Origin of the sequence: Pseudoalteromonas sp. CO325X, assembly GCF_004208955.1 — a bacterium.
GTDB lineage: Bacteria > Pseudomonadota > Gammaproteobacteria > Enterobacterales > Alteromonadaceae > Pseudoalteromonas > Pseudoalteromonas ruthenica.
In genome coordinates, this window is sequence record NZ_SGPG01000032.1 from 346,028 (window position 1) to 386,893 (window position 40,866).

Here is a 40,866-nt window from a genome sequence, read left to right on the forward strand (position 1 = left end):
CGCGAAAACGCACGTCGCGTTCGTTTATACTAATCGCTTTTCGGTCTTGATGTCATGAGTCTTTTAGTTACCTTAAAAGATGCACAAAAAGACGCGATGCGTGCCAAGGACAAAATGCGCCTTGGTGCTGTGCGTTCAGTATTAGCAGCCATTAAACAGCGTGAGATCGACGAGCGCATTACCTTAGACGAAGCCGCGATTACCTCGGTTATCGTTAAGCTCGTTAAGCAACGCCGTGATTCTTATACTCAGTATAAAGACGCCGGTCGTGACGATCTCGCTGATGTTGAAGCTGCCGAAATTGCGGTTTTAGAGGAGTTTCTTCCAAAGCCACTGAACGAGGATGAAATCAATCAACTGATTGATAACGCCATCGCCGACACCGGTGCCCAAGGCATGCAAGACATGGGTAAAGTGATGGGCGTAATTAAGAGTCAAGCTGAAGGCCGTGCCGATATGGGCAAATTATCAGGCCTTATTAAACAGCGACTCAGCGCCTAGATTGCGAAAGCAAATTCAAGCAAACCGAGCCTCGTGCTCGGTTTCTTCGTTTGTGCAAGATAGAAAAATAAAGTCACTGTGACAGCTCCATTTCTTCGTGGCGATTGATATACTACTGAGATTCTCTATTCCCAATTAGGTGTTAGCAATGGCAGGCAAGATCCCACGGCAATTTATTGATGATCTTTTAGCTCGCACCGATATTGTAGAGTTAATAGACGCTCGCGTTAATCTAAAAAAAGCAGGCAAAGATTATCAGGCCTGTTGCCCTTTCCATAACGAAAAAACACCGTCATTTACCGTCTCTCAAGACAAACAGTTTTATCACTGCTTTGGTTGTGGCGCTAATGGCAATGCCATCAGTTTTGTCATGGAATACGATAAACTCGACTTTGTTGACGCTATCGAAGAGCTCGCCAGTTTATTGCACCTCGAAGTGCCAAGAGAGCAAGGCCATAATAATTCCGAGCGCCCTCCTGTCAGTCAAGAACAAAAGCGCTCAGACTATGAATTGATGGAACAAGCAGCACGGTATTATCAGCAGCAACTGCGCCATCATGCTAACTCACAGTTGGTGATTGATTATCTCAAAGGGCGAGGCCTCAGCGGCCAAACGGTTAAAGACTATCAAATTGGCTATGCTCCGAGTGAGTGGGAAGCCTTGTGCCAGACTCTGGGGAAAAACCCCAAGCAAAAGCAGCAGTTAATCGAACTTAAACTGGCCACCCAAAAAGACAATGGCCGCACCTTTGATTTCTTCCGTGACCGACTGATGTTCCCTATTCGCGACCGTCGCGGTCGGGTCATTGCTTTTGGCGGACGTATCATGGGCAGCGATGACAACGGCCCTAAATACCTAAACTCACCTGAGACCCGGGTATTCCACAAAGGTTTTGAGCTGTACGGTTTTTATGAGGCTAAGCAAGCGCACAAAAAGCTTGAGCAGTTACTCATTGTTGAAGGTTATATGGATGTGGTGGCCTTGGCTGAGCATGATATTAAATATGCCGTTGCCGCCTTGGGCACTGCGACCACCGCCGAACACATGCAGTTACTGCTGCGGGCCACCGACAAAGTTATTTGTTGTTATGATGGCGACCGCGCAGGTCGCGACGCGGCTTGGCGCGCGCTTGAAAATGCCCTTCCCTATTTAAAAGACGGCAAGGCGCTGAAATTCGTGTTTTTACCAGACGGTGAAGATCCCGACTCATTGGTACAGCAAGAAGGCAAAGCGGCCTTTGAACAACGTTTGGGTGACGCCAAAGATTTTATCGAGGTGTTTTTTGCTCGTTTGAGCGAACATTTAGATCTTACTCAGGATGCAGGCAAAGCCAAGTTACTAAGCGAAGCCTTACCACTGATTGAAAAAATTCCCAGTGAGTTTTACCAAGAAAGCCTATTAGAACGTTTAGCACGGTTTATTGGCCGCACTCGGGAACAACTCAATGCCAAGCTCAAAACCCCAAAGCAACAAAAACGGGTTGAGAGCCAATTTAAAATGACACCCATGCGCACCGCCATCGCGCTTATGGTGCAACACCCGCAATTGGCACCTACGGTTGAGTACATGCCAGAGCTTGCCAGTTTAGGTTTACCGGGTTTGGAATTGTTTTTAGCCATTCAAAAGCAATGTTTAGACAACCCACAAATTACCACCGCACAGTTGTTAGAAAGTTACCGTGAACGCCCTGAATACGGCGCGCTTACTAAGCTTGCGGCGTGGCCACACCAAATAAACGACGAGGTTTTGGAACCTCATTTCCAACAAACGGTCAAATTCATTGAAGATCAGTGTTTAAATCATCGCCTCGAGACCTTATTAATAAAGGACAAGACGCAAGGTTTAAGCTTTGAAGAACGACGTGAATACGCGCTACTGACGCAAGCACTAAAAGGCAGTGAAGTGCTCGAAAGCTAGCCAGAAAAAACTCGGTCTGTTATAATACGCAATTCACTGCGTCAAACCGGCTTGGGGCTCCCAGCTTAGGTTCTTAAGCTGACGCCTGTTGTATCAACTTATCAGGGTGGAAGAGCAAATCTCTATGGATCCAACTCCTCAGTCACAACTAAAACTTCTGATTCAGAAAGGTAAAGAGCAAGGTTATCTTACATTCGCGGAAGTGAACGATCACCTTCCACAAGACATCATTGACTCGGATCAGGTCGAAGACATTATCAGCATGATTAATGACATGGGTATTAAGGTCAGCGAGTCTGCCCCTGATGCCGATGAATTAATGATGGCTGAAACGACCACGGATGAGGACGCAGCAGAGGCTGCGGCTGCAGCCCTGGCAACGGTAGAAAAAGAGATCGGTCGTACTACGGACCCTGTGCGCATGTATATGCGTGAAATGGGGACGGTTGAGCTACTTACTCGTGAAGGCGAAATTGACATCGCCAAGCGTATTGAGGAAGGTATCAACCAAGTACAGATTTCTGTTGCTGAATATCCAGAGGCTATCTCGCACCTACTTGAACAGTGGGACATGTTCGAAGCCGAAGAAATTCGCTTGAGCGACATCATCACTGGCTTTTTCGATCCCAACGAGGACGAAACACAAATCTCTGCCACACACATTGGTTCTGAATTGAGCGAAGAAGAGCTCGATGACGAAGACGATGATGCTGACAGCGATGACGATGATGAAGAAGAAACCGATAACGGCCCAGATCCGGAAGAAGCGCGCGAGCACTTTGAAAAACTTCGTGCCTTGTACACTGGCGCACGCGAGATTTTCGAGCAAAAAGGCCGTTCGCATCCCGATGCTAAAGCCGCGATTATCGAGATCGGCGAGCTATTTCGTACCTTCAAACTAGTACCGAAGCAATTTGATCGCATGGTTAACAACATGCGTGCGATGATGGATAAAGTGCGTGTGCAAGAGCGCATCATCATGAAGCAAGCGGTACAAGTTGCTAAAATGCCAAAGAAAACGTTCGTTAAGCATTTTGCTAATAACGAAACAGATGCCTCTTGGCTTGATGCCGAAATCGCTAAAGGCGAGAGCTACTCAGCGAAATTAAGCGAGCTAAAACCGGAAATTGAACGTTGCATCAATAAGCTAAAACAGATTGAGCAAAGCACCGGTTTATCCATTGAGCGTATTAAAGATATCAACCGTCGTATGAGCATTGGTGAAGCGAAAGCCCGCCGTGCGAAAAAAGAGATGGTTGAAGCAAACTTACGTCTGGTTATTTCAATTGCCAAGAAATACACCAACCGAGGTCTGCAATTCTTGGATCTGATCCAAGAAGGTAACATCGGCTTGATGAAAGCAGTAGATAAATTTGAATATCGCCGTGGTTATAAGTTCTCAACTTATGCAACTTGGTGGATCCGTCAGGCAATCACTCGTTCGATTGCTGACCAAGCGCGTACTATTCGTATTCCGGTACATATGATTGAGACCATTAATAAGCTCAATCGTATCTCGCGTCAGATGCTTCAGGAAATGGGCCGCGAGCCAAACCCTGAAGAACTGGCTGAGCGCATGCTAATGCCTGAAGATAAGATTCGTAAGGTATTAAAAATCGCTAAAGAGCCGATTTCAATGGAGACGCCTATCGGTGACGATGAAGATTCGCACTTAGGTGACTTCATTGAGGATACCACCATTGACTCGCCAATCGATTCAGCGACCATGGAAAGCCTTAAAGGCGCGACTCACGAAGTACTGGCAGGCCTGACAGCTCGCGAAGCAAAAGTACTACGTATGCGTTTTGGTATCGACATGAATACCGACCACACCCTAGAGGAAGTGGGTAAGCAGTTTGACGTTACTCGAGAGCGTATCCGTCAAATCGAAGCGAAGGCACTGCGTAAGTTACGCCATCCATCGCGCTCTGACCTGCTGAAGAGTTTCTTAGACGCCAGCAAATAAGCCGCGTCTTACACACTACATCAAGGCCGCTTTTTAGCGGCCTTTTTTAACGAGGATTTACAATGGCTTGGATCCAAATCCGCATTCGTGCCACCGAGTCAACGGCTGATGCCATTAGTGATCACCTTATGGACATCGGTTGTCCATCGGTGACCTTCATGGACACTAAAGACACGCCTATTTTTGAACCCCAGCCCGGGGAAGTAAAATACTGGGCAGAAACCACTGTGATTGGCCTGTTTGAGGCCAACCACGATATGCAAGCCGTGGTTGACTACCTAAAAGTACAGCCTGAGCTGAAAGAGCAGTTTCATTATAAAATTGAGCAACTTGAAGACAAAGATTGGGAACGAGAGTGGATGAAAAACTTCCACCCTATCCGCTTTGGCGAGCGTTTATGGATTTGCCCAAGCTGGCTCGATGTGCCAGACCCCAGTGCGGTTAATGTTATGCTCGACCCAGGTCTGGCCTTTGGCACCGGCACCCATGCTACTACCGCGCTATGCTTAAAGTGGTTAGAAGGCCTCGATTTAAGCGGCAAAACTGTGGTCGATTTTGGCTGTGGTTCCGGTATTTTGGGTATTGCGGCCATCAAGTTAGGTGCTGCCCGCGTTATCGGTATAGATATCGACCAGCAAGCCCTCGATGCCAGTCAAGACAACGCCGCACGTAATGGTGTTGCTGAACAGCTAGAGGTGTATTTGCCACAAAACCAACCTCATCTTGAAGCTGATGTGGTGGTTGCTAATATTCTTGCCCAGCCCTTGCGTGAACTTAATGAAGTGATTCTCAGCTTGCTAAAGTCCGGCGGTGACATCGCGCTATCCGGAGTGCTGGCTGAGCAAGCGCAATCGGTAGCCAGTCATTATGACCAGCAAGTAAGCCTCTCCCCTATCGAACAAGAAGGGGATTGGGTGCGCATCAGCGGGGTTAAAAAGTAACCACAGCTGACACTATTTGCGCAGCGGACAATTGTCCCTGCGCGACTTTTTTACACTTTTTACGCATCATCAACACCCCGCAGAGTAAGCTTTCACGGGCCTGTGTTCATAAAACAAACAAAAAAATCACTCCCTCAGCTCGTTACCAAATGTCAATACGAAAAGTTTAAAAAAAAAGCACTTTTGTTCAATTTATAGCCTTTGATTTTGGCGCAAAAAACCGTAAACTTAGCGCCCCTTGAAACGAGGTGAATTGAGTCGCTGTGCAAATTGGTCCGTACCAGTTAGAAAACAACTTAATGGTCGCCCCCATGGCTGGGATAACCGACCGCCCTTTTCGACAACTCTGTCGTCGCTTAGGTGCAGGCCTCGCGGTCTCCGAGATGTTGTCTTCCAACCCAAAGGTTTGGCGTACAGCTAAATCCATGGGCCGTATGGATCACAGTGGTGAGTCAGGTATTCGTTCCGTGCAAATTGCCGGTGCCGACCCTGAACTTATGGCGCAAGCCGCACAATTTAACGTTTCCAATGGCGCGCAGATCATAGATATCAATATGGGCTGCCCGGCAAAAAAAGTGAATAAAAAGCTTGCAGGCTCTGCGTTGCTGCAATATCCAGAGTTGGTCGAAGCCATCGTTAAAGCGGTGGTTAATGCGGTGGATGTGCCCGTCACATTGAAAATCCGTACTGGCTGGGATGTGGATAATCGCAACGGCGTCGAGATTGCAGCTATCGCTGAGCACAATGGTATTCAGTCACTTGCCGTCCATGGACGCACTCGTGCATGCATGTATAAAGGCAATGCTGAATACGACACGATTAGAGCCGTGAAACGCTCAGTGTCGATTCCTGTGGTGGCTAATGGTGATATTACATCGCCACATAAGGCACAACAGGTTTTAGAGTATACGGGCGCAGATGCCATCATGGTTGGCCGAGCCGCCCAAGGTCGCCCCTGGATTTTCCGGGAAATCGATCATTATTTAAAAACCGGAACGCTGCTAGCGCCGCCTGAATTAGGCGAAGTACGCAGTATATTGATGGAGCATTTAACTAATCTGCATCAATTTTACGGTGAGCCCATGGGGGCGCGGATTGCTCGCAAGCATGTTGGATGGTATTTGCACGCTCATGACGAAAACGGTCAGTTTAGGCGAGTATTCAATGCGCTAGAAACACCTCAACAGCAGGTGGAAGCGCTTAATGAGTACTTTGAAACTTATTGCTAATCCAGAAAGAAAGAGACAATACAACGATGTTTGAACAAAATGTGACTTCTCCTTTTATTACTAACGCTCACGTTCAGTCACAAGAGAAACCACAGCCTCTTCGCGACGCTGTTAAAAAAGCTGTTCACCACTACTTAAAGCAGCTTAACGGTCAGGACGTACAAGATGTATACGAGCTTGTTCTTTCTGAACTAGAAGCACCGCTTCTAGAAGAAGTAATGACTTACACACGTGGCAACCAAACGCGTGCGGCCATCTTGCTAGGTATCAATCGTGGTACTTTACGCAAGAAGCTGAAAAAGTACGGCATGAACTAATGAATACGCAGCGCTAAGCTGCACCTAAAAGCACCTTCGGGTGCTTTTTTATTTTCGTCCATACGCGAAAATGACCAGCGCTACACCTGGTCTGGTGTTATACAAAAGCACCATCATTGTTTAAAATAAGGGATTCTAAGCAAGTCCCCTTGCCTAACCCCAAGGCGTAAGCCTAGGCAAGCTTTCACTCATTGAGGTAATCAAAACAACCATGGATACACATCGTCCAATTCGTCGCGCACTTATCAGTGTGTCTGACAAAACGGGTATCGTTGAATTCGCTCGCGAATTAGCCGCTCAAGGCGTTGACATTCTTTCTACCGGTGGCACCTGCAAACTGCTTGCTGACAACGGCATTAAGGTCACTGAAGTATCTGACCACACCGGTCATCCAGAAATTATGGACGGTCGCGTAAAAACCCTACACCCGAAAATCCACGGTGGCATATTAGCGCGTCGCGGCCAAGATGAAGGGGTGATGAGCGACAACAACATCGATGCCATCGATATGGTTGTAGTGAACCTATATCCTTTTGCACAAACCGTTGCTAAAGCGGATTGCAGCCTTGAAGACGCCGTTGAGAATATCGATATCGGCGGCCCAACTATGGTGCGCGCGGCAGCGAAAAATCACAAAGACGTGACCATCGTAGTAAATGCGGGTGATTACACACGCGTAATTGACGAAATGAAAGCCAACCAAGGCTCAACCACACACGCCACACGTTTTGATTTAGCTATTGCGGCTTTTGAGCACACTGCTCAGTACGATGGTATGATCGCTAACTACTTCGGTAAGATGGTGCCAGATTACACCGAGGAAGCGGCGGCTGAGACTAAATTTCCACGCACTTTCAACATGCAATTCACCAAGAAGCAGGACATGCGCTACGGCGAAAACTCGCACCAAGATGCGGCGTTTTACGTAGAAAATGACCTCAGCGAAGCCTCAGTGGCCACCGCTAAGCAGCTACAAGGCAAGGCGCTATCATACAACAACATTGCTGATACCGACGCAGCCCTTGAGTGCGTCAAAGAATTCGATGCGCCAGCCTGTGTAATCGTGAAACACGCCAACCCATGTGGCGTATCGGTCGGTGAAAACATTCTTAGCGCCTATGACCGCGCCTTTAAAACCGACCCAACTTCCGCTTTCGGCGGCATTATTGCCTTTAACCGTGAACTTGATGGTGATACCGCAGAAGCCATCGTTGCGCGCCAGTTTGTGGAAGTGATTATCGCGCCTAGCATCAGCGAAGAAGCAGCGCAAATCGTTTCGGCAAAACAAAATGTACGCCTACTAGAGTGTGGCCAGTGGCAAGATAAAACCACCGCTGTGGATATTAAGCGCGTTAATGGCGGTGTTTTAGTGCAAGACCGCGACCAAGGCATGGTGGCCAAAGAAGAGCTAAAAGTCGTGTCTAAGCGCCAACCTACCGAGCAAGAGCTAAACGATTTAATGTTCTGCTGGAAGGTGGCTAAGTTTGTTAAATCGAACGCCATCGTATACGCCAAAGACGGCATGACCATTGGTGTGGGTGCCGGACAAATGAGCCGCGTTTATTCAGCGAAAATCGCCGGTATTAAGGCTGCTGACGAAAACCTCGTGGTTGAAGGCTCGGTCATGGCCTCGGATGCCTTCTTCCCGTTCCGTGATGGCATCGACGCCGCAGCAGCGGCTGGTATCACTGCCGTGATTCAGCCTGGTGGCTCAATGCGCGATGAAGAAGTTATCGCCGCTGCAGACGAAGCAGGCATGGCCATGGTATTCACCGGCATGCGCCACTTCCGCCACTAAAACCGCTAACCACGCCAGTGCATAATTTGTACTGGCGTGTTTTCGTAGACTATTCAAATCAATCTGTTATGTTGGCATTAAATACCAAAAACAACAGCAAGGATTAGATTATGAAACTAGGCTTGAAAACCGCGCTCAGCGCTGCTTTAGCTGTCTCTTTAAGTGCTTGTGCTGCAACCAATGGCACCGAAGCACTCACCGATGCCGCGCAAAACGATTTGCGTAGCGAGCAAGCAAAAAGTCGCGACCAATATCGCCACCCGGTGGAAACCTTGGCGTTTTTTGGCTTCGAACCGTCGATGACCGTAGTTGAGATCTGGCCTGGTGGCGGCTGGTACAGCGATATTATCGCCCCTGCGATGAAAGGTGAAGGCACCTTTTACGCCGCCCACTTCCCTGCTGATAGCGATGTTGAGTATTACCAACGCTCACTGACCCGTTTCCAAGATAAACTTGCCAGCGACAGTGCCTACAGCGACGTTAAACTCAGTGAGTTTGCGCCTGGCACACATCATAGCATCGCTCCTGAAGGAAGCGCCGACATGGTGCTGACGTTCAGAAACCTGCACAACTGGTATATGCAAAAAGACGAACAAGGCGTTAAAGATGCCTTTAAAGCCTTTTATGCAGCCTTAAAGCCCGGTGGCGTACTTGGTGTAGTTGATCACCGCTTACCCGAAAGCCGCGATGCAGGTAAAGCGAAACGCTCAGGCTATGTTAAAGAAAGTTGGGTGATTGAGCTGGCTAAACAGGCCGGATTTGAACTCGCTGCGAAAAGTGAAATCAATGCAAACCCGAATGATTTTGCCGACCACCCTCGTGGCGTGTGGACATTGCCACCGCGTTTAGCGCTAGGCGATGAAGACCGCGCTAAATATGAGGCGATTGGTGAAAGCGATCGGATGACGCTGAAATTCATCAAACCGCAATAGGATTTTTACGCCATGAATGTACTTGTCATTGGCAGTGGCGGCCGCGAACACGCACTTGCGTTTAAGGCCGCTCAATCAAGCAAAGTAGAAAAAGTATTTGTCGCGCCAGGTAATGCTGGCACCGCCCTGGAGCCAAAACTAGAAAACGTCGCCATTGGTGTCGAAGACATCGATGCGCTTATCGCTTTCGTCAAAGAAAACCAGGTTGAACTGACCATTGTCGGCCCTGAAGCACCGCTAGTGATTGGTGTGGTCGATGCCTTTCGCGAGCAAGGCTTGGCTATTTTCGGACCGACACAAGGCGCCGCCCAACTCGAAGGCTCAAAGTCATTCACCAAAGACTTTTTAGCACGCCACGATATCCCAACGGCGTTCTACAAGACCTTTGAGCAAATCGAGCCCGCGCTTGCTTACATCAAAGAGCAAGGCGCTCCCATCGTGGTCAAAGCCGATGGCTTGGCCGCAGGTAAAGGCGTTATTGTGGCGATGACCGAAGCCGAAGCCGAGGCTGCTGTGCGCGATATGCTCGCAGGCAATGCCTTTGGTGAAGCAGGTAGCCGCGTGGTTATCGAGGAGTTCTTAGAAGGCGAGGAAGCCTCGTTTATCGTTATGGTTGACGGTAAGAACGTACTACCTTTTGCCACCAGCCAAGACCATAAGCGTGCCTATGACGGTGATAAAGGCCCGAACACCGGTGGCATGGGAGCCTACTCTCCAGCCCCCGTGGTCAGTGAAGAAATTCACAACCGCATTATGGATGAAGTGATCAACCCAACCGTAGCAGGTATGGCAGCAGAGGGTCATCCTTATACCGGCTTTTTGTATGCAGGGCTGATGATTGCCGCCGATGGCACGCCTAAGGTCATTGAATACAACTGCCGCTTTGGCGACCCAGAAACGCAACCGATTATGCTGCGTCTGCAATCAGACCTAGTGTCGTTGATTGAAGCTGCGAATCGTCAAGAACTGGATCGCACAGAAATTAACTTCGACCCACGCGCCGCCGTTGGCGTGGTGCTGGCAGCGAAAGGGTATCCAGGTTCTTACCCTAAAGGTGATGCTATCTCGGGTCTAAAGGTAAATTACCCACAGGGCGAAAAAGTCTTCCATGCAGGCACCAAGCAGCAAGGTGAAGACATCGTCACTGCCGGGGGCCGGGTGCTGTGTGCGACAGCGCTAGGCGATACCGTAACTGCGGCGCAACAACGTGCGTATGAGTTGGTGAAAGAGATTAACTGGGACGGTGTTGAATACCGCACCGATATCGCTCACCATGCCATTCGTCGCGAGCGTACTTAACCCCCACGAGAACCTTCGTTCCGAGAACCTTCGTTCAAAACAGGGTTAAGAGCTAATAACCGTACATATCAAGCGAGGCTAAATGCCTCGCTTTTTTATGACACTTTTTCTAGCTTGATTTAATCCTATATAGAGGGCTTTTAGGCAACATCGAAACTTTGGGAATTACATTTAAGCTAACAAGAACACATAACGGTTTGCTGCGCCAGTACATTCGGAAAGGTGCCTATTTACGGACGCTAACAGATAGGAAATTATCAAGATTGAACGAGCAGTAAATGCCATACCTATGAAGTGCCTAGGTTATAAACAGCCTATCATTGTGTTCAATGAATTACACTATGCGGCCTAATTTAGCGAGTGGTGCACTTCGGAGTTGAATTCATGTTTACACCTACTGTCTATATCTTAAAGGAATAAGGTACAGTTTTTTTCCGACAAATTTTGTGCTACTTTGCACTTTAAACAGGAATATAAAGGGAATTTAATATGATATGTCCGGACATTAGTGAATTAGAGTTTTCTGACCGTGGAAAATTGGCAGTAAAAGAAATAAGAAGAATAAAAGAAGTAAATCAATGGCTCAGCTCCACCATTGTTGTTGGTACCTTTGCAAACATTTTCGCTGGCAACGGCATAATAAAGAGCCACTATAACCTTACTCAAACAGATTTTAATTCTTTTAATAAGGCTTTAAGAGATTCTCCAAGCATTGCTAAGCGAACGATAAAGACTATATCGGGCCTACAAGCAATTAGAGCTAAAACAAGCAAAGAAAGACAGTTTTGGAAGGCTGTATACAATGGGTGCGTGGCTGCAAAATGAACTATTTAATTTGTGCTTTTTCTTTATTCTTATCACTTTGCTCCTATGCAAATACGACTGAGCAAACCCTTGAAGACTATCTTACTGTCCAATACCATAACTCGATTAAAGCGTACGAGCTTAAGCTTGAAGAGTGCCAAAAAACAGAAGAAGTTATCACCCCTAATGACGTCGAGCATATTTCGAAAGATTGGAACGTGATCAGTGCTGCTTTGTCTTATCATTATGCAAAGTTTCAGGATTTATGCACGCATGATGAATTACAACACTTCACTGTACTTTCTGCAAAACTGCAGGCTTTAGAAAGTAGCGATAAGTTAGTGCTTGATAAGTATAATCAGTTAATTATGGCAATACCTTTAACTTATGAACGAACTAAAGCTGATTATTTTGTTTTGCCTGAAAACTTACGCAAGCAGTTTTCAAGGATAGAAAAACTGAACAGACCATTTGATCTGATGGGAACAATGGAAAATTTTGATTTATGAAATAAAGCAGCCTCTACAGGCTGAGGGTTTTTCTAAATTCAATTCAGAGGGCTGCGACTGAGCGGCCTTTTTTATTTCAATACAAAAGTGGTTTTTCGCTTACATCACCAATACTACCTCTCTAATAGTTATCATAAACTCCTAATGTAAACTTAAGACCTGAGACGCATAAAGCGTTCACTGGGTGAGGCAAAACTCATTCTTAGTTGATATATAGTCATAAACCTTTTTCAAGGGTTGATATCAAATCGCTAGTAGCAAAAGTAACTGGGCGTTAATCCGTCCATTTTTCTGTGCTTTGCTACACTTTGACCATCTAAACTAGAAGAAAGTATTGCATTTTGTTGCCACGGCTGGATTTATTTAACGTACTTGCTGCTTGTTTGCTCGCCACTCTAGTGCTTATCGCCGGTGTGTTAGCCGCTAATATTACTCAGTCTTCACCCCACAGTCTGGGCAATGAACCAGGGGTAACAGTGGAGCCAAGTTTTATGGTGCTCCCGCAAGCGGTCACATTTTCAGCGCTTCATGAAAAGCATTTTGATGACTTCACTGCAGGGTCATGGCAACAGGTTCCTTGGCAATTTGGTACACAGCAATATTGGCTACGTTTAACTATTACCAATAACCAAACTGAGCCAAGATCGCTTATTGCCCGCTTTGATAACCCCATGGTCGATAATTTGCTCGTGTATCACCTTGATGAAGCAGGCCAAGTGCAACATAGCGTGCAATTGGGCGACCACCGCCGCGATTTAAGCCAGCTTGAATACGCCCTGCCTCACTATGCATTTACTCTGCAAGCGCAACAGCAACATACTCTAGTTATTGGTATACACACCACGGGCATAAGCAAAACCCCAGTCAATCTTTACTCCGAACAGACCTTTTTTGAGCTTAGCCGCAGTACTTTCTCGTTGTGGAGCGTATATGTTGGCGTGTTATTAATGACCGCGCTGTATAACTTGATTTTATACTTCAGCATTCGCGATCGCGTGTATTTGCTCTATGTGGGCTATATTCTTGCGGTGATGACCTTGCTCGGCATCGTGCTCGGCTATGGCTTTTATTTATGGCCCACGTCATGGCAGCAATGGTTTCACCACCAAGTCATTTTATTTAACTACGCCATTGCCATTACCACGCTGGGGTTTTGCGTTATGTTTTTGCGTTATCACAAAGACCGAGGCAAACCGTATCGCGTGGCGATAAGTTATTTGCAGCTTTTGCTGTTGTTGTGCGCGCTCAGCCTGTTCTTACCGGAATTTTATAGCGCACCGATATTTTTTATGACCATGCCGGGGCTGTATATCATTTGCTTCTGGCTAATTTTCAAAAAGCTCATCAGTGGTTTTCGGTGGGCTAAATATTACGTACTTTCGTGGTTTCCGTTGTTATGTGCCGCCGCCATCCAGCCGTTAGAATTGACCGGTGTTATTGAATACAGCTATCTAACCCGTCATGCTTTTTTATTTGGCAGCTTAATTGAAATTACCCTGATGGCCCTGGCACTGGCCGATAGAGTACGCTATCAACGTAAGAAATCACTGTATTACGCCATCCATAATAGCCACAGTGGCTTACTAACCTACACCACCTTGATGCGCCGGATTGCGCAACTACAAAATCAACGTCGCAGTTTCACACTGTGTATCGTGCATATGGCGAACTTTCAAAACCTACAGAAGACCATTGGCATCGAAAGTAGCTCGCAACTGCTCAAAAGTATTGCAGCAACGCTCAGTGAACACGCTAAGGCGCTTCGCTGTTATCGCATTCACTCAAGCAGCAAAGAAACCGTGGCTGAGCTCAACAACGGCTGCTTAGCAGTGCTCAGCGCAGAGCCTGCGGCAACACTCGAGCATCAGCGACTGCCGCACTTGCTTAGCCAGTTACAGGCCGAGTTGAGTGTGGCCGATTTACGCCTTAAGCCTAGTTACATTCTTGCTACTGTCGCTGCTGAGCAAAGCTCGCAGCCTTTTAAACAGCTAATAGAGCAAGCTTGCCAGTGCGTACAAAAAGCCCCTGCTGGCCGGCATCGTATATTCTCAGTGGATGACAACAGCGATGTCAGCCAGTTACAACGCGCCACTGCACTGCAGCAAGCCATGCACAACAATGAATTGTGTCTTTATTACCAGCCGCAGCTTAATCTGCAAACTCTGCAAGTATGCGGCGCTGAAGCGCTGCTGCGCTGGCCCCAACAACAAAGCCGTGATTTTACCGTTGAAGATATTATTCATTTGGCAGAGCAAACGGGGTTGATCAATCAGCTGACCCTGTGGATTCTTAATTGCGCCTGCAGAGATATCGCTGCGCAAGGAGTGCTGTGGCAAGGGCAGCATATATCTGTCAACCTCAGTGCCCGAGACATACATATTGCAGATTTTACCCACAAGCTTGCTGATATCCTTAATGAGCATGGGGTGGCCCCGACACAGCTGAAACTGGAACTGACAGAGTCAGCCCTTGTTGATGATCCAGAAGCGCTTAAAGCCCTTATTGCTAGGCTTGCTGAGTTGGGGGTCAAGGTCGTGTTGGATGATTATGGTACTGGCTACTCATCGCTCGAGTATCTCGTTAAATACGCCTTCGCGGAGCTTAAAATTGATAAATACTTTGTTATGTCATTGGCGCATTCTCAACACCACCAAGCGATTGTAAACACGACTATTATGATGGCCCATAACCTTGGCTTAAAGGTCACTGCTGAGGGCGTTGAAACGCAAGAAATCGCTCACTTGCTACGCCATTATGGTGCGGATACGGCACAAGGCTATTTGTATGCTAAACCCATGAATATTGCCGATTACAATGCATGGCTGCAGCAGCACAAGCAATGGAGCAACGACAGTCTAGCCTAGGTTTGCTACCATACGCGCTGACTTTTAACATTGGGGCGTTAAATGCTAGGCACACTAAATAAAATGAAAGCCGCGCTAAGTGATAGCGACGGCGTACATTACCAGCTACCCGTCGGTGACGAACTGCTGTCATTGAATGAGTTAATGGGTCAGCCCATTACCTTAACTCACACCGGCAATATCTTTTGTAAAAACTGCGGCAAAAAAACCAAGAAGAGCTACTCACAAGGTCACTGCTTCGTATGTATGCGCAAGCTCGCTAGCTGCGATATGTGCATTATGAAGCCGGAAACCTGCCACTATGACCAAGGCACCTGCCGCGAGCCTCAGTGGGGTGAGGAAAACTGTATGATCCCGCACTATGTCTACTTGGCTAACACCTCAGGGCTTAAAGTGGGTATTACTCGCCATACACAAATCCCCACTCGCTGGATAGATCAAGGTGCGACCGCTGCGCTGCCTATTTTTAAGGTGCAAACCCGCCTACAGTCTGGCTTAGTCGAGGTTGCTCTCGCTGATTTTATTGCCGATAAAACTAATTGGCGCAATATGCTAAAGGGCACGAGCGTCGATGTTGACTTGAAAGCGGCGCGCGATGAGTTAGTGCCGCAAATTCAGCACAAGTTAGATGAGCTGGCTGAGCTCTTTGGAGCCACCGCAGTGGAACTGCTCGACGAAGAGGTGGTAGAAATTAACTACCCAGTACAAGATTATCCGAGCAAAGTCAGTTCCTTTAATTTTGATAAGAACCCTCAGGTCAGTGGTGTACTACAAGGAATTAAAGGCCAGTACTTAATTTTAGATACGGGTGTAATTAATATTCGCAAATTTGGCGCTTACGAAGTAGAAGTAGCGCACGGATAAACATAGCGGTTATTAAAGTCTGTGATACTGCAAGGTTCGCCAAGTAAAAAACCTTGCACGTAATCACAGGCTAAGCCCTGTAAAAACTGGTGTTGGCAAGGCTTCTCCACCCCTTCGGCAACCACCAACAAGTTCAGACTAGAGGCCATGGCAATAATGGCACTGACAATTTCGCTATTGCCGTATTCATCCGGCACTTTAGCAATAAAGCTAGAATCAACCTTGAGCTTATCAATCGGTAACTTGGTCAAATAACTAAGCGCCGAATAGCCGGTGCCGAAGTCATCCAAAGCCACTTTTACTCCTAGTAATTTGAGCGCTAACAATACTTCCCGTGCTTGGCTAAATGAGCTAATGAAGCTACTTTCGGTAATTTCAATTTCCAGTTGCTCGGCACTCACTCCATGCTCATTGATAGCCGCTGTCACGGTATCGACTAAATCATGGTGACATAAGTGCGCCGCTGACAAGTTAATTGATAAAGTGCCACTAAAGTGTGTGTGCTGTTGCCACTGGGCAAGCAGCGCGCAACTTCGAGTGATCACCCATTTATCAATATCAATGATCAATCCAAGCTCCTCGGCCAGTGGAATGAACTGCCCTGGTGCTACCATGCCCAGTTGCGGGTCTTGCCATCGCAGTAAAGCCTCAGCACCACACAACTGCGTTGTTTGGCAATCGACAATAGGCTGTAAAAACAATTCAAATTCATCATTGACCAGCGCCTGTTTAATTCGACTGCTCATGGTTAAGCGCTCCAAAGAGCGGGCATTCATGGTCGCTTTAAACAGCTGATAAGAGTTTCTACCTAAGTCTTTAGAGCGGTACATCGCAACATCAGCATGCTTTAGCAAGGTTTCCATGCTCTCACCATCATCAGGGTAAATAGCAATACCTATTGATGTAGTAATGGTGATGGCTTGGCCTGCCAACGAAAAGGAGGGCTTAAACTGAGCCAACACTTTCTCTGCACAGGCGATCACCTCATCGATATCCGCTACCTCGTTAAGCAGTAAGGTAAACTCATCGCCCCCCAAACGTGCTAGGGTATCGCCACTGCGCACACAGCGTTGTAATCGCTTCGCCACTTGCTTTAGCAGCTCATCGCCAACACTGTGACCAAGGCTGTCATTGACGCCTTTAAAGTGGTCTAAGTCGATAAACATAATGGCTAAGCGCTGATGTTGCCGCTGACCGTGCGCGAGGGCGACACTGAGCCGGTCTTTAAACAAGCGTCGATTCGGCAGCCCGGTCAGGTCATCAAAGTAAGCAAGCTTTGTGATTTTGCGCTCCGACGCTTTGCGCTCAGTTATGTCGGTAAAGATCCCCGCATAGACTAAATCGCTGTCTTGCTTATCTTTAATCTCAATGATGGTGAGCCATTCGACATAGGTGTCACCGTCTTTACGGCGATTACAAATCTCGCCTTGCCATACCCCCTGCTGCGATAAACTCTGCCACATCGCCTGGTAAAAACTGCGGTCATGAGTGCCAGAGCTCAATATTCGCGGGGTCTTGCCTAGTACTTCTTCAGCACTGTAACCAGTTAGTCGAGTAAAAGCAGGGTTAACTTGTAGAATCGTTCCCTGAGCATCGGTGATCATGATGCCATCTAGAGAAGCGGCAATAATTTTATTCGCTAAATACAAATCTTTTTGCGAGGCCTGCAACGCACAATCGCGCTCAGCCAATACCGCTTCCAATTCACTTAAATAAGCAGACTCAATTTCGGTATTGATATGCTTGAGGGTGAGCACCCCCTTTACTCGCTGCGACTCTTTGCTCGCTGTGACAAGCAAATGACGAATACCATGTTGGTGCAATAACCGATAAGCATGCAGCAAGGTATCTTCACAACTTACAGTGACCAGCTCTTTACTGGCAAAGGGCCAACAGCATTGCCCCTGTGCCGCGAGCATCATTTCCAGCACATCCGTAGCAGTAATAATACCCACGTGCTGTTGCTGCTCCACCAGCACCGCATGGGTATTCGACTTCGCCATGTGTTGGGCTACGACACGAGCATTGTCGCTGCCTTGCACTTTGGGCACACGGTGATCAAAATGATCGCCAATCAATTTTAGATTAAGGTAATGATCCAACCCCTGATTGCCGACAATATCAGCCAATGACAACAGCCCTAAGGGGGTATCGTCGTCAGCAACCACAATTAAGTGACGAATCGCCAAGGTTGCACATTTATTGGCGGCGTCATTAAGCGCACTATCATCACTAATCGTATGCACTGGGGTCGACATTAAGGTACGAATGGGTTGGCGCAAAACATCACCATTGTGCGCTTGCGCACGAACACAATCCGACTCGGTCCAAATCCCGATCACCTTATTTTTCTCACGAATGGCAATCGCACTGACATTGTGGGTGCGCATGAGCTTGATAACAGCAATGGCTGGCTGGTGAGGCATACAAAAGTGCAACGCCGATAGCTTGGCGTCTTTTACTTTGTAGTCACGAGTGCTCAGTTGCATAGCCATTCCTAGAGGTTGTAACATGGCTATACTAGACAATCACTGCATTGCACAATTTGACATAAAACAAAAAATGACCAACTTTCACTTTCCCGTACTGGCCGTTGAGGCCGCTCATCTGACCCGTTGTGATAGCGCCAGCGAACTGGCACACCTTTGCAACAGTGCTCAGGTGCTGTTTATTGTTGATGCTCACCAGCAGTATTTTGATGTGTCCGGGCAGCGCATTGAGCGCCAGTGGCCGATGTTACAGCAGGCGTTAAAAGCTTACCTGATTGGCGAAGGCGAATGTTGTGTTAGCAAGCTAAGACTTGGTGATGAAAGCCAAGTGTGGCAGTTCGTCGATTAACCCAGCTGGCCTCGTAGATAATGCTCAACGCTGCGAGATAAAGCAGAGAGGTGATAACCCCCTTCTAAAAAAGACACCACCCCTTTCACACCATGAGTTTGTGCAAACTCACTAATGCATTGACTAAACCAGCCGTAGTCTTGCTCGACAAATTTCAGCGCCGACATATCATCTTCTAAATGCGCGTCAAAGCCCGCAGAGACGAAGATAAGCTGGGGTTTAAATTCTTGCAGCCTTGGCAGCCACTGCTGCGCAACCACTTCGCGCAATGCTTGGCCATCACTGGCAGGCGGCAGTGGTGATTGCACTAGGTTATCGCGCACGATGAGTTCAGGGTCTGGGTATAAAGGGCGTTGGAACAGCGAGCACAACAACACCGAATCGTCGTCGCTAAAAATACTCTGAGTACCATCACCATGGTGAACATCAATATCCAATACCGCTATACGTTCAATACCCAGTGACTGCGCATAGCGTACAGCGATTGCCAGGTTATTGAAAATACAAAACCCGGCGCTGCGGTCTTCGCTGGCATGGTGCCCTGGTGGACGCACCGCACAAAAACCAGCATCGATATGCCCGGCGAGAATTTCGTCTACCGCCGTGAGTCCAGCGCCGACTGCTCGCTCAATAGCATGAAGGGTTTGTGGACACAGACGCGTATCGCCATCTAAATCGGCGTAGCCAATATCAGGTATGCGCTGCTCTACCTCATGCACTAAGCGCTCACTGTGAACCCGCAGATAATCTTGACGTTGCGCCCCACGTGCTTGCAGCTGCCGCACTTCTAAATCCAGGCTGCTAGCAAGTAAACGATCAGAGATAACATCAAGGCGCTCCGGTGACTCAGGATGTTCACTGCCCATTTCGTGGCGGCGACATGCGGGGTGAGTAATAACAGCGATTCGAGACATAAGCGGTTTAGGCAATTACATGGAGCCTATATAGTAAACAAGCTCGCATCAATGCGCTTTTCTCCTTTAGTCTTATAATGAACAAGGCACCCTTGGGTGCCTTATTATCACGGTTTTACTGCTCTGTGGCTCGTAAATCTAAATTACGGAAGTCGAAGCTAAAGTCTGTCACCTGTGGTGCCACCGCACGCATAGAGGCTGACTTTAGCGTATTATCGCTACCCATGGTAAATTCGATAAAAGCATCGGCTTCAAGCAATGGCTCGTCCCACTTAACGATAAAGGTGTTGCCACTGTGATGCTTGAGCTGCCCTTTTAAGCGTTTAGTATGGGTAAAATCGATACGCAACGTGCCGCTCACTTCTTCGATAATCACATCGCCGTACCAAGCATCGTGCAAAGTGCCGGTATAATAATGATTAGGCAATGCCTGTTGGTAATCTTCCACCATGGCTGGTTTAGCTGAAGCATAGGCTTTTTCCTTGCGGCTAAAGTGCTGTTCAGCGTAAATTTCGACCCAGTCTTTATCTTCTAGCTCCAGCGCTTGCTCAAAAATTTCCTCGGTCACCGCTGATAAAGCCGAAAACGCCTGCTGGTTTGATAACACCACAACACCGAGCTTTTCTTCAGGGATCAAAGAAACCTGAGAGACCATGCCAAGAATACCGCCACCATGGCCAACACGCTTGTAACCGTGATAGTCAACAATCGACCACCCTAAACCATACCCACTGAATTGACGACGCGAGTCGGCAAAGGCTTTTTTCGACACGGCGCGGTTAATATGCGGTAACCACATCTCACGTTGCTGCTTTTCACTGAAAAGTTGCTCGCCATTAGCCATTGTGCCGCCATTGAGCTGAGTATTTAACCACGAGCTCATCTCTTCAACATTGGAAGCTATTGCGCCAGCACCACGGAAGTCTTCAAGGTAGTTGACAAAAAACGGGTGCAGCTTGCCATCTAAAGGAATGTGCCCGGTAGCATAGTTAGTATTGTCTGGTGCAATACGCGAGAACCCGGCGCGTGAGCGGGTCATCTCAAGCGGTGTGAGAATCTTCTGTTCAATATAATCTTGCCAACTCATACCACTGACTCGCGCCACCACTTCACCGGCGGTAACGAACATTAAGTTGTTGTAGGCATATTGACTACGAAAGCTCGACTTTGGTTTTAAATGTTTTAGCCCGGCGAGAATATCCGCCACCGATTTATTGGTGTCTGGCCAAATCATTAAGTCGCCCTGCCCAAGCCCCAATCCGCTACGGTGACTCAACAGGTCGCGAATAGTCATATGCGCCGATGCATACGGATCGTGCAAACGAAACTCCGGCAGATGTGTCTGCACCTTATCATCCCAGTCCAACTTGCCTTCATCTACCAGCATCGCGAGCGCCGCACTGGTAAAAGCTTTGGTATTGGAGGCAATGCCAAACAAGGTCTCACTAGTCACTGGCTCTTGGCTTTGAATATGGCGCACACCCAAACCCTGGGCATACACCACTTCGCCATCTTCGACGACGGCCACAGCCATACCCGGCACATCAAATCGGGCCATAGAGTGCTCAATAGCGGCGGTTATTTTATCTTTATCAAGCGCTGCCGAGGCCGAATTAGGTAGGTGCAGAGCGGCGAATAGCGCACTCGAAGCTAACAATGTTTTCAGTTTCATTTTTGTTCCTTGTTATACATCTGTGTTTCCCGTAAATGCCGTTCGCGATTTAAATCCTCTACGCTGGCCCTGGTTTTAATAGCGTTCACATAATGCTCCGGTAGCTGAGCTTCACGGGCGCCGTAATACACATGCTGAACATACCAATCAAACGGCAGCGCAACTTTATCTAAGGTATTGGCAATGTAACAAAACACCTGCACGTGTTCATTGCTGTCGATAAGAGTGACCGTGCGAGTTTCAATGTCATAACGCGGCCCTTCGATATCGTGCAAAATACCTTGTTCGTGATCACTTAATTGCCACACAACCCCATACACGGATTCATCGTCACTGGGATGAATCGTACATTTTCCAGAACCATCCAGACTGAGCATATCAAAATCAAGACGGTGGCCTTTGAGTTCTGCTACGCCAATGCGCTCAGCCCCTGGCAGGCGAGCGCGAATACGGTGAAGTGACATATTTGAGCCAAAGGCAAAATAAAACTGTGTCATAAAAGCACCACTTGTGTCGCTAATAGTAGAAGTACTACGCCGATGGCACGGTCAAACCAAAACCCCTTAGCAAGGAAGAATGTGCGCACCCGTGCCCGTGTCAGCATAATGGATAAAAAAGAAAACCACGCCCAAGTCGCCAGTGCCATATAGAGCCCGTAGCCAAGTTGCACCCATTTAGGCGTATCGATTGAGATCACTAGGGTAAATAACGATAAAAAAAACAGCGTTGCCTTGGGGTTTAACGCATTGGTTAAAAAACCACGGCGAAAGGCCACGAAAAATGACTCAGCAGGCTGCGTGGTAGTAGGGTGAACTTGCTCAACTTGCCCCGGTTTCGCGTGACGTAAAGCCTGAATACCCATGTATGCCAAATAGGCGGCTGCCATGTATTTAAGTAAATTAAATAAATCAGGTGCCTGCGAGATAAGTAATGCCACGCCTACGAGGCAGTAAATAATGTGTACGAGAATACCCGCGCCCACCCCAGCGCTAGTAATAAGTGCATTATCGCGACCAAAACGTACACTTTGACGCAGTACTACGGCAAAGTCAGGGCCGGGACTGGCAACAGCAAAGAAGTGAGCACTGGCAATCGCCAAAAATTCCGGCCAATAGCTCATACTTGCTCCTTACTTAGCAAGGATAGCAGCATCGGGTTCGGACTATGATTGGCCAGTGTGCTGATAATCTTGTGTGCTTTTTTATAATAACTGCGCAAGTGTCCTTTCAAGTGTGCGGTGCCTTGCTTTTCCCCTTTGATAAAACAAAACAACGCCAGTAAAAACACATGTTGCTGCTCAGAAAGCTCACTGGCGCGATTAGCGTAGGGGTTGTAACACTTGCCACAGCCGCCACGGAACTGATAGACGGTGTTGCTAAGCATCACGCCAAAACCAAAGAAGCTGGCCACAACCTCAGTAGCGGCACCTATCATGGCTTCACCACCTGGTGGCAATACCCCACGCTGATAAATCATAATGCGTGCAAATGCTTGGGCATAACTGGCAATTAAGTCTTGAGGTTGATTAATTTGCTGCGGGTTATAAGACACAAAGATCGCATGACTGTGCTCAACACAGTGCGCTTGCTCGCCTCGTAAAGCCCCACTGAAACGCATCAGCGGAAATTGCTGCTCTGGCATCTGCCCCGGACCGAGTAATTGAATAGGCCAATTTTGCAAGCCACTGTGCGCTTTGACTTGGGCAAACACTTGCGCCGCCATTTGCTCTGTGCTGCTACTTTGCCCCTGGAAAAATTCATTACTGGGCTGCACCAAGCGACTGTGATTGCGAAAGTAATCCGCATCAAAATGTTCGAAGGCCCATAAAAAGGCATCAAGCAGCCACTGCTGTTCGCTCTCGGTCAGTAACGGCGAGGGTTTTAACCAACTTAACATGTAATTTTTTATTGCAACTTATGTCGTTAACTGCAAGCATATCAACTTGGGTAAAAAATGATAGCCATCAGCGATATGGCTCAGCTATCGATGTCACACTAACGCTCAAGGAGAGCCCTTATGATCACTCGCTCATTGTTGTTAGCCACGACCCTATTTAGCAGCGTTGCTGCCGCCGATGTAGCCGTGACCCTTTATGGCGGTCAATCATTTAGTCAAAGCTTAGAAACCAAAGAAGGCGCCGATATCGACCTTGAAGATGCTAATCACTTTGCGTTTAGTATCGATAGAACCATTACCGATGCCCGCTATGGCTTTTATTACTCAGCCAACAAGAGCGATATTCAAGGGAATAATGAGCGCCAAGTAAATATTCAACACTATATGTTTCAAAGTGCCGTAGAATATCCCCTAGCGAGCTCGACAACGGGTTACTTTGGGGCTCAAATTGGCGCCGCAAATGTCGACCCCGAATGGTTAAGCAGCGATACCTACTTTGCCACCGGGTTATTCACTGGCGCTGGCTATCATGTCACCGACAACGCTCAGCTTATGTTTGAGGTGCGCTGGTTAGCGACCATTATTAATAATGACAGCGACTTTAATTGCACCATTAGCAATGATCCGAATGATCAATGCCTCTGGCATTTTGATGGAGATGTGCTAAACCAATTCAATACCAGCTTGGCATTTAGTATGCGATTTTAACGAGTTCAGCCATGCCACACATTGTTGTAGAACACTCAGAAGATTTGCCTGTACTCCCCCAGGTACTGGTAGAAAAAGTACACCAAGCCACCTTTTCCAGTGGCCTCTTTGAATTAGATGCGATTAAGACGCGAGCCATCGCCTATCGCCATTATCAACTTGGCGAAAACAAAGAGGGCTTCATTCACATCTGTGCTTACATTATGGCGGGGCGCTCGCCCATGCAGAAACAGCAACTCAGTAATCACTTATTAGAGTGTCTGCGCACTTATTGTCGCGAATCAGATTGTCTCAGCGTCGATGTGCGTGATCTAGAGCCAGATATATACTGTAAAGGGTAATATGGACCAAGACAGATGAGGCGAGTGTTCGAATCTCGCCTCACCTTTGGCCGTTAGCGATATACCATAATGTCAATTTGCGGGTCTTTATAGGCACTGTACAGCAGCCAGTTCTTGTGCGGCACAAAGCTCATTCCCAAATTACGAGAGAAGCCGCGCTCTTGCACCCTGATCACATCGGTCACCTCATTCGTGGCCATATCGTAGCGACTAATACGATAATCGGCGCGATTAACTTTAAAGAAGTACACCTTTTCATTGTGATAATGCCATCCGTAGGCGCCCGACAAGAGCACCTCCTCGGTCAGCGGTGCCGAAGTGCCATCGCTTAAGTTAAGTAAGTACAATCGCTTACCTTGAGGTTTGGCATATATCAAAGTCTGCTCATCCATCGCCATTGCATAAGCGCCGCCATCTTGAGTCAGCACCTGCACGCTCAGGGTGTTCAAATCAATGCTATAAAGTTGCTTCTGGTCAGAAACATAAAGGTGACGGTTGTCTAAAGACCACGTAGGACGGCCAAAATAATTAAGCGACACCTCTAGCTGCTGAGCGCGGCCACTGTGCATATCATAGATATACAAATGATTACTGTGTTCACTAAAGGCATTAAAGGCAATGTAGCGGCCATCATGAGACCAGCTCGGGTCCTCTGCGGTCATCTGCAAATGCGTGAGTTGGCGGCGATTGCTGCCGTCGACCTCGGCACTCCAAAGCTCATCAAAGCCTGACTCATTGGAGACAAACGCTATTTTTTTGGCTTGTTCGCTGTATGCGGGGTAGCGCACACTGTGCTCACCTAGCAGCAAGGGGAAAGGAGTTGAGGCCACATCGGCGTCTAGACTCAACCTCACAATCGATTTAGGAATGCGCCAACGGTGGTAATACAAGGCACCACCTGGCCCATAATGCGGATAGCTAAAGCCAGGTAAATCGAGGGCTTGTAACTGTCCACTGGGCAAATGCAAGTGATAACCTTGACGACGCCCTTGTTCAATAACAGAAAATGTAAGCCGAGATAGCAAAGGATGCCATGCCACACCACGCACATCGAGAAAGCCTGATGTGAGTTGCTGTTGCTCGCCGCTGGTGGTGTTGATCAAGACTAACTCTTCATGGCCTGAGTCATAATTGCGGCTAACCACCAGCTGCGAGGCATCCGGCGATAAAGCTAATGCTTCATCACGAAACTGACAAGGCTCATGGATACAGCTCAAAGGCCGCTTGCTACCAGTGCGCAAATCACGCAAATAAGCAATGTTAGTAGTACCGTCGCTACTCAAGCCGATATACGCTAATGTGTGACCATCTTTCGAGATAGCAACATCAGCACTGCCTTTACTTAAACACTGATCCAGTATCTGCACCTTATTATTAAGCAAAGAATGTTGCACCACTTGGCAGCCGATATCCTTACCCTTACGGTAGTAAAACAATGAATGCATATCAGCGCTAAATACCCCTCGACTCTCACGATACGGGCTTTGCGTAATTGCCTGTGCACTTTGCTCCGGTGCTAATAAGCTTTGTTTGTAAAGGTTGGTGGGTTGGCCTAGGCGGCGCCATGAGTACAACAGCCATTGACCGTCGGGCGATACACTGGGGAAGAGTTCACGCCCTAACTCATCGGTGATTTTAGTGCTGCTTGCCTGCGCTATTTTGGTTGCCGGTTGCGGCCACCAGAAAAAAATGGTCACAGACAGAGCCATAACACCTAAGAAAATCAAAGCTAACGAGCGTTTAAGCGGCTTTGTCTGTGTTTGCTTATGCTCTTGTGCCTGCGGCGAAATACACAAGCGATAACCCGTTTTGCGCAATGTTTCAATGTATTCATGCTGCGCATCGCATTGTTTAAAGGCACTACGCAGATGCCAGATAGCATTAGTGAGTGCTTTTTTGCCTACATAGGCGTTGCCTTGCCAAATATGCGCAATTAACTCGTCGCGACTAACAGGCTCAGGATAGCGCTCGGCTAGATAGCATAATAATTCCATGAATTTGGGCTGCAATGCATGACTATTCTGCCCACATGTAATAATGCAACGGCTTACATCTATATGACACGCACCTATTAAAAATTCCTTGCCAAACTGCACTAATTCTATACAACCCAAAAAGCCAACATATCCACTTTTGCAGTCTACAGTGATTCACTTTAGTTAACCAAGCCGTTTGCGATAAAGGGTCGAGGAATAAAATTAACCATATGATTTTTAAGGAATAGATATTTAATAGATATAAAAAAGGTTGATAAAAGAGGCTCCCTTGTTTGCTAGTTGTCAGCAATCAAATTACAACGGTTACATGTAATTAACCACTGTCATATTACACATAATTAAAGACCCATCGCTGCCGCGCAGGCAAACTGATTTCCCCCCAGTTATTGGTTTAAAACGCTGCGGCAGCACCTCGAATATAATAATAAAGGGAACAATCGTGTCTTACTCCAAAACCCCACTCAAAAAGTGTCTAGTCGCGGCAGCAATTAGCGCCTGTTTTAGCAGCTATGCAGTGGCTAACGAGCAACAAGTAGCGCGACAAAATAACGCCGCGCCCGCCACCGTTGAACAGCCAGAAGAAGTTGAAAAAATCATCGTCACCGGGTCACGACTACGTCGTACCAATTTTGACACGCCTTCACCCATTGTCAGCGTCGGTAAAGACGAATTAAACGACACTGGGCTTGGCTCATTATCTGAGATATTAGTCGATCAAATACCCGCGATCAGTGAATCATTCAGTAACACCAACAGCCAATCTAGTGTACAAAATACCGGGTTATCCACCATAAACCTGCGTGACTTAGGCACTGACCGCACCTTAACCCTGATCGATGGCCGTCGCGTCGTCTCCAACAGCTACAGCGGCAACTATATCAGCCTTGGCACCATTCCTTCTGGCATGGTGCAACGGGTGGAAGTTATTTCCGGTGGTGCTTCAGCCGTTTACGGCTCTGATGCCATTGCCGGGGTGGTTAACATCATCACCCAAACAGATAAACTCGGCAGCGAAATTAAAGTGCGCGGCGGCACCACCCCGGAAGGCGGTGGCGACGAGTTTACCCTGGATGCCGAGCATGGCTTTACCTTTGCTAATAGCCAAGGCTATGGCTTTTTTAGCGCCACATGGGATCGTCAATTTGGCATTAATTGGGAGGATCGTGACCGAGCAGCTATTGAGGCCAGTTATGATTACCTCGCCAGTAAAATGTGTAATGCCATGAACACCATCGATGGTGACCAATGTATGCGCGACATCACTCAAGCCGATTGGCGAGAGCGCAGCGATGGTACCTATGGCGGGGTATTCGAAGAAGGGTTAGATGCCGCTGACGGAGGCTACTACTACACCGCTGATGGCTTACAAAGTGGCTGGAATGAAGAGCGCGATGGTATCAACTATGAGATGTTCGATAAGATTAAAGTCCCCAATGATCGCTTCGCCGCCGCTCTTAAACTTGATTACGATTTGAATGACAGTGTTCGCGGCTATGCGCAAGTGCAATACAGCAAAACCGGTTCCCGCAATGTGAAATCGCCAGAGGACGAATATGAAGGCGCAGATGCACTCATTCTCGACCCATTAACGGGCGCTGCAGGTGAAATTAGCCCAGGATATATTGAGCTTGATAACCCCTTCTTGCCCGATGAAATTCGCGATAATGCGAAAGGCCGTATCAACTGGGACCGCCGCTTTGCCGAAGTCGGTCCAGTGACCACAGATAACAGCCGAGAAACGATTCGTAGCTGGGCAGGCTTAAAAGGCACGGCCTTTAATGATGAGTGGGACTGGGATGTTTCGGTAGGCTATGGCACCTTTGAGCAAAAACAAAAGCGCCTGAATGAGCTAAACACCGTACGTGTACGCCAAGCCCTCGCTTCTGAGCGTCTGGCTGATGGCACGGTGCAATGTAAAGATGCCGAAGCACGAGCCGAGGGCTGTGTACCGCTGAATATTTTCGGTATTGGCTCGATTACACCAGAGATGGCGGATTGGATCCGGGCCACTCCTGTGATCACCACAGATATTACTCAGCTTAACGTGCAAGGCTATATGACGGGCGATCTATTCGAGATGCCAGCTGGCCCAGTGGCGACTGCTTTTGGCTTTGAGTACCGCCGCGATACCCAAGATGTGCTCACCAATAAAGAGCAGCGATATGGCGGCGTAACCTTTAACGTAGTGCCGACCTTCTCAGGTGATATGGATATCTATGAAGCCTTTGCCGAGGCCTCCATCCCCTTACTAAGAGACACAACCTTAGCGAAATCTCTGGATTTAGAAACCTCGCTACGCATTGCTAACTATAGCCCAGAAGGCATAGATACCATGGCGAGTTACCGCGCAGGGTTTAGCTGGGTGCCAGCCTCAGGTTATATGGTTCGAGCCAACTACTCTCGAGCACAGCGAGCCCCGAACATTACTGAGCTAATGTCGCCACCACGCGGTGACTTTGATAGCTTCAGCGATATTTGTGATGGCGTAACAGCAACCTCCACAGAGCTTGGTCATGATGCCTGTCGCCAAGAATCTGGAATTGCCCAAGCGATTGCAAACGAAGGCGTGTTTGAAGATGAAAACAGCGGCTACTCACCTAACACCGGTAACGAACTGCTCAAAGAAGAAACCGCCGACACCTACACGTTAGGATTAACCATTCAGCCAGATTTCGCTCCTAACTTAGGGATGTCGTTCGATTATTATGATATCCAAATCAGTGACTCCATCGAACAAATTGGTAATGAGGATATTCTCCAAGAGTGCTACGCTTCTGCTGCTGTGCCCTTTGGTGAGAATAATAGTTTCTGTGGTGACATTACCCGTGACAGTGATGGTCAAATCACACAAATTTTGCAGCGTGTATTTAACCTTAGCGAAACCCGTACTCGAGGCTATGACATTGCCATCAACTACCGTTACGACTTGCCCGAGTACGGTAGTCTGCGCTTAAAGCTCGATTGGAACCACGTCACCGAGTACAGCATTACCTATGAAGGTAACGACGGCACCGTGGTCAATCGCTACGATGGTGAGCTAGATTCTGGCATTTTCACCGACAAAGCCCGCGCTTCACTTACTTGGTCTTATGAAGACTTACGAGTACGTTGGACCACCAAGTATAAAAGCGACATTGTTGATAGCCATGACCGCGTTGAAGACATGCGCGAACTCTTTGCCGAGAATGCCGCAAGTTGTGCTGCCGGCGATGATAGCTGTGTCGAAAATCCAGAGCAGCCAAAATATTTATATTACCCCTCTTATATCACCCATGATATCTCGCTTTCTTATAATCTCACATTGCAAGGGGATCAGGACGTGCGCCTATTTGCTGGGGTAAATAATATTTTTGACGACCAAGGCCCGTTTATTCCTTACACAGGCGATAATGTCGAGCATGGCGTCGGCAACTTTGATAGTGAATATGGCGGTGGTGTTGGCCGGTTTGTCTATCTTGGAGCCCAATACAGCTTCTAAACGAGTAGGCTCATCCCCTACCTTGTTGACTAAAGCCTCTCAATGAGAGGCTTTTTTATGGCTGGTGATAAAGCTGCCAAGCATTATCGTGCATAAGTTTGTGCTTTTGCGGCAACACCATATCGGCGTACCCCTGCCACACCTGATGATAACTTTGCTGCATTAAACACAGGGGAAAGTTACTGGCGAGCATCACCCGTTCAGCGCCCAGCGCGTTAATACAACACCTAATAACCTGCTGCTGCCACTGCACTGACTTATGCGGATACAACATTTCCCAGCCACTGCATTTGATCAAGATGTTGTCACAGCGACGCAATAACGCTAGGTTGTCTTGCCATAATGACCACCCATCCACACTCACCAAGCCACAATGATTAATGACTATGTTGATAGTCGGCACAGCAGTTGCTAAATCAATAAGACGTTTACATAATTGGTTATCAGCAAGTGTAAATTGCGCCTCAAAAATAAGCCCTTGCTCTGCTAACAGCGCGGCGTTGTCGATGCAATGGGGGTTAAGTAATCGCGCTCCATCTGCGCCTTCGGTGATATCACGAATACCACGCAATAGGGGATGTTTTAACTTAGCTAATGCCTCAGCAAAAGCAGCAGGGGCCAGGTCAATCGCGGCATGACTAATGGCGGCCCCAGTAAATCCCGTGGCAGCCAACCACTGTAGCTCTCGAGCGGGTTCAGCATTGTCAAAACCGGCTTCAATATGCACCGCGCCGCAGTGTTGCAACGGCTCCTTGAGGTGCAAATCCTGTTGCTTAAAATTGCGCGTAATAGCCTGTTTTTGCGGCCAAAATGGCGCTCCTTTGCGCCTTAACCAGTGATAATCACCTCGGCTAAGGTCAAACAAGTGCACATGAGGGTCAAACAGGCGCTGCGACATTTACTGGGCCGTGTAACCACCGTCGATCACCTGCAGTGATCCGGTGATAAACCCAGCTTCATCGCTGGCTAAAAATGCCACTAGGCTCGCCACTTCATGGGCTTGCCCGAGTCGCCCCAACGGCTGCATCGCCGACTCCTGCGCCACCACTTCTTCTTTGTTAGCGCCACTGCGCTGGCAGTAGTTGTCGATGGCATTGTGGAACAACGGCGTTTCTATGGTACCTGGACACACCGCATTGGCCCGAATGCCAAACTCGGCGTAATCCAGTGCGGTGGTTTTCGCCATCGAAGCCAATGCAGATTTCGATAGGCTGTAGGCGAAGGAGTTGCGCTTCCCCACTAGCGCTTGGTCAGAAGAAATATAAACAATCGCCCCTTTATTAGCGCTGCGCATACTGGGCAGCACGGCTTGGGTCGCCGCATAAGCACCTTTTATGTTGAGCGCGATAACTTCATCCAGCAGCGCTTCATCGGTCTGCTCTATGGTGGCGCTGCGATGAATTCCCGCATTGCATACCAACACATCAACCCCTTGCTCACGCTCGCATATCTCTGCAATGATCGCTTTTACACTAGGCACATCGCGCATATCACAATGGCGATACTCGCCTTGCTCCGACGTGACAATATCCAAGTTATAGACGCGATACCCTTGCGCTAATAACTTTTCGACAATGGCCAGACCAATTCCTTTACTACCACCGGTTACAATAGCGATTTCACTCATATTCATTTACGCCTTGATGTACTGTAATCCCCATACTAGCATCAGCGCCAAATAAAAATATAGGAATTGAGATTATGACCTTTCGTATTGATATGAAAGTACGCGATTACGAATGTGATATTCAAGGAATTGTTAACAACAGTGTTTATTTCAACTACTTAGAGCATGCTCGTCACGAGTTTTTACTTGCGCAAGGGGTTGATTTTGCTGCGCTTGCGAGAGATAAAATCAACTTGGTGGTGCTGCGTAGCGAGCTGGATTACAAGGCATCGCTTATGCCGGGGGATCATTTCTACGTTACCGTAGAGGTTGTGCGCGAAAGCCGCTTAAAATTTGCGTTTGTGCAAAATGTTTATCGCAGTGCTGACGACAAAGTGGCCCTACAGGCCAAAGTAATAGGGACGGCGGTGAATGCCAAAGGGCGCCCTTTTGTTGCCAAAGAACTTGAAACGCTAATCGCTTAAGGTGTGGTGCGCTTGAAGGTAAGCACATGCTCGCCGCTCAGCGTCATTTGACGCTCGCCAAGGCGCACAATCGGCGCTGACTTCAACGTCGCCAATAGTGCTTGCTCTGTGCCTGTCAATGCGGCGTTACATTGTTTATAGGTCATTCCCAGATTAGTGACTTCTAAGCGTTGCTCGCGAATATTGCTGGCGGCAAAGAAGTCATTGCAACCGGAAAAGCCATTTAGCTGCAAAGCATCAATAAAGCTGAGTGAGGCTTGATGATGGCGCACATCTTGACCATCAACGGACATAAGCTGCCAGTCATGGTACTTCGCTGCATCCGCTAGCTGCTCGTCAGTTGATGCACAACCGCTCAACGCTAAAACCATAGCCATCGCAAAGACTTGTTTTGCTCTCACCTATTACACCTTACGCTTATTCTTAGCCACGTCCGTAGTGGGTATTAACTATCGCGCTAATGCTAATGCAAAGCAACGTATAATGCACTGCTTTAACTAAAAGAAAGCGATATAAATCATAAGAGTTAACTTTCTTTTTACAGTCTTACACGCTTTGATATAAAGTTACTTACAGGCTAACACTAAGGCGAAACTCCATGATCATTAAACATTCTTTTCGAACGGCTTTATGTGCCGCTATCATAGCTACCTTAAATGGCTGTGGGAGTGGCAGTGACGATACAACATCCCCAGGCCCTAGCCCCGATACAGGGTGGGTTGCCGGTGTTTTTGCTGACTCCGAACAATTTAAAGGCCAATGCGCTGCGCTAGACCAAAAGTACTGGCTGCGCTCATGGAGTAATGAAACTTACCTCTGGTACGATGAAATTGAAGACCGCGATCCCGCGTCCATCACTGATGTCATTGACTACTTCAATGTACTGAAAACGAATGACGTCACCGCGTCCGGTGCGCCCAAAGATAACTTTCACTTTAGCCTGCCCACCGATGAATGGGAGCAACAACAGCAAAGTGGCAGTGTGTTAGGCTATGGTTTTAACTTTCGCGTTGTCAAGGCGACTCCTCCGCGCGAGGTCGTGGTGACCTACAGCGAGCCGAATACTGATGCGAGCACCCAAGGCATTGAGCGAGGTTGGCAAATCGCCGCTGTAAATGGCGTGGATGTTGTCAATAGCGACAATGTCGATGCCATTAACGCCGCTTTGTTCCCCACGCAAACAGGTGTTGAAACACAGTTTACCTTCACCCTGCGCGGCTCCAACCAGCAACAGCGTATTACCTTAGACTCGGCGCAATTCACCCAAGACCCAGTAATGAAGGTGGGCACACTCAGTACCGGCACTGGCAATGTTGGTTATATGCAGTTTAATGATCACAATGCACCTGCCGAGCGTCAGTTAGTTGATGCCGTTAATCAACTCGCGGGCGCCAATATTTCTGACTTGGTGGTTGATATGCGCTACAACGGTGGTGGCTTTCTCGCCATGGCGGCTCAGCTCGGGTATATGATTGCAGGTAGCAATAACACCAACGGGGTGATATTCGAGCAAACTATTTTTAATGATAAAAACCCAGACACAAACCCGGTAACTGGCGATCCCTTAACTCCCTTTCCTTTTATTGACGAATACATTGGCTTCGACCCCGACTCCGGCATCAGCGCGGGCACAGCCTTGCCAAGTCTTAATTTGAACCGTGTATTTGTGCTCACCACCGGCAACACGTGCTCCGCCAGCGAAGCGTTAATTAACGGCTTACGGGGTATCCCCGATAGCCGTAACTTTGAAGTAGTACTCATTGGCGATGGCACCTGTGGCAAGCCTTATGGCTTTTACCCTACCGATAATTGCGATACCACCTTTTTCACCATTCAATTTACTGGCGTCAATGACAAAGGGTTTGGTGAATATGCCGATGGCTTTGCGCCGCAGAATATTACTAATACCGAGCGCGCGCCAGTGCTTGTGCAAGGCTGCGCTGTAGCCGATGACTTTAATCATTTACTCGGCGATCGTAATGAGGCCTTGCTCAGTGCAGCTCTTGGCTACCGCGCGACCGGTAACTGCCCTGCTGCAAGCACTTTAGCTGGCTTAAAAGGTTATGCTGTTAGCAATGCTGCGGCTAATTCAGGAGCAGCTGCCATCGGCGACAACCGCACGCACAGCAAGTTGCAAAACAACCGGATAATGACGCCAGTGAGAAAGGACTAACGGCTATGACTCTTAAAAAAATCACCACCCTGTTGGCGTCAATGCTGTTTATCACCAGTACCGGTTGCAATAGCACCAGCGACTCGCAGCTCAAGCAAACCCTACTGGTCAATGCCGCAGACGAGCAAGTCGCTGAGATTATCAGTCGCATCCTTGACGCTGATAAGGTGCGCCTCAGTGGCGGCGTGTTCACCCAGCAAAGCTCATTGGTACTAAGCCATCCCAATGTGGTCGATAGCCAAGGCAACCCTATCATGGGCAAACAAATCACCATGCCCGATCGCTTTATGCTGATGCGCGATGAAGACCAGTGTTATATCCATCACCTAAATAGCGACACCCTAGTCGCGGCACCACAGCTGCAATGCCAGTAAAAGTAAAAATCCACCTGCTTAGCAGGTGGCTTTGACACTGCCCCCTAAAAGGGGGCTCTTGCCTTATTCAACTCCTAGCTGCAACTGACGCTCTGCTTCCTCTTTCGACTCCTTATCTTGGTGTCGTACATAGCGTCTTATTATTTCTTCATTGGCTCCTACTGAATCAACAAAATAACCTCGTTGCCAAAAGTGATTACCCCAAAGCTTTTTCTTCCTTAAATACGGAAACTTCGCAAACAGTCTTATCGCTGTTCGCCCTTTAATAAAGCCTACTAACTCTGAAACACTCAGACTCGGTGGGGTCCTTACTACTAAATGCACATGATCTATCTGTACGTTTAGCTCAACCACTCTACTTTTTTTCATATTGCAGTAAACATAGATACTTTTGTACAACTCTTTACCCAAGTTGCCCTTTAGAATCTTGTACCTGTACTTTGGGGTCCAAACTATATGATACTGACACCTGTAGAAAACGTGTGATGCCGAATCGTATCTACTCATGTTATTTACCTCTTTTCATTTGCTGGTTACAAACGAAAGGAAGTATCTAACATGAGTCTTCTTCGGGCATAGCCCCTTCGGACGATCACCACCTCCATAGGAGGTGGTTTAAGACTGACAACAAAAAGGGCCAGCGCATAGGCTGGCCCTTTTTGTATCGAGTGAAGCTATTTCACTTCAACTCTTGATGAGCGCATCACGACCTCATCATTAAGCTCAATGCCAATTCCTGGCGCTTCACTGACCTTAAACTTGCCATTCACTGGCTGCGGGTCTTGAATACACAGCTCGCGGTTCCACTTTTTAATGGCATAGGTGTGGTGCTCGTGAATTAAAAAGTTCGGAATCGCACTTTCTAGATGCAAGGACGCCGCCGTAGCCACTGGCCCGCCACACACATGCGCTTGAATACGTACATCGAAGATATCGGCATAGTCACAGACTTTTTTAGTCTCGGTAAAGCCACCGCACAAACCAATATCCGGTTGCAGTACGTCAATACTTTGATCTTCAAGGTAAGGGCGTACACCCCAGCGGTTATATAAACGCTCACCACCGGCGATGGGCACGGCGACTTTGTCTGCCACTTTTGCATGCAAAGAATGGTTTAGGTAATTCACCGGCTCTTCGTAGTACATACAATCGAACTCTTCAGCAATTTCACCAATCTGAATTGCCGATGTTGCTCCGGGCAGGCTATGACATTCAAAAATAATATCCACCTCGTCCCCCACCGCTTCACGAATGGCCTGCATCCGCGCGCGGTACAGTTTCATCTCGCCACGGTCGATGATCTTAGTGCGATCGTAGTAAGTGTTCCCCTGTTTATCATATTGAATTGGGTCCACTTTCACGGCATCGTAGCCTTGCGCCACCGCCTTAAGTGCCGCTTCCGCATACTCTTGCGGCTGCACTAAGGCCTTAAATTCGCTGTCCCAGTCAAACTGTAACTGCGACGCATAAGTACGCAGTTCATCATTCACCTTACCGCCCAGTAATTGGTATACAGGTAAGCCCAAAGCTTTACCTTTGATATCCCAAAGCGCGGTATCTATCGCACTCATAGCGGCGTAGACCACCGGCCCGCCACCGAGGCCCCAAAAGCTCTCACGCAGCATCCGCGACCATAACAGCTCTGTTTGGAATGGGTCATGGCCGATTAAAAATGCATCCGCCATTTCTTTGATCATCGCTGCTGCAGCGCTGTGCCCCAAGTCATAAGCTAAGCCTGCTTCACCTACACCACTGATCCCCTCATCGGTGTGAATACGCACAAATACGGGTGTCCAAGCTGGGCGCTCTGGGCAGTGAATATCAAATATTTCTACACGATTTACTTTCATGGCTTATCCTTGTTATTCAGCAAAGCTAGGGTCAAGACGATATGCTTTACGAAGCATAGCTGGCCACGCTTTTTGCCCGCCGGTGCTGCCGCTGTGGACCACATTCGCTTGATTATAAATATTATCGATAATAGCCTGAGGCACAGGCGTAGGTGGCTGATTCATACTTTGCATGGCTACTTGAATTTCACACGCTCGCTGCAAGTCATAGAAACGCATAAAGGCATCGCCCACCGTTGGCCCGACGGTTAACCCGCCGTGATTCACTAACAACATATGGTTAGTAGTGCCTAAGTCTTGTTGTAAGCGCTGCTTTTCCTCGTCATTCACTGCCAACCCTTCGTATTCGTGGTACGACAATGATGGCAATGAGAACATAGAGTGCTGGCTGTAAGGCTGCAAGCCACCCTTAACACTGGCTACAGCGATGGTTTCTTTCGTATGCAAGTGGATTACACAATGGGCATCATCGCGCACTTCGTGAATGGCGCTATGAATAGTAAAGCCTGCTGGGTTTATTTGATGGGGCGTGTCGTCAAGAATATCGCCTTGCAGATTCACCTTCACTAAATTAGAGGCAGTCACCTCATCGAAGCTCAGGCCAAATGCATTCACCAAGTACTCATCAGTGCCGGGAATACGCGCCGACATATGGGTGTAAATTAAATCGCCCCAACGCATATGCTCAACTAAGCGATAACACGCCGCCAAATCAACGCGCAAACGCCACTCCTGATCACTGACCTTATCGCGTACGCTTAACGGGGGTAATGTCGGGATCACACTCATGAGTTACTCCACTTAAAATAGATGTATAGAAGTCTAAACACTTCCAGGGTGTCATTCAATAAAAAAAGCCACCGCAGGCAAACCTACGATGGCTTTTTTAAAATAATGACCTTATTTTACGTTGGCAAGGTATTCGGCAATGGCTTCAAACTCCGCATCACTGATGTTCATTACCATGGCTTTCATCGCCGCCGACATGCCATTGTTGCGCTTGCCTGACTTAATATCTTTCATTTGCGCGACCATATACTCTTTGTTCTGCCCTGCTAGCTTAGGATACAAAGGCATGATCGGTGCTTTACCATCGGCGCCGTGGCAAGTGTGGCAGTTTTTCTCGGTGTAAAGCGCTTTGCCATCGGCAGCATGAACATTCATAGTTAATGCCGATAATGCTAAGGCACCAGTTCCCACAAGGACTTTTGTTAGTTTTTTCATAGTAGTTACTCTTATGTTGACGGTAGATAAAATGTTAACAATGAGTGTAGACCCATGTTCTTAAACCTAGCAACTAAGAATTAACCTACACTGAGCGCCACCGACGACTGTACTGGTGCCGTCGACTTTGACTACCAGATTAGATCATCAGGTACTTCGTAGTCTGCGTACGGATCGTCCTCGTCTTTTTGGTCGTCCTCATTTTCCACATGGAAAACAATATATTTTTCATCGACCTCGGCTATTTTACGGGCTGGCTCATCTTGCAGCACATAAAACTGACCTTCTAATACGCAAATAGCTAAGCGCCCTTTTGCCAGCGCCTGCTGGGTTTGTGCATTAACATCGATTTCTTTAATTTTATTGTTGTAGGTGAAGTTGAAAGTAAGCTCACCGCGAATCTCATCTTGATTGTGATGTTCAAGAATTTGTTTTACCCGTGCAACCTGCTCTCGCTCTTTAAGCTCCTTTTGGCGCTGCTCATTCAGCTGATTAGCTTTTTCTTGCTGCGCTTGTTTGGTTTGCTCAATGTGCTTTTGCAAATCACTTTGGTCGCTAGTGGCGCCTTTTTTCTTCTTTTTCTTTTGTGCTTTACGCTTTTCCGACTTGGCCAGTTTAGCTTTATGCTCGTTGGTTAGCCCGGCTTTAAGAAGCTGATCTTGTAATGACCCCATAACTATCACTTGTAAAATACGAACTGAATAAGGTTATTTTACTCATCATTTTCGGAAATGACAGTAACAGAAGTGATTGCGAGAAACTTTGACTAAGCGCAAGCCAAGGTTTGCCTCTGAACTTATGATACACTGACGCTGCAGCTACTCATTTTATGTACTTGGGTTTATGTCTTATTGGTTGTTACTGACCTGCTCGGTCTTTACTTTTTTTATTCTTTACGCCGTACAACCCCTTTTGGCGCTGTTCGCACAGCATTATCAAGTATCCCCGGCCACCGCTGGCTCGCTCATGACCCTGACCATGGCCCCTTTGGCCATTGCTCCTTTACTTTATGGTGTCATTCTCAATCGCCGCAACCTATACCGGGTGCTCCAAGTAGTGATGGTCACGCTCGCCTTAACCAACGCCTTGGTACCACTCACTGAGCAATTTTGGCAGTTGCAAGCGCTGCGATTGATTCAAGGTTTGGCACTGCCCGCCGCACTCACCGCGATGACGGCCAGTATTGCGATACGCTACCAAGGCGCTGAAGTGAGCAAAAAAATGAGTGGTTATATTGGCAGTACCATTGCTGGTGGCTTTTTAGGTCGCGCCTTAGCAGCTGGATTCGCTGAGTACCTCAGCTGGCAAAGCTTTTTTTGGCTTAATTCACTGTTATTGTTGACACTCGCTGCATGCATTCGCGCCCATCGTGCGCCCATACGTCAAGCCCATACACCACTGCGGGGTAACCTTAGCGCACTGTTAAATACGCGCATACTTACGCTTTACGCCAGTGTTTTTTGTATGTTTTTCTGTTTTGCAGCGCTGTTGAATTATTTGCCCTTTATTTTGCGCAGTACCTACGCCATGACCAATACCAAAAATATTGGTTTGGTTTATAGCGGTTACCTATTAGGAGCGTTAACGACCTTTGTTACTCCCTATTTGCAAAAACGCTGTGCGAATATTTTCAGTTTATTGGCCACGGTATTTTTAGGCTACAGCGCCACCATTGCGCTGATGTTTTGGCATAGTTTGCCGGTTTTCCTCATTGCCTTTACCTGTTTTTGTGCATCGATGTTTATTATTCATGCCACCGCTGCTCCGCTAGTAAACCGCCTCAGCAGCGCCAGCGCCAGCCTCACCAATGGAGTGTATGTGTCTTTTTACTACAGCGGCGGCGCACTGGGCTCGTTTGTTCCTGGGTTGTTGTATCAAGCCTATGGCGAGCGTGCTTTTTTAGGGTGTTTAATGCTTGTGTGTCTATGTGGCTACTTACTCATCGCCGTGCCACAACGTTTGGGGACCGACAAAACCTGCACTTGATGCTGCCAATGCCTGAACAGACGCAGTAAGTCCTGCTTGGCCACCAGCCAAGTATAACGATTGTCAAAAGGATGGCAGTGATAAAGCATACCAGGTGGAGTGTTCTCCCAAATGGCCTCATCTAGCCATAATTCGACCTGATTTTCAGGGTCATTCATCAATGCCAGCATTGATACACACCCGGGGTGTACGCCTAAATAACGCTGTAACCGCTCATTCGATGCAAAGCCAAGACGCGATACTTGCTGCGCTTTAGACAGCGCTTTGAGATCCACCTGCGCGTCATGGGCGGTGATCAGTAAAAAATGCCGGCGGCCATAGTTGTCTCGTAAAAATAGATTTTTTAGCCTCACTCCGGGACGCTCTAAGGCGATGCTGTCGGCGGATTGTGCCGTGGCTAAGGGCGGGTGAGAGAGCTTCTCACAAGAAATATCCAAAGCCGTAAAAAGCGCCTCCAGCGCTGCAATAGCACAATTCATTACAGGCACTCACCACGCAACTGCACACTTAAATCGCGCCATAGCACTTGTGTTATTTCATAGTCACCAGGGCAATACTGACGCTCATCGAGCTCTTTTTTTAAAGCTGCGGCACCTTGATCTTCAAGCTGCAGTTTCAGTACCCGAGATTCTTCGAAATACTCTTTTTCAGCATAACGTTCAAACTCACGGCGAGTGATGGGTTCATCCGGGTCGAGCATTTCTCTGCGGCTGGCTTTGACAGTAATAACATAGGCGAATATTTTCTGCCCTTGCTCTGTGGTTTTGCCGTAAAATTGCTGTGACTGCACCTCATATTCGGGTTCATCATAAGATGATGAGCAGGCCGTTAAAGCACAGTAAAACAAGGCCACCGTGATTAATTTATACATGATAAAGACATTCTTATTATTAACTTTCCCTACTGTATCAAAGCCCCCGCGCTTTGGGGAGCGTATTGTCGCAAAGCGACATCCCGCACCTTAGTGCGTGCATCAGATAAAGGTAATGTTTAAGTTTGCGTGAATTTTTTTGATGCGGTACTTGACCTTGAAAGTAAAATTAATAAAATACCAAACGTCTTAACGGACAAGCCACTTTTTAGTGGGGCTATAGCTCAGCTGGGAGAGCGCCTGCCTTGCACGCAGGAGGTCAGCAGTTCGATCCTGCTTAGCTCCACCATTTCCTCTTTGTTTTATTATTTTCTTAGTCTGGCATCCAAGCCCATCCCCCGGCTCGGTATCCCTACCTCGCGTTCAAAACTAAAAAAGCAGTGCTTTTTTCGAGCGTTTCTCACCCTGCTTAGCTCCACCATTTCCTCTTTGTTTTATTATTTTCTTAGTCTGGCATCCAAGCCCATCCCCCGGCTCGGTATCCCTACCTCGCGTTCAAAACTAAAAAAGC

39 protein-coding genes and 1 tRNA gene (1 of these 40 running past the window's edge) are annotated in these 40,866 nt (G+C 47.8%); 23 read left to right on the plus strand and 17 right to left on the minus strand.

The window, feature by feature from the left end; translation table 11 throughout:
* The 14 genes from rpsU to EXT46_RS17155 form a co-directional block, all read left to right on the plus strand.
* Positions 1 to 33: the 3' portion of a 30S ribosomal protein S21 gene (gene rpsU, locus EXT46_RS17090; protein WP_022945346.1), read on the plus strand. 183 nt of this gene lie to the left of the window's left edge; only the last 33 of its 216 coding nucleotides appear in the window; the start codon falls outside the window, past its left edge; the stop codon is at positions 31 to 33.
* Positions 34 to 54: 21 nt separating this feature from the next.
* Complete coding sequence (locus tag EXT46_RS17095; RefSeq protein WP_022945345.1) at positions 55 to 501, plus strand: GatB/YqeY domain-containing protein; 447 nt, start codon at positions 55 to 57, stop codon at positions 499 to 501.
* A 148-nt stretch (positions 502 to 649) separates the two neighbouring features.
* Positions 650 to 2,419, plus strand: coding sequence for a DNA primase (gene dnaG / locus EXT46_RS17100; protein ID WP_053910049.1), 1,770 nt, complete (start codon positions 650 to 652; stop codon positions 2,417 to 2,419).
* A 124-nt stretch (positions 2,420 to 2,543) separates the two neighbouring features.
* Positions 2,544 to 4,385, plus strand: coding sequence for an RNA polymerase sigma factor RpoD (rpoD, locus tag EXT46_RS17105; RefSeq protein WP_022945343.1), 1,842 nt, complete (start codon positions 2,544 to 2,546; stop codon positions 4,383 to 4,385).
* 62 nt (positions 4,386 to 4,447) lie between these two features.
* Complete coding sequence (gene prmA, locus EXT46_RS17110; RefSeq protein WP_130148751.1) at positions 4,448 to 5,326, plus strand: 50S ribosomal protein L11 methyltransferase; 879 nt, start codon at positions 4,448 to 4,450, stop codon at positions 5,324 to 5,326.
* A gap of 263 nt (positions 5,327 to 5,589) precedes the next feature.
* On the plus strand, positions 5,590 to 6,555 hold the full coding sequence (gene dusB / locus EXT46_RS17115) for a tRNA dihydrouridine synthase DusB (protein ID WP_045980568.1): 966 nt from the start codon (positions 5,590 to 5,592) through the stop codon (positions 6,553 to 6,555).
* Positions 6,556 to 6,581: 26 nt separating this feature from the next.
* Positions 6,582 to 6,872, plus strand: coding sequence for a DNA-binding transcriptional regulator Fis (gene fis / locus EXT46_RS17120; RefSeq protein ID WP_010374122.1), 291 nt, complete (start codon positions 6,582 to 6,584; stop codon positions 6,870 to 6,872).
* A 211-nt stretch (positions 6,873 to 7,083) separates the two neighbouring features.
* A complete protein-coding gene (gene purH, locus EXT46_RS17125) occupies positions 7,084 to 8,670 on the plus strand; it encodes a bifunctional phosphoribosylaminoimidazolecarboxamide formyltransferase/IMP cyclohydrolase (protein ID WP_022945340.1) in 1,587 nt (528 codons plus the stop codon).
* Between the two features lie 110 nt (positions 8,671 to 8,780).
* On the plus strand, positions 8,781 to 9,602 hold the full coding sequence (locus EXT46_RS17130) for a class I SAM-dependent methyltransferase (RefSeq protein ID WP_022945339.1): 822 nt from the start codon (positions 8,781 to 8,783) through the stop codon (positions 9,600 to 9,602).
* A 12-nt stretch (positions 9,603 to 9,614) separates the two neighbouring features.
* Positions 9,615 to 10,901: a phosphoribosylamine--glycine ligase gene (purD, locus tag EXT46_RS17135; protein WP_130148753.1), complete on the plus strand. Its 1,287-nt coding sequence runs from the start codon at positions 9,615 to 9,617 to the stop codon at positions 10,899 to 10,901.
* Positions 10,902 to 11,390: 489 nt separating this feature from the next.
* Positions 11,391 to 11,726 (plus strand): hypothetical protein, encoded by a 336-nt coding sequence (locus tag EXT46_RS17140; protein ID WP_130148755.1) that lies wholly within the window; start codon positions 11,391 to 11,393, stop codon positions 11,724 to 11,726.
* Positions 11,723 to 12,214 (plus strand): hypothetical protein, encoded by a 492-nt coding sequence (locus EXT46_RS17145; protein WP_240701158.1) that lies wholly within the window; start codon positions 11,723 to 11,725, stop codon positions 12,212 to 12,214. The genes EXT46_RS17140 and EXT46_RS17145 overlap by 4 nt, the downstream gene beginning before the upstream one ends.
* Positions 12,215 to 12,555: 341 nt before the next feature.
* Positions 12,556 to 15,078 (plus strand): EAL domain-containing protein, encoded by a 2,523-nt coding sequence (locus tag EXT46_RS17150; protein WP_130148757.1) that lies wholly within the window; start codon positions 12,556 to 12,558, stop codon positions 15,076 to 15,078.
* 42 nt (positions 15,079 to 15,120) lie between these two features.
* Positions 15,121 to 15,942, plus strand: a complete 822-nt coding sequence (locus tag EXT46_RS17155) for a DUF2797 domain-containing protein (protein WP_022946777.1) — start codon at positions 15,121 to 15,123, stop codon at positions 15,940 to 15,942.
* On the opposite strand, the gene EXT46_RS17160 is transcribed toward EXT46_RS17155, so the two are convergent.
* The gene (locus EXT46_RS17160; protein WP_045980563.1) at positions 15,915 to 18,431 is read right to left on the minus strand and encodes an EAL domain-containing protein; all 2,517 of its coding nucleotides are present in this window, start codon (positions 18,429 to 18,431) and stop codon (positions 15,915 to 15,917) included. The two genes, EXT46_RS17155 and EXT46_RS17160, sit on opposite strands and share 28 nt — an antisense overlap.
* Before the next feature lie 22 nt (positions 18,432 to 18,453).
* On the opposite strand from EXT46_RS17160, the gene EXT46_RS17165 reads away from it, so the two are divergent.
* Positions 18,454 to 18,780 (plus strand): hypothetical protein, encoded by a 327-nt coding sequence (locus EXT46_RS17165; protein ID WP_130148759.1) that lies wholly within the window; start codon positions 18,454 to 18,456, stop codon positions 18,778 to 18,780.
* Here EXT46_RS17165 and EXT46_RS17170 read toward each other — a convergent pair.
* From EXT46_RS17170 to EXT46_RS17190, 5 genes are all read right to left on the minus strand, one after another.
* Entirely contained in the window at positions 18,777 to 19,694 is a 918-nt protein-coding gene (locus tag EXT46_RS17170) for a histone deacetylase family protein (RefSeq protein ID WP_130148761.1), read from the minus strand. The two genes, EXT46_RS17165 and EXT46_RS17170, sit on opposite strands and share 4 nt — an antisense overlap.
* 115 nt (positions 19,695 to 19,809) lie before the next feature.
* Positions 19,810 to 21,366, minus strand: coding sequence for a serine hydrolase (locus tag EXT46_RS17175; protein ID WP_130148763.1), 1,557 nt, complete (start codon positions 21,364 to 21,366; stop codon positions 19,810 to 19,812).
* Positions 21,363 to 21,863, minus strand: coding sequence for a gamma-glutamylcyclotransferase family protein (locus EXT46_RS17180; protein ID WP_022945892.1), 501 nt, complete (start codon positions 21,861 to 21,863; stop codon positions 21,363 to 21,365). Before EXT46_RS17180 ends, EXT46_RS17175 begins: the two co-directional genes overlap by 4 nt.
* Positions 21,860 to 22,486: a LysE family transporter gene (locus EXT46_RS17185; protein WP_130148765.1), complete on the minus strand. Its 627-nt coding sequence runs from the start codon at positions 22,484 to 22,486 to the stop codon at positions 21,860 to 21,862. Before EXT46_RS17185 ends, EXT46_RS17180 begins: the two co-directional genes overlap by 4 nt.
* Positions 22,483 to 23,262 (minus strand): hypothetical protein, encoded by a 780-nt coding sequence (locus EXT46_RS17190; RefSeq protein WP_022945894.1) that lies wholly within the window; start codon positions 23,260 to 23,262, stop codon positions 22,483 to 22,485. Before EXT46_RS17190 ends, EXT46_RS17185 begins: the two co-directional genes overlap by 4 nt.
* A gap of 120 nt (positions 23,263 to 23,382) precedes the next feature.
* Here EXT46_RS17190 and EXT46_RS17195 point away from each other — a divergent pair, with 120 nt between their 5' ends.
* Both EXT46_RS17195 and EXT46_RS17200 read left to right on the plus strand, forming a co-directional pair.
* On the plus strand, positions 23,383 to 23,970 hold the full coding sequence (locus tag EXT46_RS17195) for an outer membrane beta-barrel protein (RefSeq protein WP_022945895.1): 588 nt from the start codon (positions 23,383 to 23,385) through the stop codon (positions 23,968 to 23,970).
* Positions 23,971 to 23,981: 11 nt separating this feature from the next.
* Positions 23,982 to 24,311: a 5-carboxymethyl-2-hydroxymuconate Delta-isomerase gene (locus tag EXT46_RS17200; RefSeq protein ID WP_022945896.1), complete on the plus strand. Its 330-nt coding sequence runs from the start codon at positions 23,982 to 23,984 to the stop codon at positions 24,309 to 24,311.
* Positions 24,312 to 24,364: 53 nt separating this feature from the next.
* On the opposite strand, the gene EXT46_RS17205 is transcribed toward EXT46_RS17200, so the two are convergent.
* Positions 24,365 to 26,407: a winged helix-turn-helix domain-containing protein gene (locus EXT46_RS17205; RefSeq protein ID WP_276319724.1), complete on the minus strand. Its 2,043-nt coding sequence runs from the start codon at positions 26,405 to 26,407 to the stop codon at positions 24,365 to 24,367.
* Between the two features lie 340 nt (positions 26,408 to 26,747).
* On the opposite strand from EXT46_RS17205, the gene EXT46_RS17210 reads away from it, so the two are divergent.
* On the plus strand, positions 26,748 to 29,786 hold the full coding sequence (locus EXT46_RS17210; RefSeq protein ID WP_130148769.1) for a TonB-dependent receptor: 3,039 nt from the start codon (positions 26,748 to 26,750) through the stop codon (positions 29,784 to 29,786).
* 55 nt (positions 29,787 to 29,841) lie between these two features.
* On the opposite strand, the gene EXT46_RS17215 is transcribed toward EXT46_RS17210, so the two are convergent.
* Positions 29,842 to 30,684, minus strand: coding sequence for an amidohydrolase family protein (locus EXT46_RS17215; RefSeq protein WP_130148771.1), 843 nt, complete (start codon positions 30,682 to 30,684; stop codon positions 29,842 to 29,844).
* Entirely contained in the window at positions 30,685 to 31,413 is a 729-nt protein-coding gene (locus EXT46_RS17220; RefSeq protein WP_045980555.1) for an SDR family NAD(P)-dependent oxidoreductase, read from the minus strand.
* 74 nt (positions 31,414 to 31,487) lie between these two features.
* On the opposite strand from EXT46_RS17220, the gene EXT46_RS17225 reads away from it, so the two are divergent.
* Complete coding sequence (locus EXT46_RS17225; protein ID WP_022945901.1) at positions 31,488 to 31,877, plus strand: acyl-CoA thioesterase; 390 nt, start codon at positions 31,488 to 31,490, stop codon at positions 31,875 to 31,877.
* On the opposite strand, the gene EXT46_RS17230 is transcribed toward EXT46_RS17225, so the two are convergent.
* Positions 31,874 to 32,278, minus strand: a complete 405-nt coding sequence (locus EXT46_RS17230; RefSeq protein WP_022945902.1) for an META domain-containing protein — start codon at positions 32,276 to 32,278, stop codon at positions 31,874 to 31,876. The genes EXT46_RS17225 and EXT46_RS17230 overlap by 4 nt on opposite strands.
* 197 nt (positions 32,279 to 32,475) lie before the next feature.
* Between EXT46_RS17230 and EXT46_RS17235 the strand changes: the two genes are divergently transcribed.
* Together EXT46_RS17235 and EXT46_RS17240 are read left to right on the plus strand one after the other, a co-directional pair.
* On the plus strand, positions 32,476 to 34,050 hold the full coding sequence (locus EXT46_RS17235) for a S41 family peptidase (RefSeq protein WP_130148773.1): 1,575 nt from the start codon (positions 32,476 to 32,478) through the stop codon (positions 34,048 to 34,050).
* A 5-nt stretch (positions 34,051 to 34,055) separates the two neighbouring features.
* The gene (locus EXT46_RS17240) at positions 34,056 to 34,424 is read left to right on the plus strand and encodes a hypothetical protein (protein WP_045980552.1); all 369 of its coding nucleotides are present in this window, start codon (positions 34,056 to 34,058) and stop codon (positions 34,422 to 34,424) included.
* A gap of 63 nt (positions 34,425 to 34,487) precedes the next feature.
* Here the strand turns inward: EXT46_RS17240 and tnpA are convergent, their stop codons facing one another.
* The 5 genes from tnpA to EXT46_RS17265 form a co-directional block, all read right to left on the minus strand.
* Positions 34,488 to 34,931 carry an IS200/IS605 family transposase gene (tnpA, locus tag EXT46_RS17245; protein ID WP_130148775.1) on the minus strand — a complete coding sequence of 148 codons (444 nt, stop codon included), beginning with the start codon at positions 34,929 to 34,931 and terminating at the stop codon, positions 34,488 to 34,490.
* Between the two features lie 167 nt (positions 34,932 to 35,098).
* Positions 35,099 to 36,274: a mandelate racemase/muconate lactonizing enzyme family protein gene (locus EXT46_RS17250; RefSeq protein ID WP_022945905.1), complete on the minus strand. Its 1,176-nt coding sequence runs from the start codon at positions 36,272 to 36,274 to the stop codon at positions 35,099 to 35,101.
* A 12-nt stretch (positions 36,275 to 36,286) separates the two neighbouring features.
* Positions 36,287 to 37,054, minus strand: coding sequence for a class II aldolase/adducin family protein (locus tag EXT46_RS17255; protein WP_130148805.1), 768 nt, complete (start codon positions 37,052 to 37,054; stop codon positions 36,287 to 36,289).
* A 120-nt stretch (positions 37,055 to 37,174) separates the two neighbouring features.
* Complete coding sequence (locus tag EXT46_RS17260) at positions 37,175 to 37,498, minus strand: cytochrome c (protein ID WP_045980550.1); 324 nt, start codon at positions 37,496 to 37,498, stop codon at positions 37,175 to 37,177.
* 131 nt (positions 37,499 to 37,629) lie between these two features.
* Entirely contained in the window at positions 37,630 to 38,172 is a 543-nt protein-coding gene (locus tag EXT46_RS17265) for a DUF2058 domain-containing protein (protein WP_130148777.1), read from the minus strand.
* A 169-nt stretch (positions 38,173 to 38,341) separates the two neighbouring features.
* Between EXT46_RS17265 and EXT46_RS17270 the strand changes: the two genes are divergently transcribed.
* Complete coding sequence (locus tag EXT46_RS17270) at positions 38,342 to 39,484, plus strand: MFS transporter (RefSeq protein ID WP_130148779.1); 1,143 nt, start codon at positions 38,342 to 38,344, stop codon at positions 39,482 to 39,484.
* Here the strand turns inward: EXT46_RS17270 and EXT46_RS17275 are convergent.
* Both EXT46_RS17275 and EXT46_RS17280 read right to left on the minus strand, forming a co-directional pair.
* On the minus strand, positions 39,430 to 39,963 hold the full coding sequence (locus EXT46_RS17275; protein ID WP_130148781.1) for a prolyl-tRNA synthetase associated domain-containing protein: 534 nt from the start codon (positions 39,961 to 39,963) through the stop codon (positions 39,430 to 39,432). The genes EXT46_RS17270 and EXT46_RS17275 overlap by 55 nt on opposite strands.
* The gene (locus tag EXT46_RS17280; protein WP_053910070.1) at positions 39,963 to 40,355 is read right to left on the minus strand and encodes a hypothetical protein; all 393 of its coding nucleotides are present in this window, start codon (positions 40,353 to 40,355) and stop codon (positions 39,963 to 39,965) included. Before EXT46_RS17280 ends, EXT46_RS17275 begins: the two co-directional genes overlap by 1 nt.
* A gap of 213 nt (positions 40,356 to 40,568) precedes the next feature.
* On the opposite strand from EXT46_RS17280, the gene EXT46_RS17285 reads away from it, so the two are divergent.
* A tRNA-Ala gene (locus EXT46_RS17285) sits at positions 40,569 to 40,644 on the plus strand.
* Positions 40,645 to 40,866 lie beyond the last annotated feature (222 nt).

What these genes read in the sequence shown, in the direction of transcription:
- EXT46_RS17190 (WP_022945894.1), bottom strand. Translation starts at nt 23,262, where the DNA reads ATGTTAAGTTGGTTAAAACCCTCGCCGTTACTGACCGAGAGCGAACAG.
- EXT46_RS17160 (WP_045980563.1), bottom strand. Translation starts at nt 18,431, where the DNA reads ATGCAACTGAGCACTCGTGACTACAAAGTAAAAGACGCCAAGCTATCG.
- tnpA (WP_130148775.1), bottom strand. Translation starts at nt 34,931, where the DNA reads ATGAGTAGATACGATTCGGCATCACACGTTTTCTACAGGTGTCAGTAT.
- EXT46_RS17240 (WP_045980552.1), top strand. Translation starts at nt 34,056, where the DNA reads ATGACTCTTAAAAAAATCACCACCCTGTTGGCGTCAATGCTGTTTATC.
- dnaG (WP_053910049.1), top strand. Translation starts at nt 650, where the DNA reads ATGGCAGGCAAGATCCCACGGCAATTTATTGATGATCTTTTAGCTCGC.
- EXT46_RS17260 (WP_045980550.1), bottom strand. Translation starts at nt 37,498, where the DNA reads ATGAAAAAACTAACAAAAGTCCTTGTGGGAACTGGTGCCTTAGCATTA.
- EXT46_RS17145 (WP_240701158.1), top strand. Translation starts at nt 11,723, where the DNA reads ATGAACTATTTAATTTGTGCTTTTTCTTTATTCTTATCACTTTGCTCC.
- EXT46_RS17170 (WP_130148761.1), bottom strand. Translation starts at nt 19,694, where the DNA reads ATGTCTCGAATCGCTGTTATTACTCACCCCGCATGTCGCCGCCACGAA.
- purD (WP_130148753.1), top strand. Translation starts at nt 9,615, where the DNA reads ATGAATGTACTTGTCATTGGCAGTGGCGGCCGCGAACACGCACTTGCG.
- EXT46_RS17195 (WP_022945895.1), top strand. Translation starts at nt 23,383, where the DNA reads ATGATCACTCGCTCATTGTTGTTAGCCACGACCCTATTTAGCAGCGTT.
- EXT46_RS17130 (WP_022945339.1), top strand. Translation starts at nt 8,781, where the DNA reads ATGAAACTAGGCTTGAAAACCGCGCTCAGCGCTGCTTTAGCTGTCTCT.
- EXT46_RS17165 (WP_130148759.1), top strand. Translation starts at nt 18,454, where the DNA reads ATGGCTATACTAGACAATCACTGCATTGCACAATTTGACATAAAACAA.
- purH (WP_022945340.1), top strand. Translation starts at nt 7,084, where the DNA reads ATGGATACACATCGTCCAATTCGTCGCGCACTTATCAGTGTGTCTGAC.
- EXT46_RS17225 (WP_022945901.1), top strand. Translation starts at nt 31,488, where the DNA reads ATGACCTTTCGTATTGATATGAAAGTACGCGATTACGAATGTGATATT.
- EXT46_RS17180 (WP_022945892.1), bottom strand. Translation starts at nt 21,863, where the DNA reads ATGACACAGTTTTATTTTGCCTTTGGCTCAAATATGTCACTTCACCGT.
- EXT46_RS17155 (WP_022946777.1), top strand. Translation starts at nt 15,121, where the DNA reads ATGCTAGGCACACTAAATAAAATGAAAGCCGCGCTAAGTGATAGCGAC.
- EXT46_RS17220 (WP_045980555.1), bottom strand. Translation starts at nt 31,413, where the DNA reads ATGAGTGAAATCGCTATTGTAACCGGTGGTAGTAAAGGAATTGGTCTG.
- EXT46_RS17270 (WP_130148779.1), top strand. Translation starts at nt 38,342, where the DNA reads ATGTCTTATTGGTTGTTACTGACCTGCTCGGTCTTTACTTTTTTTATT.
- prmA (WP_130148751.1), top strand. Translation starts at nt 4,448, where the DNA reads ATGGCTTGGATCCAAATCCGCATTCGTGCCACCGAGTCAACGGCTGAT.
- EXT46_RS17095 (WP_022945345.1), top strand. Translation starts at nt 55, where the DNA reads ATGAGTCTTTTAGTTACCTTAAAAGATGCACAAAAAGACGCGATGCGT.
- fis (WP_010374122.1), top strand. Translation starts at nt 6,582, where the DNA reads ATGTTTGAACAAAATGTGACTTCTCCTTTTATTACTAACGCTCACGTT.
- EXT46_RS17215 (WP_130148771.1), bottom strand. Translation starts at nt 30,684, where the DNA reads ATGTCGCAGCGCCTGTTTGACCCTCATGTGCACTTGTTTGACCTTAGC.
- EXT46_RS17235 (WP_130148773.1), top strand. Translation starts at nt 32,476, where the DNA reads ATGATCATTAAACATTCTTTTCGAACGGCTTTATGTGCCGCTATCATA.
- EXT46_RS17250 (WP_022945905.1), bottom strand. Translation starts at nt 36,274, where the DNA reads ATGAAAGTAAATCGTGTAGAAATATTTGATATTCACTGCCCAGAGCGC.
- EXT46_RS17280 (WP_053910070.1), bottom strand. Translation starts at nt 40,355, where the DNA reads ATGTATAAATTAATCACGGTGGCCTTGTTTTACTGTGCTTTAACGGCC.
- EXT46_RS17200 (WP_022945896.1), top strand. Translation starts at nt 23,982, where the DNA reads ATGCCACACATTGTTGTAGAACACTCAGAAGATTTGCCTGTACTCCCC.
- EXT46_RS17275 (WP_130148781.1), bottom strand. Translation starts at nt 39,963, where the DNA reads ATGAATTGTGCTATTGCAGCGCTGGAGGCGCTTTTTACGGCTTTGGAT.
- EXT46_RS17140 (WP_130148755.1), top strand. Translation starts at nt 11,391, where the DNA reads ATGATATGTCCGGACATTAGTGAATTAGAGTTTTCTGACCGTGGAAAA.
- EXT46_RS17265 (WP_130148777.1), bottom strand. Translation starts at nt 38,172, where the DNA reads ATGGGGTCATTACAAGATCAGCTTCTTAAAGCCGGGCTAACCAACGAG.
- EXT46_RS17175 (WP_130148763.1), bottom strand. Translation starts at nt 21,366, where the DNA reads ATGAAACTGAAAACATTGTTAGCTTCGAGTGCGCTATTCGCCGCTCTG.
- EXT46_RS17185 (WP_130148765.1), bottom strand. Translation starts at nt 22,486, where the DNA reads ATGAGCTATTGGCCGGAATTTTTGGCGATTGCCAGTGCTCACTTCTTT.
- rpoD (WP_022945343.1), top strand. Translation starts at nt 2,544, where the DNA reads ATGGATCCAACTCCTCAGTCACAACTAAAACTTCTGATTCAGAAAGGT.